The sequence below is a fragment of the Streptomyces lancefieldiae genome (assembly GCF_031845825.1).
GTDB classification, from domain to species: domain Bacteria; phylum Actinomycetota; class Actinomycetes; order Streptomycetales; family Streptomycetaceae; genus Streptomyces; species Streptomyces lancefieldiae.
Genome location: NZ_JAVRFH010000009.1, coordinates 115,343 through 170,806, shown reverse-complemented (window position 1 = coordinate 170,806; position 55,464 = coordinate 115,343). Strand labels below are relative to the sequence as shown.

Here is a 55,464-nt window from a genome sequence, read left to right as displayed (position 1 = left end):
GTCTCCATCGAACTGCCCTGGACACCCCTGGGCGGACCGGTGACCCCCGAACCGGTCACGGCCGCGGGACAGGTCGTGGGCGGCCAGGAGCCTCAGCCGTGAGGCGCCTCGGCGGCACACGGGCAGGTGACGACGGGTCAGGGCACCGTCACCTGCCCGGGCCCGCTACTTGACCCGGCCGTACCAGACGCTGCTGGTCCAGATCTTCTCCAGGCGTACCACGGCCCCGGTCTTCGGGGCGTGCCAGATCCTGCCCTTCCCGGCGTAGATGCCGACGTGGTAGACGCTGCTGCCCGAGTGGAAGAACACCAGGTCCCCGGACTTGCGATTCTTGGCGGAGACATGACGCGTCTTGTTGTACTGCTGGGCCGCGGTGCGCGGCAGCTTCTTGCCGGCCTTCTTGAACGAGTACAGCGTCAGGCCCGAGCAGTCGAACCTGCGTGGACCGGTGGCACCCCACATGTACGGGGAACCTTTCTTGGAGGCCGCGATCTTGAGGGCCTTGGTCGCATGGGTCGCCGCCGCTGCTTCGGAGGCGGCACCGGGGACCACGACGGATCCGCCCATGGCGGCGAGGGTGAGAGCTGAGGCCGTGCCCGCGCGGGCCATCAGGGACGGGACACGATTGAGCGTGGACATGCGCAACCCTTCGTCAGCCGCCTGTGAAGGGTGACCTGTCGGATTCGGGCTGGCGAAGTTGCCCGGCCGCACGAGTGCGGCTTCACCCCAAGGGCTGCTCGGCCCGGCGCCTCTCGCGGAGATCACCGTTCCGGCGGCCCGTCGTGCTCGGGTCCTCCACTCCTGCCGATCCACTCCTGTCGACCGGTCGTCCGGGCGGCGGCAGGACTCGGCGTCCGCCCGGACCGCCCCGCCGCTGCGGCGGGGGCTTGTCGTCAGTCACGGATCTTGTCTCCTCCGGTGGGAAATTCCCAACGGGACGTGCACTTTGTGTTGTTACTCGCCGTTCATCCGTTCGGGTGGGCGCATCCGGGTTCGAGCCACCGCCGAGTGCGTCGACGAACCGGGGACCTGCGGCGCAACGACTTGTTCCGCTGACCGGGAGGACACGGTGCGCAACTTCGGCCGGTCGGAAATCGGGGGTGTTCCTACGCCGAAAGGGGGTACGCCGTTTGGTCCGTTTCGGGCCCCTGCCGCCTGAACCGCCGGAAACGGCGGAAGCCTGACGCGCGGTCCGCCGTTCCCCGCTCGAGCACCCGAAGCCCAGGTACAGGTCGATCAGGTCGGCCTCCGCGCGGGTCGGGGCGGGCAGCGGCGGCGGTTCCGGTGGCAGCGTCGGCGGCTCACCTCAACGCCGGACGTCGGGAGCGTGGCCCTGCGGCCGGGCGCCGTCCGGTCCACCGGGCCGTGCTCCGGGGCCTGGTGCGCGTCCAGGTTCGCTGCCCGCTCGATGTCGGTGTTCACCCGCTCGGGAGTGCGGCCCGTGTGCCGTACGGGGATCCGCTCCAGGCGGGCGCGGATGTGGGCGAACGCGTCGGCGTGGAGGGCCGGATCACTTGCCTTCCCCTCCTTCGGGCCGGTGAACGGAGGTTGACTGGGCGTCACCCGGACGCCCCGGCAGTACGGCGCGCCGGCCCGGGGTGCCCGCCGCCGGCGGCCCCGCGGCGGAGGGACCGGCCTGCGCCGGGCAGCAGCACACCCTGGTCACCCCGGGCGCGGCCCTCAGACCGACCGGGCCGGCGCCGGGGCCCGGTCGGAGACGGGCGCCTCGCTGTGCGCGCGCCGGCGCAGTGTGCCGCCGAGCAGGACCGCACCCAGACCCAGTACGACCCACCACGTCAGCGTGAACACGGGTCCCGTGGCCGCGGCGCCGTCGAAGAAGGAGACCGAGCGCAGCAGTGAACCGCCCGCCCCCGGCGGCAGCCACTGGCCGATCGCCCCGGCCGGCCGGGGCAGCATCTCCGGGGCGGAGGCCACTCCCGAGAACGCGTTGCCCAGCAGCACCACCAGCAACGCGCCCAGGCCGATACCCGGCCGCCCGAGCAGCGCCCCGAGCCCGGCCGGGCCCGCGGCCACGGCCAGCGTCGACAGCCCGAGGACCCCGGCCACGGCCCACCAGTCGCCGGTGACCACCCCGAGCCAGCTGTGCGTGATCGCCGTCGCCACCAGGCCGGTCAGTGCGGCGGCGCCGACCAGTGTGCCCACCGCGCGCAGGCCGCGCAGCCCCAGCAGGGTCACCGTCGCACCGGCCGCGACTCCGGCCAGCGCGAGCGGCAGCACGCTCGCGCTCACGGCGGCGCCGCGCGGGTCCGCCTCGGGGGCGGGCACCACGTCGACGACCTGGACGGAGGCCCCGGTGGCGGACGCCTGTGCGCTCACCGCCTGCTGCAGCAGTTGGGCCACGGCGGGGCCGGCCGCGGACGCCGTGAGCAGTTTCGGGCCCCCGTCGGTCACGACCACCGCGCCGTACACCGTCCGCTCCTGGAGCGCGTCGCGGGCGGCGGCCTCGTCGGCGTAGCGGTGGATCTCGAAGGCGCCCTCCTTCTGGGTGAGTCGCTGCTCCATCTGCGCGACCGCGGCCGTCGGCCCCGCCACACCGAGCGGCAGATCGCGGGGTGCCGTGCGGGCGGCGGGCCAGGCGAAGGCCCAGAGGGCCAGCGCCACCATCACGGGGACCAGGACGACGATGGCGGCCATGCGGCGGCCGTGCGACGGGGACGACATGGGCGCTCCTTGTAAAAAGAAGATTCGTTCGTTTTACTTCCCGCTCCACCGTGCGGCGATCCGGGTTCCTTGTCAAGAAGGAATGTTCGTTTTAGGTTGGCTCCATGGCCCGCGTATCCCAGGCACACCTCGACGCCCGCCGTCGGCAGATCCTCGACGGCGCCGCGCGCTGCTTCGCCCGCAACGGCTTCCACGCCACGTCGATGCAGGACGTCCTGAAGGAGGTCGACCTGTCGGCGGGCGCCGTCTACCGCTACTTCAGCGGCAAGGAGGAGTTGATCGAGGCGATCGTCACCGAGGTGCTGGGCACGGTGCGGGACATGTACGAGCGGGCCGCGCTGGAGAGCCCGCCGCCCATGCCCGACGAGCTCATCGTCCGGACCCTGACCCACATGACGCAGGGACGGTCGGCCGTGGGGGAGGACGGTGAGTGGCTGTTCCCGAGGCTCATGATCCAGGTCTGGGCCGAGACGCTGCGCAACGAACAGCTGTCGGCCACCCTGAGCGAGGGCTTCGGCAAGGTCAGGGCGGCCTGGGTGAAGGTGGTGGCGCGCTATCAGGAGACGGGCATGATGCGCGACGACGTCGACCCGGACGCCGTGGTCCGCACACTGATGGCCACGGCCCAGGGGCTCGGCGCCCAGTACGCGTTGTTCGGCGGCTTCCCGCACGAGGCCCTGCGGGCGGGCATGCGGGGGCTGCTGAGCATGCGAGAGGCATCCGGCGACATCGGTAATCAGTCGGTCAAATCCGAGTGACGTGGCGGAAACACTGCAACCCTACTCTCCACCCGATCCACCTGCGGTTTTGAACACCGGTGTGTGCGTTTCCCGTGCATTCATGTGTGTTACATCTATAGCCGTCGCGGTGGCCGCGGCAGCCGGACCGTCGGGTCCTGGCGTGACGCCCTGTGAGGTGGTAAGTGCAACTGACCCCGCACGAGCAGGAGAGACTGCTCATTCATGTGGCCGCGGACGTGGCGGAGAAGCGCCGCGCACGAGGCCTGAAGCTCAACCACCCCGAGGCCGTCGCGCTGATCACCGCGCACATCCTCGAAGGTGCCCGCGACGGTCGTACGGTCAGTGAACTCATGGCCTCGGGACGCAAGCTGCTCCAGCGCGACGAGGTCATGGAGGGCATTCCCGAGATGATCCACGACGTGCAGGTCGAGGCCACCTTCCCCGACGGCACCAAGCTGGTCACCGTCCACGATCCGATCATCTGACGGGGACAGCAGCCATGATTCCCGGAGAGATCCTGTTCGCCGACGAGCCGGTGGCCTTCAACGAGGGACGCCCGAGCGTCCGCCTGACCGTGCTCAACACCGCCGACCGGCCCGTCCAGGTCGGCTCCCACTACCACTTCGCCGAGGCCAACCCCGGTCTCGACTTCGACCGCGCGGCGGCCCGCGGCAAGCGGCTGAACATCGCCGCCGGCACCGCCGTCCGGTTCGAGCCCGGCATCCCGGTCGACGTGGAACTCGTCCCGCTCGCGGGTGCTCGCGTCGTCGTCGGACTGCGCGGTGCGACCGGAGGTGCCCTCGATGCCTGAGCTGTCCCGCGCCGCCTACGCCGACCTGTTCGGCCCGACCACCGGCGACCGCATCCGCCTCGCCGACACCGACCTGCTCGTCGAGATCGAGGAGGACCGCTGCGGCGGCCCCGGCCGCTCCGGTGACGAAGCCGTCTTCGGCGGCGGCAAGGTCCTGCGCGAGTCCATGGGCCAGTCCCGCGCCACCCGTGCCGAGGGCGCGCCCGACACCGTCGTCACCGGTGCCGTGATCATCGACCACTGGGGTGTCGTCAAGGCCGACATCGGCATCCGTGACGGCCGCATCACCGGCATCGGCAAGTCCGGCAACCCGGACACCATGGACGGTGTCCACCCCGAGCTCGTCATCGGCCCCGAGACCGAGGTCATCGCCGGCAACGGCAGGATCGTCACCGCGGGCGGCATCGACACCCACGTCCACTTCATCGCCCCCGCCGCCGTCGACGAGGCGCTCGCGTCCGGCGTCACCACGCTCATCGGAGGCGGTACCGGTCCCGCCGAAGGCAGCAAGGCGACCACCGTCACCCCGGGTTCCTGGCACCTCGCCCGGATGTTCGCGGCGCTGGAGTCGAGCCCCGTCAACATCGGCTTCCTGGGCAAGGGCAGCACCATGTCCAAGGAGTCCATGCGCGACCAGCTGCGCGCCGGCGTCCTCGGCTTCAAGATCCACGAGGACTGGGGCGCCACCCCCGCCGTGATCTCCGCCTGCCTCGACGTCTGCGAGGAGTCCGGCGTCCAGCTCGCCGTCCACACCGACACCCTGAACGAGGCGGGTTTCGTCGGTGACACCTTCGACGCGGTGGCCGGCCGTACCCTGCACGCCTTCCACGTCGAGGGCGCCGGCGGCGGCCACGCGCCCGACATGATCACGGCGGTCTCGCTGCCCAACATGCTGCCGGCGTCCACCAACCCGACCCGGCCGCACACCGTCAACACCGTCGAGGAACACCTCGACATGCTGATGGTCTGCCACCACCTGAACCCGGCGGTCCCCGAGGACCTGGCCTTCGCCGAGTCCCGCATCCGGCCCAGCACCATCGCCGCCGAGGACATCCTGCACGACATGGGAGCGATCTCCATCATGTCGTCCGACGCCCAGGCCATGGGCCGCATCGGCGAGGTGATCCTGCGGACCTGGCAGACCGCGCACGTGATGAAGCGGCGCCGCGGCTTCCTGCCCGGTGACACCCGCGCCGACAACCTGCGGGCCCGTCGCTACGTCGCCAAGTACACCATCAACCCCGCCGTGGCCCAGGGCATCGAGCACGAGGTCGGCTCCGTCGAGGCCGGCAAGCTCGCCGATCTGGTGCTCTGGGATCCGCGGTTCTTCGGGGTGAAGCCACAGGTCGTCCTCAAGGGCGGACAGATCGCGTACGCGCAGATGGGCGACGCCAACGCCTCCATCCCCACCCCGCAGCCGGTCCTGTCGCGTCCGATGTTCGGCGCGCTCGGCAGGGCGCCCGCCGCCAACTCGGTCAACTTCGTGGCCCAGGCGGCCATCGAGGACGGCCTGCCGGAACGCCTCGGTCTCGGGCGGGAGTTCGTACCCATCCGGTCCACTCGCGGCCGCTCCAAGGCCGACATGCGGCAGAACGACGCCCTGCCGCGCGTCGAGGTCGCCGCTGACTCCTTCGCGGTGACCATCGACGGCGAGCTCGTCGAACCCGCACCCGTGGCCGAACTGCCGCTCGCCCAGCGGTACTTCCTGTTCTGAGCGCCGACATGAGCCGCGCAGCACTGCTCGTCCTCGCGGACGGCCGCTTCCCCGCCGGAGGGCACGCCCACTCCGGCGGGGCGGAGGCCGCCGTCCGGGCGGGACACGTCACCGACGCCGCGACCCTGGAGGATTTCTGCCGGGGGCGGCTGCACACGAGCGGGGCCGTCGCGGCCTCCCTGGCGGCAGCCGCGGCCCTCGGTGTCGACCCCGGGGAGCTCGACGGGGCCGCGGACGCCCGTACGCCGTCGCCCGCCCTGCGTGCGGTGGCACGCAGACTCGGCCGACAGCTGACGCGGGCCGCCCGTGCCACCTGGCCACATCCCGAACTCGACGCGCTGGCGGCGCGGTTCCCCAAGGGTGCGCACCAGCCGGTCGTGCTCGGGCTCGCCGCCCGCGCGGCCGGGCTCGGGCCGCTGGACGCGGCGTACTGCTCCGCCTACGAGGGGGTGAGCGGGCCGGCGACGGCCGTCGTGCGGCTGCTCGCACTCGATCCCTTCGACGCGACCGGCGTGCTCGCGCGGCTCGCGACCGAGGTGGACCGGGTGGCCCGGGACGCCGTGGACGCGGGGGTGCGGGCCGTGACCGAGGGGGTTGACGTGCTGCCCGCGCGGTCCGCGCCGTTGCTCGAGGTGGGGGCGGAGGCGCATGCGGCCTGGGCTGTGCGGCTGTTCGCCTCGTAGTGGGTTCGCCCCCGCCGCCCCTTCCCGTTCCCGACCCCAGGGGCTCCGCCCCTTTGACCCCGCCGGGGGGCTTCGCCCCCCGGCCCCCCTTTCGGCCTGAACGGCTTCGTCCTCAAACGCCGGACGGGCTGAGTACGGCCCCCTTGCTTCTAGGAGTCGCAGCATGCATCTCGACCATCACCACGACCTTTCCGCCGCCGTCTCCGCCGATGCCCACCGGGCCGACGGCAGGCGTCGGGCCCTACGGATCGGGCTCGGTGGTCCCGTCGGATCCGGGAAGACCGCCACCGTCGCCGCGCTCTGCCGGGCCCTGCGCCAGGAGTTCTCCCTCGCCGTCGTCACCAACGACATCTACACCCGCGAGGACGCCGAGTTCCTGCTCCGCGAGGCGGTGCTGCCACCGGAGCGGATCAGCGCCGTGGAGACGGGAGCCTGTCCGCACACCGCGATCCGGGACGACATCTCCGCCAACCTGGAGGCCGTCGAGGACCTGGAGGACGAGGTCGGGCCGCTCGACCTGGTCCTGGTGGAGTCCGGTGGGGACAATCTCACCGCCACCTTCTCCAAGGGGCTCGTCGACGCCCAGGTCTTCGTGATCGACGTGGCCGGCGGCGACGACATCCCGCGCAAGGGCGGGCCCGGCGTCACCACCGCCGACCTGCTGATCGTCAACAAGACGGACCTCGCCCCGTACGTCGGCTCCGACCTCGCGCGGATGGCCGCCGACGCCAAGGAGCAGCGCGGTGAACTGCCCGTCGTCCTGCAGTCGCTGCGCAGCGAGGCCGGTGTCCGGGAGGTCGCCGACTGGGTGCGGGCGCGGATCGCCGCGTGGACCGCGTGACCACCCCGGGCGGCGTGCGGGCGAGGGCGCGCGTCCTCGCCCGCGGCGACGGACGCGGTGGCACCGTCCTGCCCGTGCTGGAGGGCGAGGGGCCGCTCGCCGTGCGGCGGACCCGGGGCAGTGCCGCCGAGGCCCGGGTGATGCTGGTCGGCGCGATGAGCGGGCCGCTCGGCGGCGACCACTTCACGGTCACGGCCGAGGCGGCACAGGGCGCCCGGCTGCGGGTCGGCTCGGCCGCCGCCACCCTCGCCCTGCCGGGGCAGGACAAGACCGAGGCCCACTACGACGTCCGGCTCACCGTCGGCGACGACGCCGAACTGCACTGGCTGCCGGAGCAGTTGATCTCCGCGCACGGCAGCGACCTGTACGTCACCACCCGCGTCGACCTCGCCGCCACGGGTCGGCTGCTGCTGCGCGAGGAGCAGGTGCTCGGGCGGACCGGCGAGGAACCGGGGCGCCTCACCAGCCGTCTTGCCGTACGGATCGCCGGCCGGTGCGTGCTCGACCAGGAGCTGGCCTGCGGCCCGGGCGCCCCGGGCGGCTGGGACGGACCCGCGGGACTGGCCGGACACCGTGCTGTCGGTCAGCTCGTCGTCGTACGCCCGGAGTTCGCGGCCACGCCGCCGACGCCTCTCCTGCTCGGGCCGGGTGCGGCCGTGATGCCCCTCGCCGGGCCCGCCGCGCTGGTGACGGCCGTGGCGCCGGACGCGCTGCGCCTGCGGCGGCTGCTGGACGAGGCGCTGGCCTCGCTGGACTGAGGTTCCGTAGACCGAACGAGTTTCTCCGTTTATCGGATTGGCAAAGAAGTAGTGCTGCCTCTGTCCTCAGGTGACGCACAGCCGCGAAGATCCCCGTACTTGTCGCAACCATGTTCGGGGAGGGCCACTTGAGGAAGAGCAGACTGGGGCGGAGGACGGCGGCGCTGGGTTCCGCCGGAGCGCTGGTCACGGCCACGCTGATAGCCGGCGCCGTTGCGGCGCCCGCCGCGAGCGCCAGTCCGGCCACCGGACACGGACCCGCCAAGGGCCCGGACCGCGAGGCCCGCGGGGCCGCCGTCGCCGCGGCCCGCGCCGCCCGGGCCGGCGTCGACTGGCGGGACTGCCCCGCCGACTGGAACCTGCCGAAGCCCATCCAGTGCGGCTACGTGACGGTGCCGCTCGACTACGCCAAGCCGTTCGGCGAGCAGATCAAGCTCGCCGTCGACCGCATCGGCAACACCGGCACCACGTCCGAGCGCCAGGGCGCGCTCATCTACAACCCCGGCGGCCCGGGCGGCTCCGGACTGCGCTTCCCGGCCCGCGTCACCAGCAAGAGCGCGGTGTGGGCCAACACCGCCAAGGCCTACGACTTCGTCGGCTTCGACCCGCGCGGCGTCGGCAAGTCCACGCCCATCTCCTGCGTCGACCCGCAGGAGTTCGTCAAGGCGCCCAAGATGGACCCGGTGCCCCGCTCCGAGGCCGACAAGCAGGCCCAGCGGGAGCTCGCCCGCGAGTACGCCGAGGGCTGCTACGAGCGCAGCGGCGCCATGCTGCCCCACATGACCACGCCGAACACCGCGCGCGACCTCGACGTCATCCGCGCCGCGCTCGGTGAGAAGAAGCTCAACTACCTGGGCGTCTCCTACGGCACCTACCTCGGCGCCGTCTACGGCACCCTCTTCCCGGGCCACGTGCGCCGCATGGTCGTCGACAGCGTCGTCAACCCGTCCCGCGACAAGATCTGGTACCAGGCCAACCTCGACCAGGACGTCGCCTTCGAGGGCCGCTGGAAGGACTGGCAGGACTGGGTCGCGAAGAACGACGCGACGTACCACCTCGGAGACACCCGTGCCGAGGTCCAGGAGCAGTGGCTCAAGCTCCGCGCCACCGCCGAGAAGAGCCCCCTCGGCGGGGTCGTCGGCCCGGCCGAGCTGATCTCCTTCTTCCAGAGCGCCCCGTACTACGACTCCGCGTGGGCATCCACGGCGGCGATCTTCAGCAAGTACGTCGCCGGCGACACCCAGGCCCTCGTCGACGCCGCCGCCCCCGACCTGTCCGACACCGCGGGCAACGCCTCCTCGGAGAACGGCAACGCCGTCTACACCGCCGTCGAGTGCGCCGACGCCAAGTGGCCCACCGACTGGGGCACCTGGGACCGGGACAACACCCGGCTGCACCGCGACCACCCGTTCATGACCTGGGCCAACGCCTGGATGAACCTGCCGTGCGCCACCTGGCCGGTCAAGCAGCAGACCCCGCTGGACGTGAAGACCGGCAAGGGACTGCCGCCGGTGCTGATCGTCCAGTCCGAGCGGGACGCGGCCACCCCGTACGAGGGCGCCGTCGAGCTGCACCAGCGGTTCAAGGGCTCCCGCCTGATCACCGAGCGGGACGCCGGTTCGCACGGCGTCACCGGCCTGGTCAACCCGTGCGTCAACAACCGGGTGGACACCTACCTGCTCACCGGCAAGGTGGACGCCGCGGACGTGACCTGCGCCCCGCACGCCACCCCCAAGCCGTAACGAGCGCGGGAACAACGGGGGGCGGCCGGCTCGACCGGCCGCCCCCTCCCTTGTCCTCAGGCCTTCCGCGCCGCCAGCCAGGTGTCCTCCGCCGCGTAGTCGAAGAGGTCGCCGTACGCCGCGGACATCTTCGGGTACGCCTCCCGCCAGTCCCGGCCGGCGAGCCGCTCCTCGATCCACGCGACCGTCTCCGGCAGGGTCTCGGCGTACCGCACCACCGGGCGGTAGCCCAACTGCCGTTCGGCGGCGGTCATGTCACACACGACGGGCGCCGGAACCGACCACGGGGTGTCGCCGACGGTGGACGCGGGCGGGGGGCCGTCCACCAGGACGTCCTCCGTCTCCACCCCCATCACCGCGTCGATCGCCCGGGCGATCTCCGCCACCGTCGGCGCGTCCGGGTCGACGGCGTTCAGGACCCGCGTGCCCGGCCGCGGGGCGGCCAGCCGGACCAGCTCGGCGATGTTGCGCACACTCGCCGGGTGGAAGCGGCTCGCACCGCCGTACGCGAGGACGCGCCGGCGCCTGCCGTCGAGGTTGCGCTTGACGAAGTACAGCTCGCGCGGGGTCCGGCAGTGCGGTCCGTGGATCGCGCCCGCGCGCAGCAGTGTGACGGGCAGCCGGTCGCCCGCGGCGAGGAGTTCCTGCTCCAGCGCCACCTTGCGGGTGCTGTACGAGGTGTCACCCGGCCGGACCGTGCGCTGGTCCTCGGTGAGCGGCACCGGGTACTCGGGGAAGCCGTCGGGTTCGGCCTGCGTGTCGAAGTTGCGGCCCTTGTCGTCCTCGTAGACCGACACGCTGGAGATCACCACCGCCGAGCCGACCCGTCCGGCGAGCGAGACCAACTGCCGTGCGTGCCCGGGAGCAAAGGCCACCATGTCCACCAGGACGTCACAGCCGTCACCGACGGCCGCCGACAAGGCCGCGTCGTCCTCCCGGTCGGCCCGCACCACGCGCACCTCCTCGGGCCAGGCCCCGTCCCGCTCGCCGCCCCGCGAGACGGCCGTCACCTCCCAGCCGTCCCGGGCCAGCGCCCCCACGGCCGCCCGCCCGATCTGTCCCGTCGCTCCGACCACCACAGCACGTGTCATACGGCGACCGTAGGCGCACCGGCGCCGCTCGGCCAGGCCCGTCTGCCGACGGCAGACGGGGGAACCCCTACCGGTGCGGCAGCCGGGGGAACTTCCGGCCCTTCGCCGCCTTCTCCGCCTCCTCGGCCTTCACCTCGGCCGCGTACCGGTCCACGTACTCCTGCTCGGACAGTGTGAGGATCGCGTACATGATCTCGTCGGTGACGGCGCGCAGCACCGCCTTCTGCGTCTCCATGCCGGCGTAGCGGGAGAAGTCCAGCGGTTCGCCGAAGCGGATCACCACGGGGTGCAGCTTCGGGATCTTCCGGCCCGGCGGCTGTGCCTCGAAGGTGCCGATCATCGCGCAGGGCACGACCGGCACCCCGGCCCTGAGCGCCATCACCGCGACCCCGACCTTGCCCTTGTACAGCCGGCCGTCGTGCGAGCGCGTGCCCTCCGGATAGATGCCGAGCAGCTCGTCCTTGGCCAGCACGCCCAGCCCCTCGCGGATCGCGGCCTGCCCCGCCTCCTTGCCGGAGCGGTCGACCGGGATCTGGCCGGCGCTGCGGAAGAAGAACGCGGTCAGCCGGCCCTTGAGGCCCGGGCCGGTGAAGTACTCGGCCTTGGCGAGGAAGGTGATGCGGCGTCGGAGTACCGCGGGCATCAGGAAGTGGTCGGAGAACGAGAGGTGGTTGCCCGCGACGATGGCCGGTCCCGACGCCGGCACGTGGTCCAGGCCCTCGATCCGGGGGCGGAAGACCATGCGCAGCAGCGGGCCCAGCAGTACGTACTTGAGCACGTAGTAGAACACGGTGCGTCTCCACTCTCCCGGTACGGCGTCGAGGCGCCGCACGGTACGACCCCAGGCGCCCGTCCGCGTCCGGCGACCGATCCTAGCCCGGGGCCCGCCCGTCCCCGCCGGGACCGGTTCGGTCGCTCTTCGGTCAACTCGATTGACGCGGCCCGCCCCCTCGTCTGAGCTGTCCGGTGGCGGCAGGGCACGGCGTCCGGGTGGTACGGCCCGAGGCGGGGTTCGCGACCGGGGGAGGGGACATGTCCAGCGGATCCGCGGAGGCGGCCGAGGCCGCGTGGGCGGAGTTCGGGCGGCAGCTGCGCTCCCGGCGCAGGGCGGCCGGGCTCACCCAGCTCCAGCTCGGCCTGCGGGTGGGATACCACCACTCCCTCGTGAGCAGACTCGAGGCGGGCCTGCGTGAGCCGCCCGTCGGTCTGGTGCGCCGCCTCGACGCGGTCCTGGAGACCGGCGGCGAGCTGGCCGCGGTCGTCGCCGCGCCGCGGGAGGTGCCGCACCGGCCGGGCCGTCTCGGGGTGGACCCGGCGCTGTTCACGCCGTTGCCCGGAGCGGACGCCACCGCGGGGCGGGGGACGTGGGACCCCCGGCTGTGGCCCGCTCGGCTGCCCGCCGAGGGGCTGGCGTGCCCGTTGCACGGCAACGCCGGGTGCGCGGTGCCCGACCAGGGCGAGTTACCGGCCCTGCTGGAGGGGCCGCGGCCACTGGGCGGACCGGCCGGTCCCCGCGGCCGGTCCACCGGAGCGGCGGACGCGGAGCCCGAGCTGTTGCACGCGCTCACCGCCGTCCTGGCCTGTCTGATCCGTGAGGCGTTCCGGCACGAGGGCCCGGTGACGGCCGTCGAGGGGCTGCTGCGGGACGTGACGCGCTGGGCCGAGGCGGTCAACTCCACCGGCCGACTGCCGTACGGGCAGTTGCGGCTCGCCGCGCAGTACGCCCAGGTCGCCGGGCGACTGCGGATGGAGCGCGGCCAGAGCGGCGTGGCGATGGCCTGGTTCGGTCACGGACTGCGCTGGGCGGACGCGGTCGAGGACGCCCCGGCCCGCGCGACCCTGCTCAGCGACATGTGCACCCTGGTCCGGCTCGACGGCGACGCCGCGACGATGGTCGGGTACGCGCGGGGCATCGGCGAGGTCGACGGGAAGCGGCGGTGGACGGCCACTCTCTCGGCCCTCTACCAGGCACGCGGACACGCCCTCGCCGGCGACGCCGCGGAGTGCCGCCGTCACATCACCCTGGCCCGGCGCACCTTCGCCCGCCTCGACCGGCGGGACCATCTGGAGGCACCCTGGCTGGCCGGCGCGGAGGGCGCGATGCGGGTCGACTCGGCGATCGGCGGAGCCCTGCGCGACCTGGCCGTGGCGACCGGGGACCGGAGTGCGGCGCGGCGCGCGGTGGAGGCCACCGCACGGTCGTGCGCGCGGCTTCCGCCCCAGATGCGCAGCGCGCGTCTGCTGCTCACCCTGCGCCTGGCGGACAGCTGGGCGTGCGCCGGCGATCCCGGGGCCGCCGTCGCCCTGGCCTCACCGGTGCTGAAGGAGGCCGTGCGCTCACGCGAGTCGATGGTCACCGCCGAGCTGCGCGGACTGCACACCCGGCTCGCCGGGACGTGGGGGGACCTCCCGGACGTCAGGGAGTACCGGGAGCGGCTGCTGAGCGCGGGGGAGGGGGACGCCGGTTCCCGCCTCGACTTGCCGGATTTTGACAGGAGGTGACCGGGGGTCCTGCAGCCGTTGACCCCGCTGCGGGGCGGTGTGAGGGTTCCGCCAGCCCGCGACATGACATGCAACCGTCATCCGGTGTGCTCATGACGTGGGTGGCGCCTGAGACCCCACACCTCTCACAAGGAGCGACGATGCTCAGAAAGACCGCGATGGCCGGGATGTCCCTGGCCATGGCCCTCGGAGGGGTGGTGGTACCGGCCTCCCTCGCCTCGGCCTCGGCACCGTCCGCACCCCTCGCGGCCGAGCCCACCCCCGTCGCGACGGCCGTCGCCGCCGCCGACCAGGCCGTGCGCAGCGGCCTGGACGCCCTCGCCAGTGGCGGCCCCGAGGAGCAGTACGACCGCCACCAGGTCACCCCCTGGGGCGAGGACCTGTACTCCGTCGCCTATGAACGCACCTACCACGGGCTGCCGGTGGTGGGCGGCGACGCCGTCGTCCTGGCCGACGGCAAGGGCCGGATCCGTGCCGTCCAGTCCGCCACCGAGGCCGCGATCGCGGTCCCCACCCAGGCCCGGATCAAGGCCGAGCGGGCGGAGCGGACCAGCCGTGCCGAGCTGGCCTCGGTCGAGAAGGCCGTCTCGCAACGGCTCGTCGTCCACGTCAAGGACGACGTCCAGACCCTGGCCTGGGAGACCGTGCTCACCGGCACGACCGAGGACCGCGAACCCAGCAGGCTGCACGTCTTCGTGGACGCCCGCACCGGCAAGGTCGTCGACAGCCACGACGACGTGCGCGCCGGCACCGGCCACAGCGAGTGGAACGGTCCGAACCCGCTGACCATCGACACCTCCCGCTCGGGCAACAACTACGTGCTGCGCGACACCACCCGCCCCGGCCTGCAGTGCTCGGACTACAACGGCGGCCTCTTCACCAAGTCGACCGACGACTGGGGCACCGGCAACGCCTCCAGCAGGGAGACCGGCTGCGTCGACGTCATGTTCGCCGCCCAGAAGCAGTCGGACATGCTCCGCGACTGGCTCGGCCGCAACGGCCACAACGGCAACGGCGGCAGCTGGCCGGTGCGCGTCGGCCTCAACCAGCTCAACGCCTACTGGGACGGCTCCACCGTGACCATCGGCCACAACAGCGCCGGCAAGTGGATCGCCGGTGTGGACGTGGTGGCCCACGAGTTCGGCCACGGACTCGACTCCTTCACCCCCGGCGGCGCCAACCACGAGAGCGGCCTGGGCGAGGCGACCGGCGACATCATGGGCGCCCTGACCGAGGCCTACGCGAACGAACCCAGCCCGTACGACACCCCCGACTACACCGTCGGCGAGGAGATCGACCTCCAGGGCCGCGGCCCGATCCGCAACATGTACGACCCCCGGCTCGTCAACAACGACCCCACCTGCTACTCGGCGTCCATCCCGAACACCGAGGAGCACGCCGCGGCCGGGCCGATGAACCACTGGTTCTACCTCCTGGCCGAGGGCTCCAACCCCGGCGGCGGCAAGCCCACCAGCCCCACCTGCAACAACCAGCAGGTGACCGGCGTGGGCATCCAGAACGCCGGCAAGATCTTCTACGGCGGCATGCTGCTCAAGACCAGCGGCATGACCTACAAGCGGTACCGCACCGCCACCCTCACCTCGGCGAAGAACCTGGACGCCTCCTGCGGCCTGTTCAACGCCAGCAGGGCGGCCTGGGACGCGATCAGCGTCCCGGCCCAGAGCGGTGACCCGACCTGCACCGGTCAGCAGACCGACTTCTCGCTGGCGCTGAGCCCGGCCGGCGGAAACGTCGCCCCCGGCTCCGCGGTCAACGCCACGGTCGACACCACCACCGTCTCCGGCAGCGCCCAGCAGGTGTCGCTGACGGCCTCCGGTGCCCCGCCGGGCGTGAGCGTCACCTTCAGCCCGGCGACGGTCACCTCGGGCTCCGCCTCCACCATGCGGATCTCCGCGTCGGCCGGCACGGCTGCCGGGACCCACTCGATCACGGTCAAGGGCACCGCGGGCGCCAAGTCCCACACCGCCCAGTACACCCTCACCGTCGACGGCGGCACCACCCCGGGCACCCCGCCCGACGTCGACGTCTCCCGGGTGCAGGCGCACCTTGCGCAGTTCGGCACCATCGCCGCGCAGAACGGCGGCAACCGCCGCTCCACCGGCGCCGGGTACGACGCCTCGCTCGCCTACGTCAAGGGCAGGCTCCAGGCCGCCGGATACACCGTCTCCGAGCAGGCCTGCGCTTCAGGCTGCTCCGCCGGCGCGGGCAACAACCTGATCGCCGAATGGCCGAAGGGCGACGCGGACAGCGTGTACATGTTCGGCGCGCACCTCGACGGCGTGGCCGCCGGCCCCGGCATCAACGACAACGGCTCCGGCTCCGCGGCGCTCCTGGAGACCGCGCTCACCCTGGCCCAGCAGAACCCGACCATGAAGAACAGGGTCCGCTTCGCCTGGTGGACCGACGAGGAGCAGGGCCTGAACGGCTCGGACTTCTACGTGGGGACGCTCTCCTCCACCGAGCGCGCAAGGATCAAGGCGTACTACAACTTCGACATGGTCGCCTCCGTCAACGGCGGCTACTTCGTCAACAACCTGAGCTCGGCGGCCTCCGCCCCGATGAGGGAGTACTGGACCTCCCTCGGCCTCGCCCCGCAGGAGAACGTCGAGGGCCAGGGCCGTTCCGACGACTACTCCTTCCAGCGGGTCGGCATTCCCACCTCCGGCTACGCCACCGGCGCCTCGGCCGTGAAGTCGGCCGCCGAAGCCGCCAAGTGGGGCGGCACCGCGGGCCGTTCCTACGACCCCTGCTACCACTCCGCCTGCGACACCACCGCCAACGTCAACACCACGGCCCTGAACCGCAGCTCGGACGGCATCGCCTACACGATCTGGAAGACCTCCGTGGGTGACACGCCCGCCCCGGCGGACGACTTCTCGATCTCCGCCGACCCGGCCTCGGGCACCGTCGATCCCGGCTCGTCCGCCACGGTCACCGTGCGGACCGCCGTCACCAGCGGCGCCGCGCAGAACGTGCGGCTGTCCGCGTCGGGGGCACCGGCCGGCGTGACCGTGACCTTCACCCCGGACTCGGTCACCGCGGGGCAGTCCTCGACCGTCCGCGTGGCGGTCGAGGCGGGCACGGTCGGCGGCACCTACACGCTGACCCTCACGGGCTCGGGCACCGTCACCCACAGCACCACGTACACCCTCACCGTGCGCGGCGACGGCGGGGAGACCACCTGGCGTCTGGGAGCCACCTACGCGGCCGGTGACGTGGTGACCTACAACGGCGTCCGCTACCGGTGTGTCCAGGGCCACACCGCCTACCCGGGCTGGGAGCCGCCGAACGTCCCCGCCCTGTGGGAGAGCGTCTGACCCGTGGAAAGGCGGTGGGGCCCGCACAGGGCCCCACCGCCGCACGGCGCGTGATCAGAACTTCGGCGTCGGGGCCTGCGCCTCGACCATCTCCGCCGCCTCCTCCTCGGTCTGCACCGACGGCGGGGAGCCGGCGAGCGGCTTCTGGGCCGTCTCCTTCATGCAGGCCACGGCCACGACACCGACCAGGGCCGCGGCCATCGCGTAGTAGGCGGGCATCATGTCGGAGCCGGTCACGCTGATCAGCGCGGTGATGACCAGCGGCGTCGTGCCGCCGAACAGGGACGCCGACAGGTTGTAGCCGACCGAGAGGGACCCGTACCGGACGTTGGTGGGGAACATCGCCGGGAGCGCCGCCGACATGGTGCCGAGCAGACAGACCAGGGACAGGCCGAGCATCAGCATGCCGCCCGAGACGGCGAGCAGGCTGCCGTCCTGCACCAGCACGAAGGCCGGGGCGGACAGGACGAAGAAGCCGATCATGCCGGTCATGAGGACGGGCTTGCGGCCGAAGTGGTCGGAGAGCCGGCCGACCTGGTTGATGATCAGCATCAGCAGCACCATGGTGGCCACCAGGATCAGCAGACCGTGGCTCTCGCTGTAGTGCAACTCGTCCGACAGGTACGTGGGCATGTACGACAGCAGCATGTAGTCCGTGATGTTGTACGCCCCGACCAGCGCGATGCACAGCACCAGTGCGCGCCAGTGCGTGCGGAAGATCTTGGCGAGGTCCCCCCGGGCGGTGGTCTCCACCGCGGTCGCCGCCTCGGAGATGTGGACGTTGGAGTCCTCCAGCTTGAGGAACGCGGGGGTGTCGTCGAGCTTGAGCCGCAGGTAGATACCGACGATGCCGAGGGGAGCGGCGAGCAGGAAGGGGATGCGCCAGGCCCAGGCGTCCATGGTGTCGCTGCCGAGCCCCGCGGTGAGGGCGGTGACGAGACCGGCGGCGCCGGTGTAACCGGCCAGCGTGCCCAGCTCCAGGAAGCTGCCGAAGAAGCCGCGCCGCTTGTCCGGCGCGTACTCGGCGATGAAGGTGGACGCGCCGCCGTACTCGCCGCCCGTGGAGAAGCCCTGGAGCAGGCGGAACACGATCAGCAGGAGCGGAGACCAGAAGCCGATCGAGTCGTAGCTGGGAATGAGCCCGATGGCGGCGGTGCCGATCGCCATGAGGATCATCGTCAGCGCCAGCACCTTCTTGCGGCCGATCTTGTCACCCATCGGGCCGAAGACCATGCCACCGAGCGGGCGCACCAGGAACGCCACGGCGAAGGTGGCGAACGAGGAGAGCAGCTGCGCGGTGTCGCTCCCGGACGGGAAGAACACGCGCCCGATGGTGCCCGCCAGATAGGCGTAGATGCCGAAGTCGAACCACTCCATGGCGTTGCCGAGAGAGGCCGCCTTCACGGCTCGCTTGACCGCGGCCTCGTCCGTGACGGTGATGTCCGACCGGCGCAGTCGGGGGTTCTGCCGACGTCTGATGGCCCGGAACAGAGCCGGGTGGCGGCGGATGGCCGCGGCGTCGGGTGCCGGGCCGTTCTCGGTGGGGGACGTGGCGGCCTCCCTTTCCACGTGCAGACGCTCCTGGCGGAGTGCTGCTGGTCGTACGTTTCTCGCGTCGTACCGTTCCCCCGATCATGCTGGGTATGGTGGTGACGTCGGTCATGTGGTTGAGCCGATGAGGTGAGCGGGTGCGTGAGCGGGCGGAGTGAGTACGCTTCGCACATGCGGATCGCCGTCTCCTCCGACATGGACGAACCCGTGGCACGCATCCTCGTCGAGGAGCTGCGCGGCCGGGGCCACGAGGTCCTGGCACACGGCGCCCTGCGCCCCGGGGCGGACCCGCAGTGGGCGGTGTGCTCGGAGCGGGCCGCCCGCGCGGTCGCCGACGGCACGGCCGACCAGGCGGTGGTGTGCTGCTGGACCGGCACGGGCGCGTCCATCGCCGCCAACAAGGTGCCGGGCGTGCGGGCGGCCCTGTGCGCCGACGCGTACACGGCGGACGGCGCACGCCGCTGGAACGACGCCAACGTGCTCGCGCTCAGCCTGCGGCTGACGTCGGCGCCGCTGCTGCGGGAGATCCTCGACGCCTGGTTCGCGGGCGGGCCCAGCGAGGACGCCGAGGACCGTGGCAACGTGACGTACGTGGAGCGGCTCGACGATGGCCGGGCCGCTCCGTAGCGGAGCCCTCAGGACGTGAGGACCTTCTCCAACGTCCCGAGCGCGCCCTCCAGCTCCTCACTGGTGACGGTCAGCGGCGGGGCCAGGCGGATCGTGGAGCCGTGGGTGTCCTTGACGAGGATGCCCTCGCGCATCAGGCGTTCGCTGATCTCGCGGCCGGTGCCCAGCGCCGGGTCGACGTCGACGCCCGCCCACAGCCCCCGCGCGCGGAAGCCGACCACGCCCTTGCCGACCAGGGCGGCCAGGCCCTTGCGCAGCACCGCGCCCAGCTCGGCCGCCCGACGCTGGAACGCGCCCGTCTCCAGCAGCTCCACCACCGCCGTGCCGACCGCGGCGGCCAGCGGATTGCCGCCGAAGGTGGACCCGTGCTCGCCCGGATGGAGCACACCGAGCACCTCCCGGCTGCCGACCACCGCCGACACCGGCACGATGCCGCCGCCCAGCGCCTTGCCGAGCAGCACCACGTCCGGCACGACCGACTCGTGCTCGACGGCGAGGGTGTGCCCCGTGCGGCCCAGCCCCGACTGGATCTCGTCCGCGACGAACAGGCAGCCCGCGCGGCGGGTCAGCTCCCGCACCCCGGCCAGATAGCCGTCGTCGGGGATCAGCACGCCGGCCTCGCCCTGGATCGGCTCGATCAGCACCGCCGCCGTCGTCTCGTCGACCGCCGCCTCCATGGCCGCCAGGTCGTTGTACGGGACGATCCGGAAGCCGGGGGTGAAGGGGCCGAAGCCCGAGCGGGCCGTCTCGTCCGTGGAGAAGCTCACGATCGTGGTCGTGCGGCCGTGGAAGTTGTCCGCCGCGACCACGATCGTCGCCCGGTCCGCCGGGACGCCCTTGACGTCGTACGCCCACTTGCGGGCCACCTTGATGCCGCTCTCCACCGCCTCGGCGCCCGTGTTCATGGGCAGCACCATGTCCGTGCCGGTCAGCGCGGCCAGCCGCTCGGCGAAGCCCGCCAGCCGGTCGTTGTGGAAGGCGCGCGAGGTGAGGGTCAGCCGATCCAGCTGGCGGTGGGCGGCCTCGATCAGCGCCGGGTGCCGGTGCCCGAAGTTGAGCGCCGAGTAGCCGGCCAGCATGTCCAGATAGCGGCGGCCCTCCACGTCCTCGACCCAGGCGCCCTCCGCGCGGGCCACGACGACGGGCAGCGGGTGGTAGTTGTGCGCGAGGACGGGCTCCTCCGCGCGGATGAGCTCTTCGGAGCCGCGGGTGCGGGCGGGCGCGGTCATGAGTGGGTCTCCCTGATCTCCTGGGTGCAGCACTTGATGCCGCCACCGGCCTTGTGGAGCTCGGACAGGTCGACGGGGACGGGGACGTAGCCGAGGGCGGTGAGCCGATCGGCCAGGTTCCGGGCCCCGGGCGAGAGGAACACGTGTCGTCCGTCGGAGACGGAGTTGAGCCCGAACGCCATGGCGTCCTGGCGCGTGGCGATCACCGCGTCCGGGTAGAGCCGTTCGAGCACCTCTCGGCTGCCGGGCGAGAAGGCCCCGGGGTAGTAGGCGATGTTCCCGTCGGCCCCGTCGGCACCGTCGTCGAGCACGAAGAGCGCCGTGTCCAGATGGTAGAAGTATGGATCCACCAGCGTCAGCGAGACCACCGGCAGTCCGAAGAACTCCTGCACCTCGCGGTGCGCCTCGGGGGTGGTGCGAAACCCCGTGCCGGCCAGGATCCAGCGGCCTGCCGGGACCAGGTCGCCCTCACCCTCGCACACCGCCTCGGGGTGCTGGACCTCGAAGCCCTCCGTCTTGAACCACGCCTCGTAGGGCACGGACTCGGGACGGCGCTCCGGCGCGTGGAAGAGGGAACCGAAGACCCGGCCCTCGACCACGACGGCGCAGTTCGCGGCGAAGACCATGTCGGGCAGGCCCGGGACCGGCGCGACGGTCTCGACGGTGTGGCCGTGGGCGCGGTAGGTGTCGACCAGTGCCTGCCACTGGTCCAGGGCGCGGATGACGTCGACGGGTCGGTCGGGGCTCATCCACGGGTTGATCGCGTACTGCACGGCGAAGTGTCTGGGTTCGCAGACCAGGAAGCGCCGTCGGCGCGGCACACGGGACTCGGGCACAGAGGGGTACCTCCGCTCCTCACAGTGTGTGACGGGGTGTTGACACCACGGTAGGAAGCGGCGGCCGAGCGCGACAAGCAACAAAGGCTGCGTGTTCCCGCAGGAACGCTGCGTTGTCGGCCGGATCAGCGCACATCCGCTGCGTCCTCCGGGGCGAGCAGGCCCGCTCCCGCCTCCGGACTGTCCTGGATCAGGTGGGACAGCACCATCACACTGATCGTCTTCCGGATGAACGGCTCCGCACGGATGCGCTCCAGCACCTCCTCGAAGTGCTCCACGTCCCGCGCCCGCACATGCAGCAGTGCGTCCGCACCCCCGGTCACCGTCATCGCCGCCGTGATCTCCGGATAACCGCGCACGACCTCCGCCAGCCGCCTCGGCGGGGCCGCCCCCTCGCAGTACACCTCGACGTACGCCTCGGTGCGCCAGCCCAGCGCGGAGGGCCGCACGGTCGCCGTGAACCCGGTGATCACACCCGTCTCGCGCAGCCGGTCCACCCGGCGCTTGACCGCCGTCGAGGACAGCCCGACCTCCGCGCCGATCTCGGCGAAGGACGTCCTGGCGTTCGCCATCAGCGCGGCGACGATCTTCCGGTCGAGCTCGTCGAAAGGGGTGGGCCTGCCGTTCATGCGGGCACTGTATCCAGCGGATACGTCCACGGCGCGGGCGTGTGCAGGCGTACCGATTGCTCCTACACTCCACGTTCATGCTGCGCGCCCTGGCTGTCGACGACGAACGCCCCACGCTCGAGGAACTCGTGTACCTCCTGAACGCCGATCCCCGGATCGGTACGGCCGAGGGCGCGAACGACGCGACCGAGGCCCTGCGCCGCATCAACCGCGCCCTGGAGTCGGGACCCGACGGGCCGGACGCCATCGACGTCGTCTTCCTCGACATCCAGATGCCCGGCCTCGACGGACTGGACCTCGCCCGGCTGCTGACCGGGTTCGCCCGCCCGCCGCTCGTCGTGTTCGTCACCGCGCACGAGGACTTCGCGGTCCAGGCCTTCGACCTCAAGGCCGTCGACTACGTCCTCAAACCCGTCCGCAGGGAACGGCTCGCCGAGGCGGTGCGCCGTGCCGCCGAACGACGGGGGACCGCGGCCCCCGCTCCGCGCATCCCCGTGCACGAACCCGACCCCGACCACGTCACCGTGGAACTCGGCGGCGTCACCCGCTTCGTCCCCGTCGACGACATCACCCATGTCGAGGCCCAGGGCGACTACGCCCGCCTGCACACCGGCAAGGGCAGCCACCTGGTCCGCATCCCCCTGTCCACCCTGGAGGAGCGCTGGCGCGCCCGCGGCTTCGTCCGCATCCACCGCCGCCACCTCGTCGCCCTGCGCCACATCGGCGAACTCCGCCTGGACGCGGGCACCGTCAGCGTCCTGGTCGGCACCGAGGAACTCCAGGTCAGCCGGCGCCACGCCCGCGAACTGCGGGACCTGCTCATGCGGAGGCCGTGAGAAGTGCCCCAGGACCCCACCGAACGCCGCGTCACCGTCACCGGCCCGCCCAGGCGCACCGGCAGGGCCCCCGGCTACTACCGCCCGCGCACCGAGATCGACGAGCAGACCACCCTCGGCCACACCTACGTCCGCTCGCTCATGCGCAGCCAGCTGCGCGCCGGCCTCACCGCGTTCGCGGTCCTCGGGCTCCTCGTCGGACCGCTGCCGCTGCTGTTCGCGGCGATGCCCGGCGCCCGCCGCCTGGAATGGGCCGTCCTCGGCTTCGGCCTGTACGCCCCGCTGGTCCTGCTCGCCCGCTGGTACGTGCGCCGCGCCGAGCGCAACGAACGCGACTTCGTACGCCTCGTCGAGGACCGATGACCTTGTCCCTGGAAGCGCCATGAACTCCGGCTACGCCATACCCGCCGTCGCGCTGGTCGTCGTGGCGACCGTCCTCGTCGGCGCCTTCGGTCTGCGCATCTCCCGCACCACCTCCGACTTCTACGTCGCCTCCCGCACCGTCGGCCCCCGCCTCAACGCCGCCGCCATCAGTGGCGAGTACCTCTCCGCCGCGTCCTTCCTCGGCATCGCCGGCCTGGTCCTCGTCCAGGGCCCCGACATGCTCTGGTACCCCGTCGGGTACACCGCCGGCTACCTTGTCCTGCTGCTCTTCGTCGCCGCCCCGCTGCGCCGCTCCGGCGCCTACACGCTGCCCGACTTCGCCGAGGCCCGGCTCACCTCCCAGGCGGTACGGCGGCTGGCGGGCGCCTTCGTCGTGGGCGTCGGCTGGCTGTACCTGCTGCCCCAGCTCCAGGGCGCCGGACTCACCCTCACCGTGCTGAGCGGGGCCCCCGACTGGCTGGGCGGGGTGATCGTCGCCGTCGTCGTCACCGCCATCGTCGCCGCCGGCGGCATGCGCAGCATCACCTTCGTCCAGGCCTTCCAGTACTGGCTTAAGCTCACCGCCCTGCTCGTCCCCGCCCTCTTCCTGGTGCTGGCCTGGCAGGGCGACGGAGCGCCCGGCCGACCCTTCGAGGAACCGGCCACCTTCCGCGAGCAGCGCTCCGTACGGGTCGAGGACAGCCTCACCCTCAAGCTGGAGAGTCCGCTGCCCGTCACCGTCGACGGCACGGTGGACGGCCGCGCCCACGACGGCACCCGGCTGAGCCTTTCCACGGGCACCCACCACATCGAGGCCGGCACCCGCCTCACCTTCGCGAAGGACACCCCGGTCCCGGCCGCCGGACCCGGTGCCGACGACGCCCTGTCACCCTCGCGGGCCGAGAGCCGCACCGAACGCCCGCTGTACGCCACGTACGGGCTGATCCTCGCCACCTTCCTCGGCACCATGGGCCTGCCGCACGTCGTGGTCCGCTTCTACACCAGCCCGCACGGGGTCGCCGCCCGCCGCACCACCGTCGCCGTGCTCGGCCTGATCGGCGCCTTCTACCTGCTGCCGCCCGTCTACGGCGCCCTCGGCCGCCTCTACGCCCCCGAGCTCACCCTCACCGGCGACGCCGACGCCGCCGTCCTGCTGCTGCCCGACCGCGTCGTCGGGGGAGTGGGCGGCGACCTGCTGGGCGCGCTGGTCGCGGGCGGCGCGTTCGCCGCGTTCCTGTCCACCGCGTCGGGGCTGACCATGGCCGTCGCGGGCGTCCTCACCCAGGACGTGCTGCCGTCCCGCGGCGTGCCGCACTTCCGGCTCGGCACCGTCCTCGCCATGGCCGTGCCATTGGCGGCGAGCGCGCTGGTCGGCGGGCTGCCGGTCGCCGACGCCGTCGGACTCGCCTTCGCCGTGTCCGCGTCCTCCTTCTGCCCGCTGCTCGTCCTCGGCATCTGGTGGCGGCGGCTGACCCCGCCCGGCGCCGCAGCCGGGATGCTGGTGGGCGGCGGCTCGGCGCTGCTCGCCGTCGCCGCCACGATGGCGGGGTTCCCGGGCGGCGGCGCCCTGCACGCGCTGCTGGCCTGGCCCGCCCTGTGGTCCATGCCGCTGGGCTTCCTCACCATGGTGCTGGTCTCCCTGGCCACGCCGGGCCGGATACCGGCCGGAACGGCCGCGATCCTGGCCCGCTTCCACCTTCCGGAAGAACTGCGCACCGAAGAACGGCGCCCACAGGAACCGCGCGCGGACGAGCCGCGCGAGGAGGTGACCCGGTGAGCGGCTCCATGAGCGGTTTCCTGGCCGGCCTGGTCGTCGCCGTCCTCCCGCTGCTGGCCGCGGGCTTCTGGCTGGGGCGGCGCACGGCCCGCCCGCAGAACCTCGGCGGGCTCGGCACCCCCGTCGAGCACGCCACCTTCCAGACCCTGCACACCGCCTCCCTGGCCACCCCTCCGCTTCGGGCGGGTCTGACCGAGGAGACCGCCGGCAAGTCGGCCCGCAAGCTGCGTTCCCTGCTGGGCACGGACGCGCTGTGCCTGACCGACCTCAAGGAGGTCCTGGTCTGGGACGGCGTGGGCGCCCACCACCGCACCGAGATCATGGAACGCCTCGCCGGACCGCTGGAGACGGGCCGCGGCGAGGCCTTCCCGCTCACCTGCGACACCCCCGACTGCGCGGCGCGCTGGGCGGTCGTCGCCCCGCTCACCGTCGACGACCGGGTGCACGGCGCCCTCGTCGCCTGCGCGCCCCGCGAGTCCGCCGTCCTGGTCAGGGCGGCCGGCGAGGTCGCCCGCTGGGTCTCCGTCCAACTGGAGCTGGCCGACCTCGACCAGTCCCGCACCCGGCTCATCGAGGCCGAGATCAAGGCGCTGCGGGCCCAGATCTCCCCGCACTTCATCTTCAACTCGCTCGCGGTGATCGCCTCGTTCGTGCGCACCGACCCGGAGCGCGCCCGCGAACTGCTGCTGGAGTTCGCCGACTTCACCCGCTACTCGTTCCGTCGGCACGGCGACTTCACCACCCTCGCCGACGAGCTGCACGCCATCGACCACTACCTGGCGCTGGTGCGGGCGCGCTTCGGCGACCGCCTCGCCGTCACCCTCCAGGTGGCCCCCGAGGTTCTGCCCGTCGCCCTGCCCTTCCTCTGCCTCCAGCCGCTCGTCGAGAACGCCGTCAAGCACGGCCTGGAGGGCAAGTCCGGCACGTGCCGCATCCAGATCACCGCGCAGGACGCCGCCGCCGAGGCGCTGGTCGTCATCGAGGACGACGGCGTCGGCATGGACCCCGGCCTGCTCCGCCGCATCCTGGCGCGCGAGGTCAGCCCGTCGGGCGGCATCGGGCTGTCCAACGTCGACGACCGGCTCCGCCAGGTCTACGGAGACGACCACGGCCTCGTCATCGAGACGGCCGTCGGCGCGGGCATGAAGATCACCGTCCGGCTGCCGAAGTACCAGCCGGGCGTGCACTCGGCGGGCCGGCTCGGCCGCGAGTGAGTGGCGGGCAGGCCCCGCGCGGGGCTCAGGCGCTGTGCGTGGCGACCATCCCCAGGGTGATCAGGCCCAGCACCACCCAGCCGAACCACAGCCAGCCGTTGCTGCCGAGCGCCACCGTGTAGGCCGTCACCGCCACCAGGCCGCCGATGGTCAGCGCCCCCATCGTCTTCGTGGAACTGTCCGTGGAACCGGGCATCGCAACACCCTCCTCATGGTTAGTTCCCCTCCATGGTGCCCCCGTTCTGCCTCCGTACGGTGCAGACGACGAGATGTGAGCCGGATTTCCAGGCCCCCGGGGCCGTCCGGGAACCGGCCTCGTGCAGGGAGGGATCGAAGCCGTAGTCACGCGGCGGCACCTCCCGCGCGCACGCCGCGTCCGCCTCGGCAGGTGCCTCGGCGAGCGTCACGCCGGGTGCCAGCCGGGCGAAACCGAGGACCTGCTCGTCGTACCGGCCCGCGCAGGACACCAGCCGGACCTCCCGTGCCGCGCGCACGTCGAGGCAGTCCCGGCGCTGCATGGTCGCGGTGTCGGCGAACACCGACCCGGGCTCGCGATGCCGGTCGAGCGGCCCGTGGACCGGCCCGCGCGCGCCCAGCACCAGACAGGCCGTGCGCCGCCCGGCGGTCTCGAAACCGTCGTCGGCGGGCACGACGGCCAGGCTGCGCACGTCGGCCAGCCGCGCCCGGACCTCCTGCGTCCGCTCCTCGCACCGGGCCGCCCCCAGCTCGCGCGCCTCCTCGGCGGAGGAGGCGGGCACGAACGCCATCACCTGGCCGTCGGGCGCCCCGCCCCGGCAGGCCGGGTCCACGGTGAGGCGCGGCGTCCCCGTGAACCGGGTGCCCCCGGGCCAGTGGGCGCGCACACAATCCCCGTCCTCCAACGGCGCCACGAGCCCCACGGCGTTCCCGTACGGGGCCCCGGTCCCGTCGGCCGCCCGGTCGGCCAGGGCGTACCAGACGCCGCCGAGGGCGAGGACCAGACCGAGCCCGCCGGCGAAGGCGGCCCGCAGGGCCCGCGGGCGGGAACGCCGGTGCCCGCCCGGAACGGACGGGGCGGGGCCGACGGGGCCGACGGGGGCGGCGGTGGCGACGACGGCCGGGGTGGCGGTGGCGACGGTGTGCTGATCGGCGGGGACGGCCGGGCCGGGCGGGAACCCGGGCGCCGCGGCCCAGGGCGGCTGCGATCCGGGGTCGGTCCGCGGCCGGACGTACACCTCGGTCTGCGGCGTGACGATCCACGCCAGTTCCGCCCCCGCCTCGGCCACCGAGCCGCGCAGCGCCGGATCCCCGGCGAGGAGCCTGTCCAGCAGCGGCCTCAGCGCACCGGCCCGCACCGGCGGACGCGGTACCTCGCACCCGGCCGGACCCTGCACCCCGTCGAAGGGCTCGCGGCCCTCGACGCCGTAGTAGAGCATGCGGCCCAGCGCGTGCAGCTCGGCCTCGGGACCCGCGGCGCCGTCCGGCCGTACGCACAGGCCGTGGGCGGCGAGCAGGATCCGGCCGTACGGCGCGCCCGTGGAGTCCGGCGCCAGCAGCACGTCCGCCGGGTCCACCTCCCGGTACGGCACGCCCCGCTCGTGTCCGGCGGCCAGCGCGTCGAGCACGGCCAGCCCGATCCGGGCGCAGTCGGCCGGGGCCGCCGGGCCGTGCCGGGCCACCAGCTCACGCAGGTCGACGGCGTCCGCCAGGTACTCCATGACGATCCACGGCACGCCCTCGTGCTCCGCCACGTCGTACACGGGCACCGCGTGCGGATGGTCACGCGGCCCTGCCGCACGCCGGGCCTGCCCCCGGCCGGCCCGCAGTGCGACCTCACGGTCCAGCAGCTGATCGTGGGCGAGCCACACCCCGCCCGCCCCGCCGTTGCCGAGCGGGCGCAGCAGCCGATAGCGGCCGGCGACGACCCGGCCCGCTCCCGACGGCGGTGGTCCTGAGAACGCGTGACGTGTCATACCGCTCCCCCCGGGCGGTTCCCCCGACGCGCCACATGCTACTGAACGGTGCCGCCGTTCAGCCGCCGCGTGTGTTCAGCGAGGCCAGATAGGCGTTGTATGCCTCAAGTTCCTTGTCGCCGTCGCGGTCGGCGGCCCGGTCGGTGCGCCGGGCCTGCCGCTCCTCGGAGGCGTACCACTGGAACAGCAGCGCGAGCAGCACGAGGACGGACGGGACCTCGCTGAAGGCCCAGGCGATGCCGCCGGCCGCGTTCTGGTCGGAGAGCGCGTCGATACCGAGCGAGGCGGGCGGGTTCTTGAACGTCTCGACCATCGGCGAGGACGCCATCATCAGCGCGATGCCGAAGAACGCGTGGAACGGCATGCCCGCGAACAGTTCCAGGATCCGCATCAGGTAGCCGGGCCGGTGCGGACCCGGGTCCACGCCCATGATCGGCCAGAAGAACACCACACCGACGGCGAGGAAGTGCACCATCATCGCGATGTGTCCCACCTGGGAGCCCATCAGGAAGTCGAAGAGGGGCGTGAAGTACAGCGCGTACAGACTCGCGATGAACAGCGGGATGGTGAACGCGAAATGCGTGATGATCCGCATGTAGCGGCTGTGCAGCAGCATCAGCAGCAGCTCGCGCGGACCCTTGCGACCGCGGCCCGCCGTGGGCAGTGCGCGCAGGGCCAGGGTGATCGGTGCGCCGAGCAGCAGCAGGATCGGCGACACCATGCTGATCATCATGTGCTGCACCATGTGCACGCTGAACATGACCATGCCGTAGTCGTTGAGCTTGGTGCACATCATCAGGCCGACGCTCAGCACACCGGTGACGAAGGCGACGGTCCGTCCCACCGGCCACTTGTCGCCGCGCCGGGTCAGCCGGACGACGCCCCAGCCGTACAGCGCCAGTCCCAGGAGGCAGGCGATCAGGAAGAAGGGGTCCGCCGACCACGAGAGACCTCGGCCCAGCGTGAACGGCGGCAGATCCATCGTCATGCCGTGCCCGCTGTGATCCATCCGCCGGCTCCTGTTTCGTGGGGGTTGAGCGCGGTTGAGCGCCGTCTGTCCGAAGCAAGACTAGAACCGCCCCCGGCGACAAAAGTCACCGGGGGCGGTGCTGCGCCCCCCTAAGGGGCGCGGGGCCGTGTCGACGGGCTAGAGCACGCACTCCGACTCGTCGTACCGCGCGTCCGGCACGGTCTTCAACGTCTCCACGGCCTCTGCCAGCGGCACCATCCTGATGTCCGTCCCGCGCAGGGCCGTCATCATCCCGAACTCCCCGCGGTGCACGGCCTCCACCGCGTGCCATCCGAACCGGGTCGCCAGCACCCGGTCGTACGCCGTCGGCGTGCCGCCACGCTGGACGTGCCCGAGTATCACCGGCCGGGCCTCCTTGCCGAGCCGCTGCTCCAGCTCGATCGAGAGCTGGCGGGCGATGCCGGCGAAGCGCTCGTGGCCGTAGACGTCCTTGCCGCCCTCGTCGAAGTCCATGGTGCCGGCCTTCGGCTTGGCGCCCTCGGCGGCCACCACGATCGCGAACCGCTTGCCCGCCGAGAAGCGCTCACCGACCTTGGCGGTCAACTCGTCGATGTCGAAGGGCCGCTCCGGCACGACCACGGCGTGGGCGCCGGCCGCCATGCCCGAGTGCAGTGCGATCCACCCGGTGTGACGGCCCATGACCTCCACGATCAGCACCCGCTGGTGGGACTCGGCGGTGGTCTTCAGCCGGTCCAGGGCCTCGGTGGCGACCGTCACGGCCGTGTCGAAGCCGAAGGTGACGTCGGTGACCGCTATGTCGTTGTCGATGGTCTTCGGCACGCCCACGATCGGCAGGCCGTTGTCGGAGAGCAGTCGGGCGGCCTTCAGCGTGCCCTCGCCGCCGATCGGGATGATCGCGTCCACGCCGAGTTCCCTGACGTGTCCCCGGGCGCGCTCGACACCGTCGCGCAGCTGCTCGGGGCGGACCCGGGAGGAGCCCAGTATGGTGCCGCCGCGGGCCAGGATGCCGCTGACCGCGTCGAGGTCGAGCTTGAGGTAGTCGCACTCCAGGAGGCCCCGCCAGCCGTCCCGGAAGCCGATGACCTCGTCGCCGTGGTCGACGACGGCACGGTGCACGACGGACCGGATGACGGCGTTCAGGCCGGGGCAGTCGCCGCCGGACGTGAGGACACCAATGCGCATAGCCCGAAATACCTTCTCAACGTGGCACGGGTCCGGACCGCGCTGTCCGGCTCGATCCCCGCCACCCTAGCGGCATCGGGCGGCGGGACCGAACCGTGCGTCCGCCTACTGGACGTGCCCGCTCACCTGTGCGGATAAGCCATCAGACGGGCTGCCGGCAGGCGTCAGGACGGCTGCTGCGCGGCCGCGATGCGCTCGCCCCGCAGCGCCTCGTACCAGCGGTCGTCGGTCGGCGGCAGCGCGTTCACGTCGAGGGCCAGCTTCAGCAGCAGGTCCGCGATCAGCGGATTGCGCGCCAGCACGGGGCCGTGCATGTACGTCCCGAAGACCGTGTCGTTGTACGCGCCCTCGGTGCCGTCGCCCGTGCCGTTGCCGTTGCCGAAGCGGACCTGGGCGAGCGGGCGGGCGGTGGGGCCGAGGTGGGTGACGCCCTGGTGGTTCTCGAAGCCGGTCAGCGGGGGCAGGCCCAGACGCGGGTCGATGTCCCCCAGGACGTCGCCCACGCACCGCTCGCCCTCGCCGCGGGTCGAGATCACGTCGAGCAGGCCGAGGCCGGGCTCGCGCTGCCCCAGGTCGTTGATGAACTCGTGGCCCAGGATCTGGTAGCCGGCGCAGACGGAGAAGACGATCGCGCCGTTCTCCACCGCCCGGTACAGGCCGCCGTCGCGGCGCAGCCGCTCGGCCGCGAGCCGCTGCGGCCGGTCCTCACCGCCGCCGATCAGGTAGATGTCGCCCGAGGTCGGGATCGGCTGGTCGCTGCGCACGTCGAGCCGGGCCACGTCGAGGCCCCGCTGCCGGGCCCGGCGCTCCACGACCAGGGCGTTGCCCTGGTCGCCGTACGTGCTGAGCAGGTCCGGGTAGATCCAGACGATCCGCAGTTGGTTGTCGCTCACGAAAGTCCCCTGAAGTCTCGCGGTCAGTTGCCGACGCGGCGGCGCAGGTCCTGGAAGGCGGTGTAGTTCGCGATGACCTCGATCCGGCCGGGCGGGCACAACTGCACCGCCTGGTCGAGGTCCTCGCACACCTGGAACTGCTGGTTCGCGACCTCCAGGCGCACCGCGAGGTCCAGCTTCCGGTCACCGATCACGCAGATCGGGTGGCCGGTCAGCCGGGTGTAGTCCACGTCCCACAGCCAGGAGGTGTCGGTGCCGTCGGCGCCGCGCGCGTTCACCGAGAGGATGACCGGGGTCGGCGGCGGGTCGATCAGGGAGAAGGTCTCCAGCCAGCCCGCCGGGTTCTTGGCGAGCAGCAGGCGCAGGTCGCGGCCCTGGAACTGGACGACGTCGTAGCGCCCGGCGACCGCCTGCACCTGGTACATGCGCTCCAGGGCGACCTGCGGCGGCACCCCGAAGACGGCGGCGACGGCGGCCGAGGAGGCGGCGTTGGCCTTGTTGGCGCGGCCCGGCAGCTGGAGGTGGATCGGCCAGGCCGAGCCGTGCGGGTCGATGACGTGGTCGCCGGACAGGGCCCAGCTCGGCGTGGGGCGGCGGAAGCCGCACTCGCCGCAGAACCAGTCGTCGCCCGGGCGCTGCATCACACCGCCGCAGGCCGGGCAGGACCAGGCGTCGTCCTTCCACATCTGCCCGGCGGCGACCCAGATCACGTTGGGGGAGGAGGACGCGGCCCACACCACCAGCGGGTCGTCGGCGTTGGCGACGATCACGGCCTTCGAATCGGCCAGGCCCTCGCGCCAGTTCTCGGCGAGCATCCGGGTCTCGGCGGCGCGGTCGAGCTGGTCGCGGGAGAGGTTGAGCAGCGCGATGCACTTCGGCTCGGTGGCCTGGGCGACGCCGACGAGGTACTTCTCGTCGACCTCTATGACGCCGAACCGAGCGTCCGAGCCGCCCGCGAGCGCCGAGGTGATACCGGCCGGCATGTTGGCGCCGAGGGCGTTGGACACGACCGGCCCGGCCGCCTTGAGCGCCTCGGCGATGAGCCGGGTGGTGGTGGTCTTGCCGTTGGTCGCCGAGACCAGCGTCACGTCCAGGTGCTGGGCGAGCCGGGCGAGCAGGTCGGGGTCGAGCTTCAGCGCCACCCGGCCGCCGATCACCGAACCGCTGCCGCGCCCGGCGGCGCGAGATGCCGCCGCGACCGCCTTGCCCGCGGTCACGGCGAGCTTGGCCCGCGGCGTGAGCGGGTCCGAGTTGCCTGCCATCAGTTCTCGATCCTCCTTGCCGTACGCGCCGCGCCTGAAGCCTGTGAAGCCTGACGGCCACGTGGTGTGGACCTCAGCCTATCGAGATCCATTCGCACTCCCGAATCGCGGCACCGGCCACCCGGTCCCGGCGATGGGCGCGGACCGCCGGGGGACACAAGGACCTTACTCTTGCCGCCATGCGACACGGCCCCATCCCGGGCGCCCACGGGCGCGTCCGTCCCCTCACCCTCCTCGGCGACCCCGCCCTGCACACTCCCTGCGAGGAGGTGACCGACTTCGGCCCGGAACTCGCCGCCCTCGTGGAGGACTTGTTCGCGACCATGTACGCCGCCCACGGTGTGGGCCTGGCCGCGAACCAGATCGGCGAGCCGGTACGCGTCTTCGTGTACGACTGTCCCGACGACGAGGACGAGCGCCACCTCGGACACGTGGTGAACCCGCGGCTCGTCGAGGCCGACGGGGTGGTGGTGCGCGGGCCGGAGGGCTGTCTGTCGCTGCCGGGACTGGAGGCCGGGACCGAGCGCCACGACCACGCGGTGGTGGAGGGCTTCACCGTGACCGGGGAACCGGTCACCGTGCACGGGACGGGGTTCTTCGCCCGGTGCCTGCAGCACGAGTGCGATCACCTGGAGGGGCGGGTGTACGCCGATCGCCTGTCGGGTTGGCGGCACCGCAGACTCATGCGGCAGGCGGCGCGCGCGTCCTGGCACCGCTGACCGCACCTGCCTGAGGCACGGGGCCCAGGAGCGGCGTACGGCTCCGGCACGTGGCGCCCGCCCGGGGGTGGTGGCCGCGCTCGGGACGGGACCGCTCACGGGACGGCCACCGCGCTCGACGCGGACCGGTTGCGCGTGGTCGCCGTGCCTCGCATGTGGCCCGCGGGGCCAGGGGGCGGGACCGGTCGTCGGCGAAGCCGCGCCAAGACGGGGTCGGCCACCGGCGGTCGCCGCGGGGCCGGCCGTTGGCGGGCGTCGGGTCCGGTACGTCACCGGGTTACCGGGCCACGGGCGGACACGGGTGGCACACGACGGTCAGAAGCCCGGGCCGCCCGCCTTGTCGTCGGCCGCGGACAGCCGCCCCCACAGCAGATCCGCCAGACTCGTCACCAGCTCCGCCCGGGAGCAGGGCCGCTCGCCCAGCCACCAGTCCCCGGCGGCGTGCATCATGCCGACGATGCCGTGCCCCCACACCCGGGCCAGCTGCTGGGTCCCCGGTCCGACGTCGAGGCGTTCCTCGATGACCTGGGCCAGCTCCTCGCCCATGCGGCGCAGCAGCGGCGCCGAGTGCTTGCCGACGTCGAAGCCCTGCTCGGCCTGGTCGCCCGAGGGGGCGTTGCCCTCCGCCGGGTGCATCAGGAAGCGGTACACCTGCGGGCGCGCCTCTATGGCCGCCAGATAGGTGTCCAGGGTGGACTCGACGCGTTCCCGCCGGTCGGCCGGAGCGTCGAGGGCGGCCCGCAGCGACGAGAGGAGGGCGTCCGTGTGCCGCTGGGCGAGGGCGGCGTACAGTCCGCCCTTGTCGCCGAAGTGGCGGTAGAGGATCGGCTTGGTGATGCCGGCCTCGGCGGCGATGGCGTTCATCGAGGCCTGGGGGCCGTCGCGCAGCACCACCCGGTCGGCGGCCTCCAGCAGCTCGCGCCGTCTGCGGTCGGCGGACCGCTGCTGATCGGTCCGCTGCGTGGTGTCCATGTGCTCTCCCCACCCGTGCTGGTTCGGTGACGCCTGCGCAAACTAACACCCACAGGACGCCGGGCATCGAACGGGAGGGCCCCACGGCCTCGGGAGTTGACTTTTCCTACCCACCGGTAACAGACTTCGGTTACCGCAGGTAACATGTACGCGCGTCACTGGAGGGGACATGGCCGAGTTCACCATGGAGCTCAACGACGAACAGAAGGAGGTCCGGGACTGGCTGCACGGCTTCGCCGCCGACGTCATCCGCCCCGCGGCCGCCGAATGGGACGAGCGTGAGGAGACTCCCTGGCCGGTCATCCAGGAGGCCGCCAAGGTCGGCATCTACTCCCTCGACTTCTACGCGCAGCAGTACTTCGACCCCACCGGCCTCGGCATCCCCATGGCGATGGAGGAGCTGTTCTGGGGTGACGCCGGAATCGCCCTGTCCATCGTCGGCACCGGCCTCGCCGCCGTCGGCGTCCTCGCCAACGGCACCGAGGAGCAGATCGGCACCTGGATCCCCCAGATGTACGGCGACGCCCAGGACGTGAAGGTCGCCGCCTTCTGCTCCTCGGAGCCGGACGCCGGCTCCGACGTGGCCTCCATGCGCACGCGTGCCGTGTACGACGAGGCCAAGGACGAGTGGGTGATCAACGGCACCAAGACCTGGGCGACCAACGGCGGCATCGCGGGCGTCCACGTCGTCGTCGCGGTCGTCGACCCGGAGCTGGGCTCCAAGGGGCACGCCTCCTTCATCGTCCCGCCGAACACCCCGGGGCTGTCCCAGGGCCAGAAGTTCAAGAAGCACGGCATCCGCGCCTCGCACACCGCCGAGGTGATCCTGGACCACGTGCGTGTCCCCGGCTCCTGCCTGCTCGGCGGCAAGGAGAAGCTGGACGAGCGTCTCGCCCGCGCCCGGGAGAAGGCCGAGAAGGGTGGCGTGGGGGAGCCCCGGGGGAGCGTCAAGAACGCGGCGATGGCCACGTTCGAGGCGTCGCGCCCGGCGGTCGGCGCGATGGCGGTGGGCACGGCGCGTGCCGCGTACGAGGTGGCGCTCGAGTACGCCCGGACCCGTGAGCAGTTCGGGCGGCCGATCATCGACAACCAGGGCGTCGCCTTCCAGCTGGCGGACATGCGCACGTCGATCGACGCGGCGCGGCTGCTGGTGTGGCGGGCGTCGTGGATGGCGATCAACGGCAGGCCGTTCACCGCCGCCGAGGGTTCGATGTCCAAGCTGTTCGCGAGTGAGACGGCGAAGAAGGTGACCGCCCAGGCGGTCCAGATCCTGGGCGGCAACGGATACACGCGGGAATACCCGGTGGAGCGGATGCACCGCGACTCCGCGATCTACACCATCTTCGAGGGGACGAGCGAGATCCAGCGGCTGGTGATCGCCCGGACGTTGTCGGGGATGCCGATTCGGTAGTCCCGCGGGGCGGAGCCGCGGACCGGCACGGCCCCGCGCCCCTGGGTCGGGCACTCTCACCGGTGCCTCAAAGGTGTGAGTTGCTCGATGTCGTACTTGGCTCTGAGCGCCTCGATGGCCTCGTGGTCGGGTGGGCCTCCGGATCCCAGGATCTCCAGCAGCTCCTCGAAGTAGCGCTCGTGGTCCGGGGGCGGGCTCGCCTGGAAGAACATCTTCGCGGGCTCGCCCGTCGGGTTGGCGAAGGCGTGGGGGCAGCCGGGCGGTACGACGATGACCGTACCGGGGGTGGCGCGTACCACTCGGTTTCCCGAACTCGACTCCCACTTCTGCCAGTTGTCGGCAGTGCGGACCCGCGGCTCGAAGGCGAGCACGTCCAGCTCGCCCTCGAGCACGTAGAACAGTTCCTCGCTGCGGGTGTGCACGTGGGCGCCGACGTCGAAGCCCGGCGGCACGATCACCTCGAAGGTGGAGGCCATGCGCGAGTGCGAACCGGTCACCTTGAACGTCACGTGCTGTGCGGGGGCCTGCACGACCCGGCCGTGACCCGGCGGCACCAGCAGCCCCTCCGTCGGCGTCATCGCCCGCTCACCACGTGACGGGGGCCGGCCGGTCCCGGACGGGCGATGCCGTCCGGGGAATCGTTTCTGCACTCACGGTTGCCTCACGCCCTGGACGTCGTCCGCGGTCTGCCAGCGGCCCAGCGACATCTCGGCGGTGATGCCGGGGCCGAATCCGGCCAGCAGTCCGCGCGACCGGTCGCTGACGCCGCCTTCGTCGAAGAGTCTGCGCAGCGCGTCCAGGACGACGGCGCTGGCGATGTTGCCGTACTCGGTGAGCGTGGCCCGGCTGAACCGGAACGCGTGCGGGTCGACCTGCAGGAACGTGCTGAGGTCGTCCAGGATGCGGGGCCCGCCCGCGTGGATGATGTAGAAGTCCAGGTCGGAGGCGTCCCAGCCGTGGGTCCTCGCCAGCTCCTGCAGGGCCGGTGCGAGCGGCTCCATGGTGGCCGGCACCCGCTTGTCCAGCAGGAAGTGGAAGCCGGTCGCCTTCACGTCGTACATGATCCACTCTTCTGTCTTGGGGATCAGGTACGAGCCGTTGCGCTCCAGTCGGACACCGGTGCCGCCCCGTCCGCGGACCACCGCGGCGGCGACGCCGTCACCGAAGAGGCCGTTGGAGAGCAGGGACCCGACGCTGATGTCGGTGGGCTGGTAGCACAGCGAGCAGAACTCGCAGGCCACGATCAGCGCGTTGGCCTCGGGGTAGGCGCTGCAGAAGTCGTGGGCCCGGTTGATCCCCGCACCGCCGGCCGCGCAGCCCAGCTGGGCGATGGGTATCTGTCGCGTGGTGCTGTCGAAGCCCATCTCGTTGATCAGCCACGCCGTGAGCGAGGGCATCATGAAGCCCGTGCACGAGACGTAGATGATGACGTCGATGTCGGTGACGAGCAGTTCCGCGTCGTCGAGGGCCCGTTCGACCACGGCCGGGACCCGGGCCTTCGCCTCCCGCTCGTAGAGCCTGTTGCGGTCCTCGAAACCGGGGTGCTTCAGCGTCTCCTCGATGGGCTGCACGATGTGCCGGGTACGCACGCCGGTGTTCTCGATCAACCGGAGGGCCAGCGGCAGTTGGGGGTGGTCGGCGTGACGCTCACGCGCCAGCTCCAGCGTCTCCTCCATCGTGATCACGTGCTCTGGAACGGACACCGAGGGTCTGCACAAAGTCGCCATGAACCGTACCTGCTTTCACCTCGCGGAAGGCTCTCGCCCACCGGCCGGAAAGTGGCGACACCCATTGGGGGTGTTCATCCACGGTCACTCACCGGGGCCGCAATCTCTCGCGGGGTTACTCCATCTCGGTGAAACTGCCGGACGGCAGGTGTACGCCGCCTCAGGGGGACTGGCCGCTGCTGTGGGCGATGCAGGCCACGTCGATGCGGTCGGCCAGCTTGGCGAGCTCGATGGTCAGGGCCGCGACCGTGTCCTCGTCCAGACCCTCCTCGCCGGCCTCCACCAGCCGCAGCCATCGCCCGCCCACCGTGCGCAGCAGCTTGCTCACGTCGGACGCGGCGACCTGCAGGGTGCCGCGGTCGTCGACGATCAGAGGGAGGGTCACTTCGCGGTTCACAGGGGGGATCGTAGTCGCGGAGGGCTCACGCTCCGTGCCATACGGTGGTGATGTTGCAGAACTCGCGGATTCCGTGCCCGGACAGCTCACGCCCGTAGCCCGACCGCTTGACCCCGCCGAACGGGAACGCCGGATGCGACGCCGTCATCCCGTTGACGTACACACCGCCCGCCTCCAGGTCCCGTACGAAACGGTCCACATCGGCGTCGTCACGCGTCCACACGTTGGAACTGAGCCCGAAGTCCGTGTCGTTGGCGATCAGCACCGCCTCGTCCAGGTCGGCCGCGCGGTACAGCGTGGCGACCGGGCCGAAGGCCTCCTCGCGGTGGATGCGCATCTCGCGGGTGACGTCGGCCAGCACGGTCGGCGGGTAGTACCAGCCGGGCCCGTCGGGACGTTCGCCGCCGCACAGCACCGTCGCGCCGGCGCGCACCGCGTCGTCGACCAGTTCCACGACGTCGTCCAGGCCGCGCTCGCTGGAGAGCGGACCGACCTCCGTCTCCTCGTCCATGGGATCGCCGACCCGCAGCGCCTTCATGCCCTCGGTGAAGCGCTCGACGAAGGCGTCGTACACGTCCGTGTGCACGATGAACCGCTTGGCGGCGATGCAGGACTGCCCGGCGTTCTGCGTGCGGGCGTTCACGGCCACCCGGGCGGCCCGGTCGATGTCGGCGGACGGCATGACGACGAACGGGTCGCTGCCGCCCAGCTCCAGCACCGTCTTCTTGACCATCTCCCCGGCGGTGGAGGCGATCGCGCGTCCGGCGGGCTCGCTGCCGGTGAGGGTGGCGGCCCGTACGCGCTCGTCCCGCAGGATGTCGTCGACCGCGGCCGAGCCGATGAGCAGGGTCTGGAAGCAGCCCTCGGGGAAACCCGCCCGGTGGAACAGGTCCTCCAGGTACAGGGCGGTCTGCGGGACGTTCGACGCGTGCTTGAGCAGCCCGACGTTGCCCGCCATCAGCGCGGGCGCCGCGAACCGGATCACCTGCCACAGCGGGAAGTTCCACGGCATCACCGCGAGCACCGGGCCGAGCGGCCGGTAGCGGACCAGGGCCCGGGAGGCTCCGGAGTCCTTCACGTCGGACTCGGCGGGCTCCTCGTCGGCGAGCAGGCCGGCCGCGTGGTCGGCGTACCAGCGCATCGCCTTGGCGCACTTGGCGGCCTCCGCGCGGGCCTGCTTGACCGGCTTGCCCATCTCGGTGGTGATGACCTCGCCGATCTCGCCCTGGTCCTCCTCCAGGAGGTCGGCGGCCCGGTGCAGGAGCCTCGCCCGCTCGTCGAACGTCGTCGTCCGGTACGTACGGAAGGTGGCCTCCGCGAGCTGGAGCCGGCGCTCGATCTCCTCCTCGCCCATGGCCTCGTACGTCCTGAGCGTCTCGCCGTTCGCCGGGTTCACCGTCGCGATGGGCATGGCCGACCTCCCTGGGTGCAGACTCGTGTTTCGACCTTGGCGCCCGGCGCGGGGTGCCGCAACGCGGACTGCTCTCGTCGGTTCCCGTCGTCCCTCGCCGCCGCTCATGGCCGCTCGTCAGTGCGAGTGCTCAGCCAGCCGGTCGAGAAACGCGGCCTGCGCCTTCACGATCACTTCGCGTGCCCGGTCCACCGTGAACCACGCCACGCGGTCCAGCTCGGGGAACTCCTCGACGCGGCCCGACCGCGGCGGCCACTCCATGCGGAACGTGCCGGGGACGACCGTCGCCGGGTCGAGGTCGGCCTCGACGGCCCAGGCCGTGACGATCTTGCCGCCGGACTGGCGGACCTCGCCGAGCGGGACGGCCTCGCCGTCGGGCGGCGCAAGCCCCAGCTCCTCCTCGAACTCGCGCCGGGCGGCGTCCCAGGCCGGTTCGGCGGGGTCGTACTCGCCCTTGGGGATCGTCCACGCCCCGGCGTCGCGGCGGGCGTGGAAGGGGCCGCCCATGTGGCCGAGCAGCACCTGCCGGCCCTGAGCGGTGGGGCGGTGCAGGAGCAGACCCGCGCTGCGTCTCACGGGGCCACCCCCGGATGCGCGGCGAGCAGCGTCCGCACCGTGTCCGCCTCCTCCGGGCGCTTGTCGTCGCGGTAGCGGATCACACGGGCGAAGCGGAGGGTGACGCCGGCCGGATAGCGGGTGGAACGCTGGAGGCCGTCGTAGGCGATCTCCACGACGAGTTCGGGGCGCACGGTCACTCCCCAGGGGTGCTCCTCGACGGCCAGCTCCTGGAGCCGCTCGGTCTGCCAGGTCAGCAGCGCGTCGGTCATGCCCTTGAAGGTCTTGCCGAGCATGGCGAAGGAGCCGTCGGCGGTGCGGGCGCCCAGGTGGAGGTTGGAGAGCTTGCCGGTGCGGCGGCCGTGGCCCCACTCGGCGGCCAGGACGACCAGGTCGAGGGTGTGCACGGGCTTGACCTTCAGCCAGGACGCGCCGCGCCGGCCCGCACTGTAGGCGGCGTCGAGCGCCTTGACGACGACGCCCTCGTGGCCGCGTTCGAGGGTCGCGGCGAGGAACTCCTCCGCGGCCGGGGTCTCCTCGGGCCCCGCCACCAGCGTGCGCCGCACCCGCGTCGGCTCCGGGACCAGCCGGGCCAGTTCCGCGTGCCGCTCGGTCAGCGGCAGGTCGAGCAGGTCGCGGCCGTCCACGGACAGCGCGTCGAAGAACACGACGGAGACGGGGACCGCCCGCGCGGCCGTGGCCACGTCCGTGCGGGAGCCGACCCGCCCGGCGGTCTCCTGGAACGAACGGGGGCGTCCGCTCCCGTCGAGGGAGATCACCTCGCCGTCCAGGACGAACCGCTCGCCGGGCAGTGCGAGGGCCGTCGCGGTGACCTCGGGGAGCCGGTCGGTGATGTCGTCCAGGGTGCGGGTGTAGACCCGTACGGTGCCGCCCTCGCGGTGCACCTGGACCCGGATGCCGTCCAGCTTCTCCTCGACCGCGCAACCGCCCAGCTTGTCGACCGCCTCGGCGACCGAGGAGGCGCTGTGCGCCAGCATCGGCAGGACCGGGCGGCCGACGGTGAGCCGGAAGCGGTCCAGGGCGCCCGGCCCTTCGGCGAGCAGCGCCTCGGCCACCGTCTGCAGGGAGCCCGCGAGCATCACCGCGCGCCGTACGTCCACCGACGGCGCCCCGGTAGCCCCGGCCAGGCCCTCGACGGCGACCGCCTCCAGGGCGCCCTGCCGGACCTCGCCGGTGAGCAGCCCCAACAGGAAGCGCTGCTCGTCCTCGGTGGCCGCGCCCATCAGCTCGCCGACCAGGCGGGTCCGCTCGGCCTGCGAACCGGCGCCGGACAGCGCGCCGAGCCGCGTGATCCGGGCGTCCACCTCACGCACGGTCAGGGTCGGCTCGGCGGCCGGTTCGACCCGGCGGCTCAGCACCTTCCAGCCGACGCCGATCCGGCCCTGGGGGAGCCGCCCCGCCAGATACGGGATGACGACCGGCACGTCCTCCGCCTCCGCCTCCCGGAACAGTTCCGCGAGCAGGGCGGTCTTCCGGGACCGCGCCGAGGTGGCGGCGATGTCCCGGGACACCTGGGCCAACCGGGCAAGCAGCATGCAGTCATGGTGCACCGCAGAGGACGGCACCACACCCGCGCGTTCTACGCACTCCGCGCCTCGACGGCGGGCGGCTCCGGTGTCCGGGGCGGCTTCTGTGCGGTGCGGGCACCGGGGCGGTGCGGGCCCTGCGCGGTCGCGTCGTTCCGCCCCGGGGTGCGTGTCCGTGCCGGGAGGGGCGCCGCCGTCCCGGCTCCGGGGCGGGTGTCCGTGTCCGGGGTGGAGTCGTTGTTCCGTCCCGGGCGGGCGTGGTCCCGGGCATGCGTGCTCCCGGCGTGTCGCCCTACGCCTCCAGGGCCGCGTCCAGATCCGACATGATCAGGTCGCCGACGATCGCCGCCGCCGCGCGGTAGCCGCCGCTCGCCGCGTGGACGACCTGCTCGCCGAACCCCAGCGCGTTGCCGGCGGTCCACACCCCGGGCACGGTGGTCCGGCCCGTCGGGTCGACCACGGGGTAGGCACCGAACGGCGTCTCCTGCAGCTCGGCGCCCAGCCGCTCCATCAGGCCGGTCTGCGGTACTGCGCGCGGGGCGACGAAGACCACCGAGCGGTCGTGCGTCGAGCCGTCCGCCAGCCGGACCCCGATGAGCCGGTCGTCCTCGACCCGCAGCCCGGCGACCTCGCCGGGCACCACCTTGACCCCGGCCGCCGAGAGCCGGCGCAGGTCGCCGTCGGACAGTTCCCGCTCGGCGACCGTGTGCAGGAAGAGCGTCACATCGTCCGACCAGCCGGACACCATCAGTGCCTGGTGGACGCTGAGCGGGCTGGAGGCGAGTACGCCGAAGCGCTCGTCCCGCACCTCCCAGCCATGGCAGAACGGGCAGTGCAGCACGTCCCGGCCGAACCGTTCGGCGACGCCGGGCACCGTCGGCAGCTCGTCCCTGAGCCCCGTGGTGACGATCAGCCGGCGGGCGTGCGCCGTCCGTCCGCCGGCCAGCTCCACGGCGAAGTCCTCCCCCCGGGCCACGTCCACCACCCGGTCGCGGACGAGCTCCACGCCGTACCGCGCGATCTCCTCCCGGCCGAGTGCCAGGAACTCGGCCGGCGGCATGCCGTCCCGGGTCAGGTACCCCTGCATGTGGTCCGAGGGCGCGTTGCGCGGCTCACCGGCGTCGACGACCAGGGTGCGCCGCCGCGAGCGGCCCAGGACGAGCGCGGCGGACAGCCCTGCCGCGCCGCCGCCGACGACGATCACGTCGTACTTCCCGATCGGGTCCTTCTCCCCGGTCGGGTCCTTCTCCCCGGTCGGGTTCTTCTTCCCGGTCAGTTCCTTGCTCTGGGTCATGGTGACCACCTCCACGCCCAAGGTCGCCCGGACACCGCGGGATTGACAAATGTATTTGCCGGTTCTGCAATATCCCCATGACTGCAGACGATGTTCTCGCCGGTGTCGGACCGAGGCTCCGCCAGGTCCGCAAGGAGCGGGAGGTGACCCTGGCCGCCCTGTCCGAGACGACCGGCATCTCGGTGAGCACCCTCTCGCGGCTGGAGTCGGGGCTGCGCAAGCCGAGCCTCGAACTACTGCTGCCGATCGCCCAGGCCCACCAGGTGCCGCTGGACGAGCTGGTCGGCGCCCCGCCGGTCGGCGACCCCCGGGTGCGGTCCGAGCCGATCGTGCGCCACGGCCGCACCCACTGGCCCCTCACCCGCCAGCCGGGCGGGCTCCAGGCGTTCAAGGTGCTCGAACCCCGGCGGGCGGAGGAGCCGGATCCGCGCACCCACGAGGGGTACGAGTGGCTGTACGTCCTCTCCGGCCGGCTGCGCCTCGTGCTCGGGGAGCACGACGTCGTGCTGTCGGCGGGGGAGGCCGCCGAGTTCGACACCCGGGTGCCGCACTGGTTCGGGTCGACGGGGGAGGGACCGGTCGAGTTCCTCAGCCTGTTCGGCCCGCAGGGGGAGCGGATGCACGTACGGGCGCGCCCCGCCCGGCCGTGACGCGCGACTGCCCGCGACCTGTTCCCTGATCGGCAAGCGACCGCTTAGTATGCGGGAGACCCGGTCGGACGACGCAGTCGGTGGAGGCCCCGCATGCAGGCATGGCAGGTGCACGAGAACGGCGAGCCGGGCGAGGTGATGCGCCTCGCGGACGTGACGCCGCCCACGCCCGGCGACGGCCAGGTCCTGCTGAAGGTCCGCGCCGCGAACATCAACTTCCCGGACGCCCTGCTGTGCCGGGGGCAGTACCAGGTCAGGCCGCCGCTGCCGTTCACGCCGGGCGTGGAGGTCTGCGGCGAGACCGAGGACGGGCGCCGCGTCCTCGCCAACCCTGCGCTGCCGCACGGCGGCTTCGCCGAGTACGCCCTCGCGGACGCCCGCGCCCTGCTGCCCGCGCCGGACGCCCTGGACGACGCCGAGGCCGCGGCCCTGCACATCGGCTACCAGACCGGCTGGTTCGGCCTGCACCGCCGGGCCCGGCTGGAGGCCGGCGAGACCCTGCTCGTGCACGCCGCCGCCGGAGGGGTCGGCAGCGCGGCCGTGCAGCTCGGCAAGGCGGCCGGCGCCACCGTCATCGGCGTCGTCGGCGGCCCGGAGAAGGCGGCCGTCGCCCGCGAGCTGGGCTGCGACGTGGTCGTCGACCGGCACGGCGAGGACGTCGTCGCCGCCGTGAAGGAGGCCACCGGCGGCCGGGGCGCCGACGTGGTCTACGACCCGGTGGGCGGCCAGGCCTACGCCCAGTCGGCCAAGGTCGTCGCCTTCGAGGGCCGCATCGTCGTCGTCGGCTTCGCGAGCGGCGCCATCCCCAGCCCGGCGCTCAACCACGCCCTGGTGAAGAACTACGCCGTCCTCGGCCTGCACTGGGGCCTGTACAACACCAAGAACCCCAAGCTGGTCCAGCACTGCCACGAGCAGCTCACCGAGCTGGCCACGCGGGGCGCGATCAAGCCGCTGGTGAGCGAGCGGGTACCGCTCGGCGGGGCCGCCGACGCCGTGCAGCGGGTGGCCGACGGCAAGACGACCGGCCGGGTGGCCGTCGTCCTGGAGAAGGGAGTCGCCGCATGACCGACGCAGCGGAACTGCGGACCCGTACGAAGGAGTTGTTGGCCGCACATCCGCCGGCGACCAGCGACCGCCTGGACTTCCTCCGGGCCCGCTTCGACGCCGGACTCGCCTGGGTGCACTACCCGGAGGGTCTCGGCGGACTCGGCGTCCCCCGCTCCCTCCAGGCCGTCGTGGACGCCGAACTGGACGCCGCGGGCGCCCCCGACAACGACCCCCGGCGCATCGGCATCGGCCTCGGGATGGCCGCGCCGACCATCCTCCAGTACGGCACCGAGGAGCAGAAGCGCCGTCTGCTGCGCCCGCTGTGGACCGGCGAGGAGGTCTGGTGCCAGCTGTTCAGCGAGCCGGGCGCCGGGTCCGACCTGGCCGCACTCGGCACCCGCGCGGTCCGCGACGGCGAGGACTGGGTGGTCAACGGGCAGAAGGTGTGGACGTCCAGCGCGCACCTCGCCCGCTGGGCCATCCTCATCGCCCGTACCGACCCGGACGTGCCCAAGCACCGGGGCATCACCTACTTCGTCTGCGACATGACCGACCCCGGCGTCGAGGTCCGGCCGCTGCGCCAGATCACCGGCGAGGCCGAGTTCAACGAGGTCTTCCTCACCGGCGTCCGCATCCCCGACTCCCGGCGCCTCGGCGAGATCGGCGACGGCTGGCGGGTCGCCCAGACCACGCTCAACAACGAGCGCGTCGCCATCGGCGGTACCCCGATCCCCCGCGAGGGAGGCATGATCGGCAAGATCGCCGCGACCTGGCGGGAACGCCCGGAACTGCGCACCCACGACCTGCACCAGCGGCTGCTCGGCCTGTGGGTCGAGGCCGAGGTCGCGCGGCTCACCGGCGTACGGCTGCGCCAGCAACTGGTGGCCGGCCAGCCCGGCCCCGAGGGCGCCGGCATGAAGCTGAACTTCGCCCGCCTCAACCAGGAGATCAGCGGTCTGGAGGTGGAACTCCTCGGCGAAGAGGGCTTGTTGTACGACGACTGGACCATGCGCCGCCCCGAGCACGTTGACTTCACCGGCCGCGACGCCGGGTACCGCTACCTGCGCTCCAAGGGGAACAGCATCGAGGGCGGGACCAGCGAGGTCCTGCTGAACATCGTCGCCGAGCGCGTCCTGGGCCTGCCCGCCGAACCGCGCACCGACAAGGACGTCGCATGGAAGGACCTCGCCCGATGAGCCCTCAGCCCGATCTTCTCCACTCGGAGGAGGAAGAGGCGCTGCGCGCCGCAGTCCGGGACCTGCTCACCGACCGCTGCGACCCGGCGGGCGTGATCGCGCGCACCGAGTCGGCCACCGCGCACGACGTGTCCCTCTGGAAGGCGCTCTCCGACTCCATGGGCCTCGCGGGCCTGCTGATCCCCGAGGAACTGGGCGGTCAGGGCGCCTCCCACCGGGAAACCGCCGTGGTGCTGGAGGAGCTGGGGCGCGCGGTCGCGCCGGTGCCGTATCTGACGAGTGCCGTGGTCGCCACCGAGGCGCTGCTGTCCTGCAGGGCCGACGAGCTGCTCACCGAGCTGGCGTCCGCCACGGTCATCGCCGTACTGGCCGTCGGCCTGCACGTCGCACCGGGCGGCGACTTCGGGCGGGTGCGAGTCGAGAACGGCGCCCTGCACGGTGAGCTGACCGGCATCGCCGACGCGGCCGTCGCCGACGTGCTGCTCGTGCCCGCGGACGACGGGGGACTGTACGCGGTCGGTGCCGCCGAGGTGACCGTCACCCCGCAGGTGTCCCTGGACCTCACCCGACCGGTGGCACGAGTGACCCTCGACGGCGTGTCGGGGCGCCGCCTGGGTGACGCCGAACCCGCCGTACGGCGCGCCCTGCGGGCTGGTGCCGGACTGCTCGCCTCCGAGCAACTGGGCCTCGCCGACCGGTTGCTGACCGACACGGTCCGCCACCTCAAGGAACGCAGGCAGTTCAACCGGCAGGTCGGCGGATTCCAGGCACTCAAGCACCGGCTCGCCCGCCTGTGGCTGGAGGTCGCCGGCCTGCGCGCCGCCGCCCGCAACGCCGCCGACGCGCTGGCGACCGGCGCGGACACCGACGTGGCCGTCGCCGTGGCCCAGGCGTACGCGGCCCAGGTCGCCGTCCACGCGGCCGAGGAGGCACTGCAACTGCACGGCGGTCTCGGCATGACGTGGGAACACCCGGTCCACCTGTACCTCAAGCGGGCCAAGGCCGACTCGATCGCCTATGGCGCGGCGGGCACCCACCGTCAGGCCCTGGCGGAACTGGTCGACCTGCGAGCACCCTGACCTCCGGCTCTCCGGCTCTCCGGCTCTCCGGCTCTCCGGCTCTCCGGCCGTCCGGCTCTCCGGCCGTCCGGTCCGGGAAATGCCCGTCCCTCAGGGGCGGGTATTTCCCGTGCCCGCCGCCGCACCGAAGTGAACGACCGGCGGCGGTCGGGCCAACTCCCCGCACGGCTCTGCCCCTTGACGGCATCGGGACCCCATACTCACAGGCGTCCCGTACGGCACTTCCAGGGAGGCAGAGCATGGCCCTCACCACCCGACGCAGCGCCCTCAGCACCCTCGGCGCCGCCCTCGCGGGCGCGGTCGCCCTGCCCGCCGGCACCGCGCTGGCGAGCGAGAACAGGCACGGGCCGCGCCCGTTGTGGCGCGCGCACGCCCACAACGACTACGAGCACCCCCGTCCCCTCCTCGACGCCCTCGACCACCGCTTCGGCAGCGTCGAGGCCGACATCTACCTGGTCGACGGCCAACTCCTCGTCGCCCACGATCCCGAGGACCTCGACCCCACCCGCACCCTGGAGTCCCTCTACCTCGACCCCCTCGCCGCCCGTGTCCGGGCCCATCACGGCCGCGTCTACCGGCGGGACCGCCGCCCCCTGCAACTCCTCGTCGACATCAAGACCGAGGGCTCGTCGACGTACCTCGAGCTCGACCGTCATCTGCGGCGCTACCAGCACCTGTTCACGACCTGCTCCCACGGGAGGGTGTTCCCCGGCCCGGTCACCGTGGTGATCTCCGGCGACCGGGCCGCCCGCGCGCCCATGGAGGCCCAGAGCACGCGCCGGGCCTTCTACGACGGCCGCCTCACCGACCTCGGCACCACCGCACCGGCCTCCCTCGTCCCGCTGATCAGCGACAACTGGACGCGCAGCTTCACCTGGCAGGGCGTCGGCGCCTTCCCGGCGGCCGAGCGGCGCGGACTGCGAGACATCGTCGACACGGCGCACGCCCGCGGGCAGCGGGTGCGCTTCTGGGCCACCCCCGACGTGGCGGGCCCCGCACGGGACGCGGTGTGGGCCGAACTGCTCGACGCCGGTGTCGACCACCTCAACACCGACGACCTCGCGGGCCTCGAGGCGTACCTCGACGCCCACCGGGCCGCGTAGGAAGCCGCCGGAACACCACACGTTCGGAGGACAGGTCAGCCGCCCGGACGAACCCTCCGTTACGCCACACTTACGGCCGAACGCCGCGAAGTGGACGTGGCGGAGGAGGTTGACGATGGCCATTTCCATCTCTGTGGTGCTGTTGCTGCTGGTCCTGGCGGTGATCTTCCTGCGCAACGGCGGGCTGAAGATCTCACACGCGCTGGTGTGCCTGCTGCTCGGCTTCTACCTGGCGAGCACGAGCATCGCCCCGACCATCAGCAGCGGCCTGACCGCCACGGCGGACATCGTCGGCAGCCTCAGACCGTAACCGGAGGCCTGGAAGGCTCATGAAGATCTCGGTGAGCCTTCTAGCCGCCGACGACGCGCGAACGGATGAGAAAGCGCACCCCCTCGGGTGCCTCCAGCGAGAAGCCGCTGCCCCGGCCGGCGACGACGTCCACGATGAGCCGGGTGTGGCTCCACGCCGCGTACTGGCTGCGCGACATCCAGAACGACACCGGCTCCTCGACGCCCTCGACGACCAGCTCCGCGAGCAGGACGTCCGCGGCTCCGGTGCGGAACTCGCCGGCCGGAAAGCACATGGGGGCGCTGCCGTCGCAGCAACCGCCGGACTGGTGGAACATCAGCGGGCCGTGCGCCTCACGGAGCCGCCGCAGCAGTACGGCCGCCTCGGGGGTGAGCTCGACGCGGGGGGTCTCCTCGTGTGTGGCGTGCATGGCGTGCATGCCAGCACGGGGAAGGTTGCGAGAGGGTTGCGCGACGGCTACCTCTTTTGACATACCTATACTGTCATATCTAATATTGCCGGGTGACCGACTCCAGCACCCCCCGCGGGGACATCGACCGTGTGGCCTCCGGGCTCGCGGCATGCCTTCCCGCGTTGCACCGGGCGCTGGACCGACAGGTCAGCGCGGAGTACCCGCACCCCAAGCCCCCGGAGGGGCAGCTCGCGCTGCTGCGGTTCGTCGCGCAGCGTGAGGGTGCCACGGTGCGTGAGGCCGCCGAGGCCCTGCTGATGAAGCCGAACAACGTCAGCGCCCTGGTCTCCCAGCTCACCGAGCAGGGGGATCTGGAACGCAGGCAGGACAGTGCTGACAAACGGGTCGCCCACCTCCACCTGACGGCCACGGCCCGCGAGCGGCTGACCGAGGTGCGGGAACTGGAGACCGCGTTCCTCCGCCGTGCCCTGACCGCCCTCACCGACGGCCAGCAGGGCGCGCTCGGCTCCGCACTGGACGCCCTCGACGCACTGGCACGGCACCTCCGCCCCGCCGCCCGCTGACCGGGCGGGGCCCAGGCATTCCCGCCGGCCGCGGGCACACCGTCGTGCCCGCGGCCGGCCCGCCGTGCTCCCGTGGTCCGCCCCGCCACCGCACCACCTCTGAATCTGGAAGAGAAGGCTCGTCCATGCCGTCCACATCCGTGGATCACCCCATCACGTCCGCGGCCGAGACCGCCCCACCGGCGGCCGGCCGTCTGCGGTCCAACCCCTGGCTGACCCTCCTCGCCGTCGCGTTCGGACTGTTCATGGTCCAGCTCGACGGCTCCGTCGTCGCCATCGCCAACCCGGCGATCGGCAGCGACCTGCACGCCTCCACCGCCGAACTGCAGTGGGTGACCAACGCCTACCTCCTCGCGCTCGCCGCCACGCTCATCCTGGGCGGCAAGCTCGGCGACCGCTTCGGCCGACGCACCTACTACCTCGCGGGCGTCGCCGGTTTCACTCTCGCCTCGGTCGCCATCGGCCTGTCCGGGTCGATCGTGGGCGTCGTCGCCTTCCGCGCCCTCCAGGGCGTATTCGGCGGTCTGCTGATGCCCAACACCCTCGGTCTGCTCCGTGCCGCCTTCCCGCCGAAGAAGTTCGGCATGGCCGTGGGCATCTGGGCCATGGTCTCCGCCGTCGCGACGGCCCTCGGACCCATCGTCGGCGGTCTCCTCGTGGAGCACGTCAACTGGGAGTCCGTCTTCTACATCAACGCCCCCATCGGCGTCATCGCCATCGTCTTCGGTCTCCTCGTGCTCCCGGAGAGCCGCAACGCCGCCGGTCGTGAGCGGTTCGACATCCCCGGCCTCGTCCTGCTCGCCCTGGGTCTGCTGGCCGTGGTCTTCGGTGTCGTCAAGGGCGAGACCTGGGGCTGGACCTCCGCGGGCACCCTGGGCGCCGTCGCCGTCGGCCTCGTACTCCTGCTCGTCTTCGGCTGGTACGAGACCCGCGTCGAGCACCCGCTGCTGCCGATGCGCCTGTTCCGCAACCGTGCGCTGACCACCGGCGCCGTCATCACCGCGCTGAACTTCTTCGTGATGCTCGGCGTGATCTTCTTCGTCATGCTCTACCTGCAGAACGTGCGCGGCTTCACGCCGGTCGAGGCGGGCGTGCGGACTCTCCCGCTCAGCCTCGCCTCGCTGGTCGCCTCGCCGCTGGGCGCCGCCCTGACCCAGCGCTTCGGACCGCGCCTGACGATGCCGCTCGGCATGCTGCTGCAGGCCGCCTCCTGCTTCGGCATGCTCACCTGGCAGACCGACTCCTCCTACGCCACGATGTGGCCGCCGTTCATCGCGCTCGGCCTCGGCGTCGGCATGGTGATGGCCGCCTCCTCCGACGCCATCGTCGGCAACGCCCCCGTCCGGGACGGCGGTGTGGCTGGTGGCCTGCAGGCTACGACCCTGCAGATCGGCGGCGCACTCGGTACCTCCGTGCTGGTCTCCCTGATCAGCGGCAAGGTCGGCGCCACGCTCACCGGGGAGCTGACCGGCGCGGGCGTTCCGGCGGCCATGGCCGACGGTCTGCGCGAGGCCAAGGACGCCGTGGCGATGGGCGTGGCGCCCGTCTCCGGCGACATGCCGGCCGGCCTGCGGGCCGCCGTGGTCGAGGGCAGCGGGCAGGCGTTCATGAACGGCGTCCACGCGGCCGTCGTCGTCACCGGCATCCTCTGTGTGCTCGGCGCGGTCGTCGCCGCCGTCGGCATCCGGCGCGCCGAGGGGCGGCCGGCGGACCACTGAGGCCGGGGCGCGGCGGTGCTCCCTCCAGCGAGGGGGCACCGCCGCCGGTGTGTCTCAGACCTCCGCGCCTCCGCCGCGGGGAAGTACCGTGACCCGGTGGAAGTTGCATTCCGAGGGCAGGTCTGCGGCGGGCCGGGTCTGTTGGGCCTTCAACGCGATGCTCACCAGGCTCAGCAGCAGGTCGACGTCCGTGTCGCAGTCCAGGTGCACGGTCACCCAGCGGGAGCCGGGGACCAGGCGTATGGCGCTGGAGCCGCCGAGGTCGTACTGGAAACGTTGGATGGCCCGGTGGGTGAGGTGGAGGTCCACGTCCCGGTCCGAGTGGAAGTGGACGATCTCGTCGCGGACGGAGCGCAACGCCCGTCCGGTTCCGCAACTGGCCGGACCCGGGGTGAGGTCGGGCCAGGCCTGCAGCCGATCAAGGGCGCGCTGGGCCAGAGTCATGGTCCCATCGTCGCCCGATCACCGCGCCGCAACCAGAGGTTGAGCGATTTGTAACCGGCACGTGAGGTCGCCGGGTCCCGGTCCCGGGGCCCCGACGGGGTCCGGGCAGGGCCCCCGCGCCCGGCCGCGCGACGCCCTGCCCGTCGTACTACGAGGTACTACGTGGTACTAGGGAGTACTACGGGGTACTGCGGGCCACTATGGCGCTACGCAGCCGATCGTCCCGGCCGGGAAATCGTTACCCGTCGACGTGGCGGTGAAGCCGAAGGTCACACTGCCGTCCGGTGGGACGACGCGGTTGTGTTCCACGTTCCTGACCTTGACCGTGCCGTCGGCGTCGGCGGACAGCGAGCCGTTCCACACGCCGCCGAGTTTGGTCCCCGCGCCGGGTCGCCACTGCACGGCCCAGCCGTTGAGCGGCTCCGTCCCGTGGTTCATCACCTCGACGGAGCCCTGGAAGCCGCCACTCCAGGAGTTCTCCACGGAGTAGACGGCCATGCAGTCGCCGGAGTGGGTGGGCGGCGGCGTCGGGGTCGGCGTCGGGGTGCTGCCCGAGCCGCGGATGCCGGTCACCTCGCCGTTGCCGCCGTCGAAGACCACGTCGGAGCAGGAGAAGAAGTTCTCCTGGCTGTCCGAACGCACCCACTGCATGAAGATCAACGCGTCACCCGAGCGGCCCGAGGGCAGCGCCAGGTCCCAGTAGTAGTGGCCCCCGTTGGTGCCCGGCGAGCCCTGCTGGCGCGGGTTGGTCACCGTCTGGATCAGCTCCAGGTCGTCCCAGCCCAGCTCGGACGTGGGCGACCAGCCCGGCTTGGTCAGATAGACCCGGAAGTCCCCGGGGTGGGCCGCCCAGTTGCTGTACTTCACCTGCATCGTCGCGCCGGACGTCAGGTGCGTCCGGGGCCAGTCCGCGCGGGCCGCGTTGTAGCCGGAGAAGTCGTACGGCGAACGGTCGCCCGCGCTGCACAGGGTGCCGTCCGGCACGTAACCGGCGCCGCGGCCGCCCGCGTTGGAGTCGAGGACGGCGAACCAGTTGTACAGCGCGGTCGCGCCGCTCTGGTCGAGCGCGCTCTGGCATGCCGGGTTGGTCGGGTCCAGCGCGCCGGTGCCCGTGATGGCGTCCAGCTGGCAGAGGTAGGTGCGCGAGCCGGGCATCATCGCGACACCGTGGGCCTCGGCCCGGCCCTGCCCGAGGAGGAAGGTCACGCCGAGGGCGCTGAGCAGGGTGGCCAGTACCGCCGCGAGAGAGAGGGATCTGGTGCGTAGAACCATGGGATCTCCTGTTTCCGGATGCTGGGTCTCTCCGTTGTGGATGATCAGGTCATGACAATCAGGCTTGTGTGATGGAACCCCCGCCCGTCCGGGAGGCGTTCCGACCGGACGGGCGAGGGGCGGGGAGGGGAGAGGGTGAGAGGGTGAGAGGGGATGGGGAAGGGTCGGCGGATGTGGGGGCGCGCCGGGCGGCGTGCCGGGGTTGTCGGACGGGTGCTAAGCGGTGGTGCAGGCGGTGTTGTTCAGGGTGAAGCGGTCCGGCTCGGCGAACGCGCCGCCGTAGGCCCCCTGGAAGCCGAACGTCAGGCTGCCGCCGGGCGCGATGCGGGCGTTGTGCCCGAGGCCGGTCGCCGTGACGGTGCCCGTGGAGGGGGTGACGGAGGCGTTCCAGGCGTTGGTGATCCGCTGGCCGGGGGGCAGGGCGAAGGCGAGCTGCCAGCCGTCGACCGGGGTCGCGCCGGTGTTGGTGACGGTGACGTTGGCGGTGAAGCCGTCCTGCCAGACGTTCGTGCCGTACGCCACCTCGCATGCGGCCGGCCCGTCGGGGTCGCCGGGGCCGTCGGGGTCGGTCGGGCCGCTGCCGGTCTCGACGGTGGAGGAGAAGGAGTTCACGGCCAGCCCGGTGCCGTTCTGCCACGGCTCGAAACCCGCCTGGACGCTCGTCAGGTACCAGTCGTCCTCGGCGAGGCCGCGCGCGACGGTCGCCCGGACGAAGTCCATGACGTCGAAGTTCCAGCCGCTGATCGCCGACGGGGCCACGAACGACAGCACGTCGTTGGCGCCGTTGCTGCCCGTCCACACCTCCCAGGTCCGTCCGCCCACGGTGGCCGTGCCGACCGGGGAGCCGATGGGCTGGATCGGGCCCACCCGGTTGAACCAGATCATGATCTCGGTCTGGTTCACTCCGTCGGTCAGGGGGGCCGGGTCCAGCCAGATGTCGTACGAGGCGTTGTAGACGGCATCGCCGACGTAGCCGTACGAGATGCTGGAGGGCGCCTTGGAGATGGTGCTGAGCCGGGCGGGGAGCTTCGTGCCGGGTGAGCAGGTCGTGTAGTGGCAGCCGTTGAAGACCGATGGGTACGACTTCGGTGCGCCGTTGGTCGGCGCCGAGCCGTCGGCCTGGCTGATCCGGAAGCCGGTGTCGGTGGCGGTGACGCACTGGGTGGCGCTGGTGCCCCAGCGGTTGTTCTGGACGACGTAGCGTCCCTGGATCGCCGTCGTCCCGAACGGTTCGCAGATCGTGGTGTCCGCCTGGGCCGGAGCCGCCGCGGTCACGAGCGACCCGACGACGGCGAGGACCGCGATCAGCGCTCCTAAGAGTCCTCTCAGGGGGCGGACTTGGGGCAGTATCGGTCGCATGGGGGGCTCTCCGGGGGATGCGGGGGCGGGAGGGGCCGGTGCGGGAGCGCTCCCAACTCCCCACGGATGGGAGCGCTCCCACTTACCGGTGTGCTGGGGACTGTAGAAGCCGTTCATGTTCCTGACAAGACTGTGCGCACCGGAGGCGTCGAAGGAGTTTCGAAGTCGCAGGTGGGAGAGGCTCTTTCGGAGCGCTCCCGGCGCCTCGTCGGTCAGCGCGGCCCTCGTCGGTCAGCGCGGCCCTCTCCGGTCAGCGCGCCTCGTCGATCAGGCGGTGTCCCGGAGTACCAGTTCCGTAGGGAGGATCACGTGCCGCCAGGCGGCGGGGGACTCCTCCATCTCCTCCAGCAGGAGCCGCACCATCGTCCGGCCGATCGCCTCCAGCGGCTGCCGGACCGTCGTCAGCGGCGGATCCGTGGGCCGGGCCGGCTGGAAGTCGTCGAAACCGATCACCGCGACGTCCTCCGGCACCCGCCGCCCCGCCGCGCGCAACGCGTTCAGCGCCCCAGCGGCCATGCTGTCCGAGGCGGCGAACACCGCGTCGAGCTCCGGGTGACGGGCCAACAGGTCCCTCATCGCCCGGTGGCCGCTCTCCTCCGAGAAGTCACCCTCCACGACCAGGGAGGACCTGAACTCCACGCCTGCCGGTTCCAGAGCCTCACGGTAACCGCGCAACCGGCACTGGGCGACATACATGTCGGGCGGTCCGCCGATGACCCCGATCGTGTCCCGGCCGCCCTTCAGCAGGTGCGTGACCGCGTCGCGCGCGCCCCCGGCGTTGTCGGCGTCGACGTAGGTGACGCTCTCGTCACCGGAACGCCGCCCCAGCATGACGGTGGGCAGCCCCGCCTTGGCGAGCATGTCCGGCAGCGGGTCCTCCGCGTGCACGGACATCAGCAGCACGCCGTCGACCCGGCCGCCGCGCGCGTACTCGACGAACCGCTGTCGCTCGGTGTCCGACCGGACCAGCGTGAGCAGCAGTTGCACCGGAGTGTCGGTGAGGGCGTCGCCGACGGAGTGGACGATCTCGGTGAAGAACGGCTCCCCGAACAGCCGCCAGTCCGTCTCCGTCATGACCAGCGCGACGGCGTCCGCGCGGTGCCCGGCCAGGGAACGGGCCGCGAGATTCGGGACGTACCCCAGTTCGGCGATGGCCCGTTGCACGGTGCGACGCGTCGAATCCCGCACGCCGGCCGCGTTGTTGACGACCCTCGAAACGGTGCCTCGCCCCACACCGGCGAGGGCGGCCACCTCCTCCAGCGTCGGCGTACCGGGACGCTGCCTGCCCATGCGCGCCTCCCCCCCAACGAGATCGTCCGATACTACGGCGCCCCGACCCGCTCAGCGGGCCGATCGCGATGGCGCCGGCGGATCGGCGCGTTCCTCACCGTTGGCCGGACCGGTGCAGCCCGCGAGGCCGACGAGCTCCGCGCCCCACGCGGCGGCGCACAGGGCGCGGTCGAGCTCCTCCGTGTAGACGGCGGCGCCGAGCCAGGCACGGGCGAAGCGGCCGGTGTCGGCCGGAAGCAGCCGCCCGAAGGGGTCGCGGGGGCGGTCCGCGGCGGCGGCCTGGAGCTCGGCGAGGAGCTCACCGCCGGTGCCGAGACCGTGCCGGCGCAGCCGGGCGCCGTCGGCGTCCCGGCTCCCGGGGAAGGCGAGCACCCGGCGGCCACCGGCGGCGGCCTGGTGGACCCGGCGGCGCAGCAGATGCACCGGGGCCTCGTCGACGGCGGGCGCGCCCGGGACGGCCCGCGACTTCGGCGCGACGGGCAGGTCCGCCCGGCGGAGCCGGTCGAGTCCGAGATCGACACGCACGCCGGGGTCGGTGGGGTGGCTGACGGCCAGGAGCAGCGCGCGGGGGAGCGGGGCGGGCGTGAGCCGGGCGACGACGCGCAGTCGGGCGCCGCGGGCGGAGGCGAGCAGGCGGAGGTTCTCGCGATGGGGCAGAGCGGGATCGTCGTGGGCGGCGGCGAGCCGGAGCATCAGGCCACCGCAGTCGGCGACCAGGCACTCGCCCGCCGCCTCGGGGGCCGT

At 72.4% G+C, this 55,464-nt stretch carries 55 protein-coding genes and 1 riboswitch (2 of these 56 only partly in view); of the genes, 26 read left to right on the top strand and 29 right to left on the bottom strand.

Annotation, left to right across the window (positions count from 1 at the left end):
- Nucleotides 1–102 carry the 3' portion of an ATP-binding protein gene (locus RM812_RS11950; protein WP_311572448.1) on the top strand. It extends 390 nt beyond the left edge of the window, so only the last 102 of its 492 coding nucleotides appear in the window; its start codon lies off the left edge, out of view; the stop codon is at nt 100–102.
- Between the two features lie 63 nt (nt 103–165).
- Here the strand turns inward: RM812_RS11950 and RM812_RS11945 are convergent, their stop codons facing one another.
- The 3 genes from RM812_RS11945 to RM812_RS11935 form a co-directional block, all read right to left on the bottom strand.
- Nucleotides 166–639, bottom strand: a complete 474-nt coding sequence (locus RM812_RS11945) for a C40 family peptidase (RefSeq protein ID WP_311572447.1) — start codon at nt 637–639, stop codon at nt 166–168.
- A gap of 3 nt (nt 640–642) precedes the next feature.
- Nucleotides 643–785: riboswitch (cyclic di-AMP (ydaO/yuaA leader) on the bottom strand.
- 451 nt (nt 786–1,236) lie between these two features.
- Nucleotides 1,237–1,563: an ATP-dependent Clp protease proteolytic subunit gene (locus RM812_RS11940; protein WP_311572446.1), complete on the bottom strand. Its 327-nt coding sequence runs from the start codon at nt 1,561–1,563 to the stop codon at nt 1,237–1,239.
- 117 nt (nt 1,564–1,680) lie between these two features.
- Nucleotides 1,681–2,682, bottom strand: coding sequence for an ABC transporter permease (locus RM812_RS11935; RefSeq protein WP_311572445.1), 1,002 nt, complete (start codon nt 2,680–2,682; stop codon nt 1,681–1,683).
- Between the two features lie 104 nt (nt 2,683–2,786).
- Here RM812_RS11935 and RM812_RS11930 point away from each other — a divergent pair, with 104 nt between their 5' ends.
- The 8 genes from RM812_RS11930 (at nt 2,787) to RM812_RS11895 (ending at nt 9,971) form a co-directional block, all read left to right on the top strand.
- Entirely contained in the window at nt 2,787–3,440 is a 654-nt protein-coding gene (locus RM812_RS11930; RefSeq protein WP_311572444.1) for a TetR/AcrR family transcriptional regulator, read from the top strand.
- Nucleotides 3,441–3,604: 164 nt separating this feature from the next.
- Nucleotides 3,605–3,907 (top strand): urease subunit gamma, encoded by a 303-nt coding sequence (locus RM812_RS11925; protein ID WP_311572443.1) that lies wholly within the window; start codon nt 3,605–3,607, stop codon nt 3,905–3,907.
- A gap of 14 nt (nt 3,908–3,921) precedes the next feature.
- On the top strand, nt 3,922–4,233 hold the full coding sequence (locus RM812_RS11920; protein WP_311572442.1) for an urease subunit beta: 312 nt from the start codon (nt 3,922–3,924) through the stop codon (nt 4,231–4,233).
- A complete protein-coding gene (locus RM812_RS11915; protein WP_311572441.1) occupies nt 4,226–5,947 on the top strand; it encodes an urease subunit alpha in 1,722 nt (573 codons plus the stop codon). Before RM812_RS11920 ends, RM812_RS11915 begins: the two co-directional genes overlap by 8 nt.
- An 8-nt stretch (nt 5,948–5,955) precedes the next feature.
- Complete coding sequence (locus tag RM812_RS11910; RefSeq protein WP_311572440.1) at nt 5,956–6,630, top strand: urease accessory protein UreF; 675 nt, start codon at nt 5,956–5,958, stop codon at nt 6,628–6,630.
- Between the two features lie 163 nt (nt 6,631–6,793).
- Nucleotides 6,794–7,471, top strand: coding sequence for an urease accessory protein UreG (gene ureG, locus RM812_RS11905; RefSeq protein ID WP_311572439.1), 678 nt, complete (start codon nt 6,794–6,796; stop codon nt 7,469–7,471).
- Nucleotides 7,459–8,229: an urease accessory protein UreD gene (locus RM812_RS11900; protein WP_311572438.1), complete on the top strand. Its 771-nt coding sequence runs from the start codon at nt 7,459–7,461 to the stop codon at nt 8,227–8,229. Before ureG ends, RM812_RS11900 begins: the two co-directional genes overlap by 13 nt.
- 128 nt (nt 8,230–8,357) lie before the next feature.
- Complete coding sequence (locus tag RM812_RS11895) at nt 8,358–9,971, top strand: alpha/beta hydrolase (protein ID WP_311572437.1); 1,614 nt, start codon at nt 8,358–8,360, stop codon at nt 9,969–9,971.
- A gap of 56 nt (nt 9,972–10,027) precedes the next feature.
- On the opposite strand, the gene RM812_RS11890 is transcribed toward RM812_RS11895, so the two are convergent.
- On the bottom strand, nt 10,028–11,062 hold the full coding sequence (locus RM812_RS11890; RefSeq protein ID WP_311572436.1) for an NAD-dependent epimerase/dehydratase family protein: 1,035 nt from the start codon (nt 11,060–11,062) through the stop codon (nt 10,028–10,030).
- 67 nt (nt 11,063–11,129) lie between these two features.
- Nucleotides 11,130–11,852 carry a lysophospholipid acyltransferase family protein gene (locus RM812_RS11885; protein ID WP_311572435.1) on the bottom strand — a complete coding sequence of 241 codons (723 nt, stop codon included), beginning with the start codon at nt 11,850–11,852 and terminating at the stop codon, nt 11,130–11,132.
- A 242-nt stretch (nt 11,853–12,094) separates the two neighbouring features.
- Between RM812_RS11885 and RM812_RS11880 the strand changes: the two genes are divergently transcribed.
- Together RM812_RS11880 and RM812_RS11875 are read left to right on the top strand one after the other, a co-directional pair.
- Complete coding sequence (locus RM812_RS11880; protein WP_311572434.1) at nt 12,095–13,564, top strand: helix-turn-helix domain-containing protein; 1,470 nt, start codon at nt 12,095–12,097, stop codon at nt 13,562–13,564.
- Between the two features lie 140 nt (nt 13,565–13,704).
- A complete protein-coding gene (locus tag RM812_RS11875) occupies nt 13,705–16,902 on the top strand; it encodes a M20/M25/M40 family metallo-hydrolase (RefSeq protein WP_311572433.1) in 3,198 nt (1,065 codons plus the stop codon).
- 54 nt (nt 16,903–16,956) lie between these two features.
- Here the strand turns inward: RM812_RS11875 and proP are convergent, their stop codons facing one another.
- Nucleotides 16,957–18,471 carry a glycine betaine/L-proline transporter ProP gene (gene proP, locus RM812_RS11870; RefSeq protein ID WP_311572432.1) on the bottom strand — a complete coding sequence of 505 codons (1,515 nt, stop codon included), beginning with the start codon at nt 18,469–18,471 and terminating at the stop codon, nt 16,957–16,959.
- Nucleotides 18,472–18,624: 153 nt separating this feature from the next.
- Between proP and RM812_RS11865 the strand changes: the two genes are divergently transcribed.
- The gene (locus tag RM812_RS11865) at nt 18,625–19,080 is read left to right on the top strand and encodes an RpiB/LacA/LacB family sugar-phosphate isomerase (protein ID WP_311572431.1); all 456 of its coding nucleotides are present in this window, start codon (nt 18,625–18,627) and stop codon (nt 19,078–19,080) included.
- 8 nt (nt 19,081–19,088) lie between these two features.
- Here the strand turns inward: RM812_RS11865 and rocD are convergent, their stop codons facing one another.
- The 3 genes from rocD to RM812_RS11850 form a co-directional block, all read right to left on the bottom strand.
- Entirely contained in the window at nt 19,089–20,309 is a 1,221-nt protein-coding gene (gene rocD, locus RM812_RS11860; RefSeq protein ID WP_311572430.1) for an ornithine--oxo-acid transaminase, read from the bottom strand.
- The gene (gene ddaH, locus RM812_RS11855) at nt 20,306–21,145 is read right to left on the bottom strand and encodes a dimethylargininase (protein WP_311572429.1); all 840 of its coding nucleotides are present in this window, start codon (nt 21,143–21,145) and stop codon (nt 20,306–20,308) included. The genes rocD and ddaH overlap by 4 nt, the downstream gene beginning before the upstream one ends.
- Before the next feature lie 125 nt (nt 21,146–21,270).
- On the bottom strand, nt 21,271–21,774 hold the full coding sequence (locus RM812_RS11850; protein WP_311572428.1) for an Lrp/AsnC family transcriptional regulator: 504 nt from the start codon (nt 21,772–21,774) through the stop codon (nt 21,271–21,273).
- A gap of 77 nt (nt 21,775–21,851) precedes the next feature.
- Between RM812_RS11850 and RM812_RS11845 the strand changes: the two genes are divergently transcribed.
- From RM812_RS11845 to RM812_RS11830, 4 genes are read left to right on the top strand one after another with little or no spacing between them, the layout of a single operon-like run.
- Nucleotides 21,852–22,610, top strand: coding sequence for a LytR/AlgR family response regulator transcription factor (locus tag RM812_RS11845; protein WP_311572427.1), 759 nt, complete (start codon nt 21,852–21,854; stop codon nt 22,608–22,610).
- A gap of 3 nt (nt 22,611–22,613) precedes the next feature.
- Complete coding sequence (locus tag RM812_RS11840) at nt 22,614–22,973, top strand: hypothetical protein (protein WP_311572426.1); 360 nt, start codon at nt 22,614–22,616, stop codon at nt 22,971–22,973.
- Nucleotides 22,974–22,992: 19 nt separating this feature from the next.
- The gene (locus tag RM812_RS11835) at nt 22,993–24,750 is read left to right on the top strand and encodes a sodium/solute symporter (protein WP_311572425.1); all 1,758 of its coding nucleotides are present in this window, start codon (nt 22,993–22,995) and stop codon (nt 24,748–24,750) included.
- An 8-nt stretch (nt 24,751–24,758) separates the two neighbouring features.
- Nucleotides 24,759–25,964 carry a sensor histidine kinase gene (locus tag RM812_RS11830; protein WP_311572533.1) on the top strand — a complete coding sequence of 402 codons (1,206 nt, stop codon included), beginning with the start codon at nt 24,759–24,761 and terminating at the stop codon, nt 25,962–25,964.
- 25 nt (nt 25,965–25,989) lie between these two features.
- Here the strand turns inward: RM812_RS11830 and RM812_RS11825 are convergent, their stop codons facing one another.
- From RM812_RS11825 to RM812_RS11800, 6 genes are all read right to left on the bottom strand, one after another.
- Nucleotides 25,990–26,160, bottom strand: a complete 171-nt coding sequence (locus RM812_RS11825) for a hypothetical protein (RefSeq protein WP_311572424.1) — start codon at nt 26,158–26,160, stop codon at nt 25,990–25,992.
- A gap of 19 nt (nt 26,161–26,179) precedes the next feature.
- Nucleotides 26,180–27,916 carry a septum formation family protein gene (locus tag RM812_RS11820; protein ID WP_311572423.1) on the bottom strand — a complete coding sequence of 579 codons (1,737 nt, stop codon included), beginning with the start codon at nt 27,914–27,916 and terminating at the stop codon, nt 26,180–26,182.
- Nucleotides 27,917–27,974: 58 nt separating this feature from the next.
- Nucleotides 27,975–28,925 (bottom strand): cytochrome c oxidase assembly protein, encoded by a 951-nt coding sequence (locus RM812_RS11815; RefSeq protein ID WP_311572422.1) that lies wholly within the window; start codon nt 28,923–28,925, stop codon nt 27,975–27,977.
- Between the two features lie 138 nt (nt 28,926–29,063).
- A complete protein-coding gene (locus RM812_RS11810) occupies nt 29,064–30,089 on the bottom strand; it encodes a 6-phosphofructokinase (RefSeq protein ID WP_311572421.1) in 1,026 nt (341 codons plus the stop codon).
- 164 nt (nt 30,090–30,253) lie between these two features.
- A complete protein-coding gene (locus RM812_RS11805) occupies nt 30,254–30,982 on the bottom strand; it encodes a type 1 glutamine amidotransferase (RefSeq protein WP_311572420.1) in 729 nt (242 codons plus the stop codon).
- Between the two features lie 23 nt (nt 30,983–31,005).
- On the bottom strand, nt 31,006–32,244 hold the full coding sequence (locus RM812_RS11800; protein WP_311572419.1) for a Mur ligase family protein: 1,239 nt from the start codon (nt 32,242–32,244) through the stop codon (nt 31,006–31,008).
- Between the two features lie 179 nt (nt 32,245–32,423).
- On the opposite strand from RM812_RS11800, the gene def reads away from it, so the two are divergent.
- Nucleotides 32,424–32,963, top strand: a complete 540-nt coding sequence (def, locus tag RM812_RS11795) for a peptide deformylase (RefSeq protein ID WP_311572418.1) — start codon at nt 32,424–32,426, stop codon at nt 32,961–32,963.
- A gap of 315 nt (nt 32,964–33,278) precedes the next feature.
- Here the strand turns inward: def and RM812_RS11790 are convergent, their stop codons facing one another.
- Nucleotides 33,279–33,935, bottom strand: a complete 657-nt coding sequence (locus RM812_RS11790) for a TetR family transcriptional regulator (protein WP_311572417.1) — start codon at nt 33,933–33,935, stop codon at nt 33,279–33,281.
- A gap of 169 nt (nt 33,936–34,104) precedes the next feature.
- On the opposite strand from RM812_RS11790, the gene RM812_RS11785 reads away from it, so the two are divergent.
- Nucleotides 34,105–35,346, top strand: a complete 1,242-nt coding sequence (locus RM812_RS11785; protein WP_311572416.1) for an acyl-CoA dehydrogenase family protein — start codon at nt 34,105–34,107, stop codon at nt 35,344–35,346.
- Between the two features lie 56 nt (nt 35,347–35,402).
- On the opposite strand, the gene RM812_RS11780 is transcribed toward RM812_RS11785, so the two are convergent.
- The 7 genes from RM812_RS11780 to RM812_RS11750 form a co-directional block, all read right to left on the bottom strand.
- Nucleotides 35,403–35,924, bottom strand: coding sequence for a cupin domain-containing protein (locus RM812_RS11780; RefSeq protein WP_311572415.1), 522 nt, complete (start codon nt 35,922–35,924; stop codon nt 35,403–35,405).
- A 72-nt stretch (nt 35,925–35,996) separates the two neighbouring features.
- Nucleotides 35,997–37,073: a type III polyketide synthase gene (locus tag RM812_RS11775; protein ID WP_311572414.1), complete on the bottom strand. Its 1,077-nt coding sequence runs from the start codon at nt 37,071–37,073 to the stop codon at nt 35,997–35,999.
- Between the two features lie 160 nt (nt 37,074–37,233).
- Nucleotides 37,234–37,470, bottom strand: coding sequence for a DUF6213 family protein (locus tag RM812_RS11770; protein ID WP_311572413.1), 237 nt, complete (start codon nt 37,468–37,470; stop codon nt 37,234–37,236).
- A gap of 25 nt (nt 37,471–37,495) precedes the next feature.
- Nucleotides 37,496–38,881: an NADP-dependent succinic semialdehyde dehydrogenase gene (locus RM812_RS11765; protein WP_311572412.1), complete on the bottom strand. Its 1,386-nt coding sequence runs from the start codon at nt 38,879–38,881 to the stop codon at nt 37,496–37,498.
- Between the two features lie 117 nt (nt 38,882–38,998).
- The gene (locus RM812_RS11760; protein WP_311572411.1) at nt 38,999–39,457 is read right to left on the bottom strand and encodes an NUDIX domain-containing protein; all 459 of its coding nucleotides are present in this window, start codon (nt 39,455–39,457) and stop codon (nt 38,999–39,001) included.
- Nucleotides 39,454–40,992 (bottom strand): ATP-dependent DNA ligase, encoded by a 1,539-nt coding sequence (locus RM812_RS11755; RefSeq protein WP_311572410.1) that lies wholly within the window; start codon nt 40,990–40,992, stop codon nt 39,454–39,456. Before RM812_RS11755 ends, RM812_RS11760 begins: the two co-directional genes overlap by 4 nt.
- 283 nt (nt 40,993–41,275) lie before the next feature.
- Nucleotides 41,276–42,277 (bottom strand): NAD(P)/FAD-dependent oxidoreductase, encoded by a 1,002-nt coding sequence (locus RM812_RS11750; protein ID WP_311572409.1) that lies wholly within the window; start codon nt 42,275–42,277, stop codon nt 41,276–41,278.
- 77 nt (nt 42,278–42,354) lie between these two features.
- Here RM812_RS11750 and RM812_RS11745 point away from each other — a divergent pair, with 77 nt between their 5' ends.
- The 6 genes from RM812_RS11745 (at nt 42,355) to RM812_RS11720 (ending at nt 47,662) form a co-directional block, all read left to right on the top strand.
- The gene (locus tag RM812_RS11745; protein WP_311572408.1) at nt 42,355–42,927 is read left to right on the top strand and encodes a helix-turn-helix domain-containing protein; all 573 of its coding nucleotides are present in this window, start codon (nt 42,355–42,357) and stop codon (nt 42,925–42,927) included.
- Nucleotides 42,928–43,020: 93 nt separating this feature from the next.
- The gene (locus RM812_RS11740) at nt 43,021–43,992 is read left to right on the top strand and encodes an NADPH:quinone oxidoreductase family protein (protein ID WP_311572407.1); all 972 of its coding nucleotides are present in this window, start codon (nt 43,021–43,023) and stop codon (nt 43,990–43,992) included.
- Entirely contained in the window at nt 43,989–45,170 is a 1,182-nt protein-coding gene (locus RM812_RS11735) for an acyl-CoA dehydrogenase (protein ID WP_311572406.1), read from the top strand. Before RM812_RS11740 ends, RM812_RS11735 begins: the two co-directional genes overlap by 4 nt.
- Nucleotides 45,167–46,249: an acyl-CoA dehydrogenase family protein gene (locus RM812_RS11730; RefSeq protein ID WP_311572405.1), complete on the top strand. Its 1,083-nt coding sequence runs from the start codon at nt 45,167–45,169 to the stop codon at nt 46,247–46,249. Before RM812_RS11735 ends, RM812_RS11730 begins: the two co-directional genes overlap by 4 nt.
- Before the next feature lie 239 nt (nt 46,250–46,488).
- Nucleotides 46,489–47,352, top strand: coding sequence for a phosphatidylinositol-specific phospholipase C/glycerophosphodiester phosphodiesterase family protein (locus RM812_RS11725; RefSeq protein ID WP_311572404.1), 864 nt, complete (start codon nt 46,489–46,491; stop codon nt 47,350–47,352).
- 115 nt (nt 47,353–47,467) lie between these two features.
- The gene (locus RM812_RS11720; RefSeq protein ID WP_311572403.1) at nt 47,468–47,662 is read left to right on the top strand and encodes a hypothetical protein; all 195 of its coding nucleotides are present in this window, start codon (nt 47,468–47,470) and stop codon (nt 47,660–47,662) included.
- A 40-nt stretch (nt 47,663–47,702) separates the two neighbouring features.
- Here RM812_RS11720 and RM812_RS11715 read toward each other — a convergent pair whose 3' ends face one another.
- Nucleotides 47,703–48,071: a DUF779 domain-containing protein gene (locus tag RM812_RS11715; RefSeq protein ID WP_311572402.1), complete on the bottom strand. Its 369-nt coding sequence runs from the start codon at nt 48,069–48,071 to the stop codon at nt 47,703–47,705.
- A gap of 92 nt (nt 48,072–48,163) precedes the next feature.
- On the opposite strand from RM812_RS11715, the gene RM812_RS11710 reads away from it, so the two are divergent.
- Together RM812_RS11710 and RM812_RS11705 are read left to right on the top strand one after the other, a co-directional pair.
- Nucleotides 48,164–48,637, top strand: a complete 474-nt coding sequence (locus tag RM812_RS11710) for a MarR family winged helix-turn-helix transcriptional regulator (protein WP_311572401.1) — start codon at nt 48,164–48,166, stop codon at nt 48,635–48,637.
- Nucleotides 48,638–48,762: 125 nt separating this feature from the next.
- On the top strand, nt 48,763–50,355 hold the full coding sequence (locus RM812_RS11705) for an MFS transporter (RefSeq protein ID WP_311572400.1): 1,593 nt from the start codon (nt 48,763–48,765) through the stop codon (nt 50,353–50,355).
- 54 nt (nt 50,356–50,409) lie between these two features.
- On the opposite strand, the gene RM812_RS11700 is transcribed toward RM812_RS11705, so the two are convergent.
- The 5 genes from RM812_RS11700 to RM812_RS11680 form a co-directional block, all read right to left on the bottom strand.
- A complete protein-coding gene (locus RM812_RS11700) occupies nt 50,410–50,799 on the bottom strand; it encodes a luciferase domain-containing protein (protein WP_311572399.1) in 390 nt (129 codons plus the stop codon).
- Between the two features lie 198 nt (nt 50,800–50,997).
- Nucleotides 50,998–52,071, bottom strand: coding sequence for a lytic polysaccharide monooxygenase (locus RM812_RS11695; RefSeq protein ID WP_311572398.1), 1,074 nt, complete (start codon nt 52,069–52,071; stop codon nt 50,998–51,000).
- 216 nt (nt 52,072–52,287) lie between these two features.
- A complete protein-coding gene (locus RM812_RS11690; RefSeq protein ID WP_311572397.1) occupies nt 52,288–53,430 on the bottom strand; it encodes a GH12 family glycosyl hydrolase domain-containing protein in 1,143 nt (380 codons plus the stop codon).
- Nucleotides 53,431–53,697: 267 nt separating this feature from the next.
- On the bottom strand, nt 53,698–54,720 hold the full coding sequence (locus RM812_RS11685; protein ID WP_311572396.1) for a LacI family DNA-binding transcriptional regulator: 1,023 nt from the start codon (nt 54,718–54,720) through the stop codon (nt 53,698–53,700).
- Between the two features lie 51 nt (nt 54,721–54,771).
- On the bottom strand, nt 54,772–55,464 hold the final stretch of the coding sequence (locus RM812_RS11680) for an SWIM zinc finger family protein (protein WP_311572395.1). It continues 1,266 nt past the right edge of the window; only the last 693 of its 1,959 coding nucleotides appear in the window; its start codon lies beyond the right edge, outside the window; the stop codon is at nt 54,772–54,774.

Coding starts and splice junctions, on each gene's coding strand:
- RM812_RS11945 (WP_311572447.1), bottom strand. CDS start 639: ATGTCCACGCTCAATCGTGTCCCGTCCCTGATGGCCCGCGCGGGCACG.
- RM812_RS11935 (WP_311572445.1), bottom strand. CDS start 2,682: ATGTCGTCCCCGTCGCACGGCCGCCGCATGGCCGCCATCGTCGTCCTG.
- RM812_RS11930 (WP_311572444.1), top strand. CDS start 2,787: ATGGCCCGCGTATCCCAGGCACACCTCGACGCCCGCCGTCGGCAGATC.
- RM812_RS11920 (WP_311572442.1), top strand. CDS start 3,922: ATGATTCCCGGAGAGATCCTGTTCGCCGACGAGCCGGTGGCCTTCAAC.
- RM812_RS11915 (WP_311572441.1), top strand. CDS start 4,226: ATGCCTGAGCTGTCCCGCGCCGCCTACGCCGACCTGTTCGGCCCGACC.
- RM812_RS11910 (WP_311572440.1), top strand. CDS start 5,956: ATGAGCCGCGCAGCACTGCTCGTCCTCGCGGACGGCCGCTTCCCCGCC.
- ureG (WP_311572439.1), top strand. CDS start 6,794: ATGCATCTCGACCATCACCACGACCTTTCCGCCGCCGTCTCCGCCGAT.
- RM812_RS11890 (WP_311572436.1), bottom strand. CDS start 11,062: ATGACACGTGCTGTGGTGGTCGGAGCGACGGGACAGATCGGGCGGGCG.
- RM812_RS11880 (WP_311572434.1), top strand. CDS start 12,095: ATGTCCAGCGGATCCGCGGAGGCGGCCGAGGCCGCGTGGGCGGAGTTC.
- RM812_RS11875 (WP_311572433.1), top strand. CDS start 13,705: ATGCTCAGAAAGACCGCGATGGCCGGGATGTCCCTGGCCATGGCCCTC.
- RM812_RS11865 (WP_311572431.1), top strand. CDS start 18,625: ATGCGGATCGCCGTCTCCTCCGACATGGACGAACCCGTGGCACGCATC.
- rocD (WP_311572430.1), bottom strand. CDS start 20,309: ATGACCGCGCCCGCCCGCACCCGCGGCTCCGAAGAGCTCATCCGCGCG.
- RM812_RS11850 (WP_311572428.1), bottom strand. CDS start 21,774: ATGAACGGCAGGCCCACCCCTTTCGACGAGCTCGACCGGAAGATCGTC.
- RM812_RS11845 (WP_311572427.1), top strand. CDS start 21,852: ATGCTGCGCGCCCTGGCTGTCGACGACGAACGCCCCACGCTCGAGGAA.
- RM812_RS11835 (WP_311572425.1), top strand. CDS start 22,993: ATGAACTCCGGCTACGCCATACCCGCCGTCGCGCTGGTCGTCGTGGCG.
- RM812_RS11830 (WP_311572533.1), top strand. CDS start 24,759: ATGAGCGGTTTCCTGGCCGGCCTGGTCGTCGCCGTCCTCCCGCTGCTG.
- RM812_RS11825 (WP_311572424.1), bottom strand. CDS start 26,160: ATGCCCGGTTCCACGGACAGTTCCACGAAGACGATGGGGGCGCTGACC.
- RM812_RS11820 (WP_311572423.1), bottom strand. CDS start 27,916: ATGACACGTCACGCGTTCTCAGGACCACCGCCGTCGGGAGCGGGCCGG.
- RM812_RS11815 (WP_311572422.1), bottom strand. CDS start 28,925: ATGGATCACAGCGGGCACGGCATGACGATGGATCTGCCGCCGTTCACG.
- RM812_RS11810 (WP_311572421.1), bottom strand. CDS start 30,089: ATGCGCATTGGTGTCCTCACGTCCGGCGGCGACTGCCCCGGCCTGAAC.
- RM812_RS11800 (WP_311572419.1), bottom strand. CDS start 32,244: ATGGCAGGCAACTCGGACCCGCTCACGCCGCGGGCCAAGCTCGCCGTG.
- def (WP_311572418.1), top strand. CDS start 32,424: ATGCGACACGGCCCCATCCCGGGCGCCCACGGGCGCGTCCGTCCCCTC.
- RM812_RS11790 (WP_311572417.1), bottom strand. CDS start 33,935: ATGGACACCACGCAGCGGACCGATCAGCAGCGGTCCGCCGACCGCAGA.
- RM812_RS11785 (WP_311572416.1), top strand. CDS start 34,105: ATGGCCGAGTTCACCATGGAGCTCAACGACGAACAGAAGGAGGTCCGG.
- RM812_RS11780 (WP_311572415.1), bottom strand. CDS start 35,924: ATGACGCCGACGGAGGGGCTGCTGGTGCCGCCGGGTCACGGCCGGGTC.
- RM812_RS11775 (WP_311572414.1), bottom strand. CDS start 37,073: ATGGCGACTTTGTGCAGACCCTCGGTGTCCGTTCCAGAGCACGTGATC.
- RM812_RS11765 (WP_311572412.1), bottom strand. CDS start 38,881: ATGCCCATCGCGACGGTGAACCCGGCGAACGGCGAGACGCTCAGGACG.
- RM812_RS11755 (WP_311572410.1), bottom strand. CDS start 40,992: ATGCTGCTTGCCCGGTTGGCCCAGGTGTCCCGGGACATCGCCGCCACC.
- RM812_RS11750 (WP_311572409.1), bottom strand. CDS start 42,277: ATGACCCAGAGCAAGGAACTGACCGGGAAGAAGAACCCGACCGGGGAG.
- RM812_RS11745 (WP_311572408.1), top strand. CDS start 42,355: ATGACTGCAGACGATGTTCTCGCCGGTGTCGGACCGAGGCTCCGCCAG.
- RM812_RS11740 (WP_311572407.1), top strand. CDS start 43,021: ATGCAGGCATGGCAGGTGCACGAGAACGGCGAGCCGGGCGAGGTGATG.
- RM812_RS11735 (WP_311572406.1), top strand. CDS start 43,989: ATGACCGACGCAGCGGAACTGCGGACCCGTACGAAGGAGTTGTTGGCC.
- RM812_RS11730 (WP_311572405.1), top strand. CDS start 45,167: ATGAGCCCTCAGCCCGATCTTCTCCACTCGGAGGAGGAAGAGGCGCTG.
- RM812_RS11725 (WP_311572404.1), top strand. CDS start 46,489: ATGGCCCTCACCACCCGACGCAGCGCCCTCAGCACCCTCGGCGCCGCC.
- RM812_RS11720 (WP_311572403.1), top strand. CDS start 47,468: ATGGCCATTTCCATCTCTGTGGTGCTGTTGCTGCTGGTCCTGGCGGTG.
- RM812_RS11715 (WP_311572402.1), bottom strand. CDS start 48,071: ATGCACGCCACACACGAGGAGACCCCCCGCGTCGAGCTCACCCCCGAG.
- RM812_RS11705 (WP_311572400.1), top strand. CDS start 48,763: ATGCCGTCCACATCCGTGGATCACCCCATCACGTCCGCGGCCGAGACC.
- RM812_RS11700 (WP_311572399.1), bottom strand. CDS start 50,799: ATGACTCTGGCCCAGCGCGCCCTTGATCGGCTGCAGGCCTGGCCCGAC.
- RM812_RS11695 (WP_311572398.1), bottom strand. CDS start 52,071: ATGGTTCTACGCACCAGATCCCTCTCTCTCGCGGCGGTACTGGCCACC.
- RM812_RS11690 (WP_311572397.1), bottom strand. CDS start 53,430: ATGCGACCGATACTGCCCCAAGTCCGCCCCCTGAGAGGACTCTTAGGA.
- RM812_RS11685 (WP_311572396.1), bottom strand. CDS start 54,720: ATGGGCAGGCAGCGTCCCGGTACGCCGACGCTGGAGGAGGTGGCCGCC.